33 protein-coding genes are annotated in these 40,566 nt (G+C 72.4%); 18 read left to right on the plus strand and 15 right to left on the minus strand.

The window, feature by feature from the left end; translation table 11 throughout:
• Nucleotides 1-77, plus strand: a 77-nt coding sequence (locus KV205_RS36635) for an acyl-CoA dehydrogenase family protein (protein WP_374214750.1), incomplete at its 5' end; no start/stop codon positions are given.
• Between the two features lie 71 nt (nt 78-148).
• On the opposite strand, the gene KV205_RS34635 is transcribed toward KV205_RS36635, so the two are convergent.
• From KV205_RS34635 to KV205_RS34650, 4 genes are all read right to left on the minus strand, one after another.
• Nucleotides 149-613, minus strand: coding sequence for a hypothetical protein (locus KV205_RS34635; RefSeq protein WP_265868965.1), 465 nt, complete (start codon nt 611-613; stop codon nt 149-151).
• A 69-nt stretch (nt 614-682) separates the two neighbouring features.
• A complete protein-coding gene (locus KV205_RS34640) occupies nt 683-2,494 on the minus strand; it encodes an alpha/beta hydrolase (protein WP_265868966.1) in 1,812 nt (603 codons plus the stop codon).
• 8 nt (nt 2,495-2,502) lie between these two features.
• Nucleotides 2,503-3,021 (minus strand): hypothetical protein, encoded by a 519-nt coding sequence (locus tag KV205_RS34645; RefSeq protein ID WP_306806371.1) that lies wholly within the window; start codon nt 3,019-3,021, stop codon nt 2,503-2,505.
• A 92-nt stretch (nt 3,022-3,113) separates the two neighbouring features.
• Nucleotides 3,114-4,415, minus strand: coding sequence for an LCP family protein (locus KV205_RS34650; protein ID WP_265868967.1), 1,302 nt, complete (start codon nt 4,413-4,415; stop codon nt 3,114-3,116).
• Nucleotides 4,416-4,546: 131 nt separating this feature from the next.
• On the opposite strand from KV205_RS34650, the gene KV205_RS34655 reads away from it, so the two are divergent.
• Nucleotides 4,547-5,080 carry an acyl-CoA thioesterase gene (locus KV205_RS34655; RefSeq protein ID WP_265868968.1) on the plus strand — a complete coding sequence of 178 codons (534 nt, stop codon included), beginning with the start codon at nt 4,547-4,549 and terminating at the stop codon, nt 5,078-5,080.
• A 48-nt stretch (nt 5,081-5,128) separates the two neighbouring features.
• On the opposite strand, the gene KV205_RS34660 is transcribed toward KV205_RS34655, so the two are convergent.
• Complete coding sequence (locus tag KV205_RS34660) at nt 5,129-6,505, minus strand: LCP family protein (RefSeq protein WP_265868969.1); 1,377 nt, start codon at nt 6,503-6,505, stop codon at nt 5,129-5,131.
• A gap of 266 nt (nt 6,506-6,771) precedes the next feature.
• On the opposite strand from KV205_RS34660, the gene KV205_RS34665 reads away from it, so the two are divergent.
• Nucleotides 6,772-7,791 (plus strand): glycosyltransferase family 2 protein, encoded by a 1,020-nt coding sequence (locus tag KV205_RS34665; RefSeq protein ID WP_265868970.1) that lies wholly within the window; start codon nt 6,772-6,774, stop codon nt 7,789-7,791.
• A 79-nt stretch (nt 7,792-7,870) separates the two neighbouring features.
• On the opposite strand, the gene KV205_RS34670 is transcribed toward KV205_RS34665, so the two are convergent.
• From KV205_RS34670 to KV205_RS34685, 4 genes are all read right to left on the minus strand, one after another.
• Nucleotides 7,871-9,646, minus strand: a complete 1,776-nt coding sequence (locus KV205_RS34670; RefSeq protein ID WP_265868971.1) for an LCP family protein — start codon at nt 9,644-9,646, stop codon at nt 7,871-7,873.
• 66 nt (nt 9,647-9,712) lie between these two features.
• A complete protein-coding gene (locus KV205_RS34675) occupies nt 9,713-11,461 on the minus strand; it encodes an LCP family protein (protein WP_265868972.1) in 1,749 nt (582 codons plus the stop codon).
• A gap of 305 nt (nt 11,462-11,766) precedes the next feature.
• The gene (locus KV205_RS34680; protein ID WP_265868973.1) at nt 11,767-12,912 is read right to left on the minus strand and encodes an LCP family protein; all 1,146 of its coding nucleotides are present in this window, start codon (nt 12,910-12,912) and stop codon (nt 11,767-11,769) included.
• A 298-nt stretch (nt 12,913-13,210) separates the two neighbouring features.
• Nucleotides 13,211-13,969 carry a TIGR03089 family protein gene (locus tag KV205_RS34685; RefSeq protein ID WP_265868974.1) on the minus strand — a complete coding sequence of 253 codons (759 nt, stop codon included), beginning with the start codon at nt 13,967-13,969 and terminating at the stop codon, nt 13,211-13,213.
• A gap of 136 nt (nt 13,970-14,105) precedes the next feature.
• On the opposite strand from KV205_RS34685, the gene KV205_RS34690 reads away from it, so the two are divergent.
• The 3 genes from KV205_RS34690 (at nt 14,106) to KV205_RS34700 (ending at nt 17,815) form a co-directional block, all read left to right on the plus strand.
• Nucleotides 14,106-15,575: a peptidoglycan recognition protein gene (locus KV205_RS34690; RefSeq protein WP_265868975.1), complete on the plus strand. Its 1,470-nt coding sequence runs from the start codon at nt 14,106-14,108 to the stop codon at nt 15,573-15,575.
• A 138-nt stretch (nt 15,576-15,713) separates the two neighbouring features.
• Nucleotides 15,714-16,796, plus strand: a complete 1,083-nt coding sequence (locus tag KV205_RS34695) for an NDP-sugar synthase (protein WP_265868976.1) — start codon at nt 15,714-15,716, stop codon at nt 16,794-16,796.
• Between the two features lie 47 nt (nt 16,797-16,843).
• Nucleotides 16,844-17,815, plus strand: a complete 972-nt coding sequence (locus KV205_RS34700; RefSeq protein ID WP_265868977.1) for a DNA-3-methyladenine glycosylase — start codon at nt 16,844-16,846, stop codon at nt 17,813-17,815.
• Between the two features lie 140 nt (nt 17,816-17,955).
• On the opposite strand, the gene KV205_RS34705 is transcribed toward KV205_RS34700, so the two are convergent.
• From KV205_RS34705 to KV205_RS34715, 3 genes are all read right to left on the minus strand, one after another.
• A complete protein-coding gene (locus KV205_RS34705) occupies nt 17,956-19,305 on the minus strand; it encodes a coenzyme F420-0:L-glutamate ligase (protein ID WP_265868997.1) in 1,350 nt (449 codons plus the stop codon).
• 170 nt (nt 19,306-19,475) lie between these two features.
• On the minus strand, nt 19,476-20,441 hold the full coding sequence (gene cofD / locus KV205_RS34710) for a 2-phospho-L-lactate transferase (protein WP_265868978.1): 966 nt from the start codon (nt 20,439-20,441) through the stop codon (nt 19,476-19,478).
• Between the two features lie 13 nt (nt 20,442-20,454).
• A complete protein-coding gene (locus KV205_RS34715; protein WP_265868979.1) occupies nt 20,455-21,030 on the minus strand; it encodes a cysteine dioxygenase family protein in 576 nt (191 codons plus the stop codon).
• A 685-nt stretch (nt 21,031-21,715) separates the two neighbouring features.
• Between KV205_RS34715 and KV205_RS34720 the strand changes: the two genes are divergently transcribed.
• The 3 genes from KV205_RS34720 (at nt 21,716) to KV205_RS34730 (ending at nt 27,424) form a co-directional block, all read left to right on the plus strand.
• A complete protein-coding gene (locus tag KV205_RS34720; protein WP_265868980.1) occupies nt 21,716-21,979 on the plus strand; it encodes a WhiB family transcriptional regulator in 264 nt (87 codons plus the stop codon).
• Between the two features lie 196 nt (nt 21,980-22,175).
• Entirely contained in the window at nt 22,176-25,892 is a 3,717-nt protein-coding gene (locus KV205_RS34725; RefSeq protein WP_265868981.1) for a glycosyltransferase family 2 protein, read from the plus strand.
• Complete coding sequence (locus KV205_RS34730) at nt 25,889-27,424, plus strand: DUF5719 family protein (RefSeq protein WP_265868982.1); 1,536 nt, start codon at nt 25,889-25,891, stop codon at nt 27,422-27,424. The genes KV205_RS34725 and KV205_RS34730 overlap by 4 nt, the downstream gene beginning before the upstream one ends.
• Before the next feature lie 202 nt (nt 27,425-27,626).
• On the opposite strand, the gene KV205_RS34735 is transcribed toward KV205_RS34730, so the two are convergent.
• Nucleotides 27,627-28,043, minus strand: a complete 417-nt coding sequence (locus tag KV205_RS34735; RefSeq protein WP_265868998.1) for a metallopeptidase family protein — start codon at nt 28,041-28,043, stop codon at nt 27,627-27,629.
• A gap of 305 nt (nt 28,044-28,348) precedes the next feature.
• Between KV205_RS34735 and KV205_RS34740 the strand changes: the two genes are divergently transcribed.
• The 6 genes from KV205_RS34740 to KV205_RS34765 all read left to right on the plus strand — a co-directional run bounded on the left by KV205_RS34740 (nt 28,349) and on the right by KV205_RS34765 (nt 34,724).
• The gene (locus tag KV205_RS34740) at nt 28,349-28,789 is read left to right on the plus strand and encodes a DUF3499 domain-containing protein (protein ID WP_265868999.1); all 441 of its coding nucleotides are present in this window, start codon (nt 28,349-28,351) and stop codon (nt 28,787-28,789) included.
• A 113-nt stretch (nt 28,790-28,902) separates the two neighbouring features.
• The gene (locus KV205_RS34745) at nt 28,903-30,267 is read left to right on the plus strand and encodes a phosphomannomutase/phosphoglucomutase (RefSeq protein WP_265868983.1); all 1,365 of its coding nucleotides are present in this window, start codon (nt 28,903-28,905) and stop codon (nt 30,265-30,267) included.
• A gap of 588 nt (nt 30,268-30,855) precedes the next feature.
• Nucleotides 30,856-31,038 (plus strand): Trm112 family protein, encoded by a 183-nt coding sequence (locus KV205_RS34750; RefSeq protein WP_265868984.1) that lies wholly within the window; start codon nt 30,856-30,858, stop codon nt 31,036-31,038.
• A gap of 173 nt (nt 31,039-31,211) precedes the next feature.
• Complete coding sequence (locus KV205_RS34755) at nt 31,212-32,366, plus strand: SIS domain-containing protein (protein WP_265868985.1); 1,155 nt, start codon at nt 31,212-31,214, stop codon at nt 32,364-32,366.
• A 110-nt stretch (nt 32,367-32,476) separates the two neighbouring features.
• Nucleotides 32,477-33,628, plus strand: a complete 1,152-nt coding sequence (manA, locus tag KV205_RS34760; protein WP_265868986.1) for a mannose-6-phosphate isomerase, class I — start codon at nt 32,477-32,479, stop codon at nt 33,626-33,628.
• Between the two features lie 163 nt (nt 33,629-33,791).
• Nucleotides 33,792-34,724 carry a cation diffusion facilitator family transporter gene (locus KV205_RS34765; RefSeq protein WP_265868987.1) on the plus strand — a complete coding sequence of 311 codons (933 nt, stop codon included), beginning with the start codon at nt 33,792-33,794 and terminating at the stop codon, nt 34,722-34,724.
• 57 nt (nt 34,725-34,781) lie between these two features.
• Here the strand turns inward: KV205_RS34765 and lepB are convergent, their stop codons facing one another.
• Entirely contained in the window at nt 34,782-35,456 is a 675-nt protein-coding gene (gene lepB, locus KV205_RS34770; RefSeq protein WP_265868988.1) for a signal peptidase I, read from the minus strand.
• 357 nt (nt 35,457-35,813) lie between these two features.
• Here lepB and ahcY point away from each other — a divergent pair, with 357 nt between their 5' ends.
• On the plus strand, nt 35,814-37,268 hold the full coding sequence (ahcY, locus tag KV205_RS34775) for an adenosylhomocysteinase (RefSeq protein ID WP_265868989.1): 1,455 nt from the start codon (nt 35,814-35,816) through the stop codon (nt 37,266-37,268).
• A gap of 162 nt (nt 37,269-37,430) precedes the next feature.
• Nucleotides 37,431-38,042, plus strand: coding sequence for a hypothetical protein (locus KV205_RS34780; RefSeq protein ID WP_265868990.1), 612 nt, complete (start codon nt 37,431-37,433; stop codon nt 38,040-38,042).
• A gap of 6 nt (nt 38,043-38,048) precedes the next feature.
• On the opposite strand, the gene KV205_RS34785 is transcribed toward KV205_RS34780, so the two are convergent.
• Entirely contained in the window at nt 38,049-39,038 is a 990-nt protein-coding gene (locus KV205_RS34785) for an RDD family protein (RefSeq protein WP_265868991.1), read from the minus strand.
• Between the two features lie 157 nt (nt 39,039-39,195).
• Here KV205_RS34785 and KV205_RS34790 point away from each other — a divergent pair, with 157 nt between their 5' ends.
• The gene (locus KV205_RS34790; RefSeq protein WP_265868993.1) at nt 39,196-40,203 is read left to right on the plus strand and encodes a stage II sporulation protein M; all 1,008 of its coding nucleotides are present in this window, start codon (nt 39,196-39,198) and stop codon (nt 40,201-40,203) included.
• Nucleotides 40,204-40,566: the final 363 nt, after the last annotated feature.

The following is a 40,566-nucleotide window of genomic DNA, read 5'->3' on the forward strand; positions in this document are numbered from 1 at the left end:
GCGACGCCAAGATCACCCAGATCTACGAAGGCACCAACCAGGTCCAGCGCATCGTCATGGCCCGCAACCTCCCGTAAGCCCCCCCCACGGGAAGGGACAGCCCCCGGCACGCGGTGCCGGGGGCTGTTCGCGTCGTGGGGGCGCGCCGTCAGAAGCGCTCGACCTTCCCGCCCTCCGGTACCTGGTAGCAGCCCGAGGTGAGGAACAGGTTCAGATTCGGCTTGGCGTCCTTGGCGAAGTGGGCGATCTTGACGCTGTACTTCTTCGCGTCGTTGTCGGCGGTGAGGGTGAGGTTCTGGTTCTTGCTGGTGTCGGGCCCGTATCCGACGATCTTCCAGCCGTGCTTGGGCATCTCTGTCTTGAGCCGTTCCATCACGCCGCCGAGTTGGTCGGGCGACGCGGGGGTGAAGGTCCACGCGTGGAACACCGTGAAGTACTTCTCCGGGTCCTTGCCCGAGCACTCGGACACGCCGGGCCCGGGTTCGGTCGCCGTCCCCTTGAGGCCGATCAGGTCGTAGAGCTCGCTGGAGATCTTCTCCGCCTGGTCGGCGGCCTGCTGCGTGGTGCCGGTGCCGGCCGAGGGGAGGCCGCCGGAGTCATCGGCGTCAGTCATGCTGCATCCCGTGAGAGTCGTGAGGGCGAGGGACATGAGGAGCGCGGATCCGCCCCACCTGGTCTTCATCTAACGCACTCCTGGCGTGGGGTTCGGCGGCGGTTCCCGGGTCGCGTCGTCACCCTTGCCCGCGACGACCAGGCCCTGGTTCCGGAGGCTTTCGGTGCCTTCCTTCCAGTAGTCACTGTGACCCTCGGTATCCGTCTTCAGCTGGTTGGCGCCGAAGGTCGGGTCACTGGGGATCTGGAACGGACCGTCCCAGTCCGTCCCGCCGTGTCCGAACCGGCCGATGTCCGGGACCGGGTCCCCGTCGGCCTCCTCGTTCCACACGTGCCCCTTGGGGACGTCCATCTGCTCCGCCTTGGGCACCTGCACGCCGGGACTGCCGGCGACGATCACGTCGTCCGCGTTGAGGTCGCCCTGCCGGGCCGCCGAGCCGATGAGGGTCGTGCCGTACGAGTGGCCGATCGCCGTGCGGTGCGGGTCCGAGTCGACCGCACGCGAAGCGTCGAGGCCGTCCAGGAAGCGGTTGTACGCCGGGGCGCCGTCATTGGCGTAGTGACTGAACGGCGAGTCCTTGACGATGTCCTGCGGAGCGTCGTAGCCGAGCCAGGTGATCGTGGAGACCGAGCCGTTGTTCTGACCGTTGGCCACACGCCACAGGTTCTCCATACGGCCGATGTCGCCGCCGACGCTGCCTAGGTTCGACGTCGTGCCCGGCACGTAGACCGCTTGGTGGTCGGCCGTGTCAGGGTTGCCGTTGGCGACGATCGCCCGCCCGTTCTTCTCGGGGTTGAAGCCGAGCAGGTACGCCTCGGGCAGGCCCTTGAGGCCCGTCCTGTCGAAGCGGTCCTGAATGGCGTTCATACCGTTCAGGGACTTGTTGAGCTGCTCGTACCGGTCCCCGTACTTCTTGTGCCACTCCATCCACTCGTCCGTGTGCACCTTGGCCGGGTACATGCCCGCGGTGATCCACGTCCACTCGTTGGCGGGCGGCTTCGGGATGGAGTCGAGTTCCATCTGGTACTGGCCGTGCTTCTCCGCCAGGACCACCCGGTTCGCCTCGTCGCGCACCGTGGAAGGCAGCCCGTCGAGCTGTCCCACGGCCTCGGGCCGCAGGGACAGCCAGGCCGCCTGCTGCTCCGCGTCCAGTCCCTTCCACCAGTCGGCGTTGTCCTTCGGACTGCCGTCCTTGGGCGGCTGCGGGAGGGAGTCGAGGTAGCTCTTGCCCGCGTCCTTCACACCGCCCATGTCCGACTGCGCGTCCGACCAGTCCTTGTCCGAGACCTTCAGGTCGTCGTCCGCCTTCAGGGCCCGCAGCTTCGGCGCCCACTTGGCGTCCGCTTCTGTGGCCTGCTTCAGCGCGTCGGCGATCCGGTTCGCGAAGCCGACCGCCTTGCCGTAGTTCGGGTTGGGGTGGATGTTGATGGCCTGGCGCTCGATGGCGCTCGCCGTGGGGTCGTCCATCCCGGCGCTCCCGGTCACCGTGCCGCCGTCCTCGACCTTCTCCGCGCCGGGCTTGGAGCCGGGCGGGAAGCCGACCGAACCGTTGGGATGCACGGTGCAGCCGGCGGCCTGGGCGTCGGCGATCGCCGCGTCCAGACTCCGCTTGGCGGCGCCGAGGTCGAAGGCGAGACCGTTCAGCGCGGTGCTGACGAGACCGCACTCGGTCTGTGTGTAGTGGAAGTTCTTCGACAATTCCTTGAGCTCGCCCAGGGCGGCTTCGGCGGCCTTGCCCTCCAGCTCGCCGCGGATGCCCCCGGAGATCTTGATGTCGATCGTGTCCTTGGCCGCCATGGCCATGTCGCCGACGGCCCGATAACCGTCCGCGGCCTCCTCGTACTCGGCCTGCTTGAAGGCCCGCAAGGTCTCCAGATCCATGCCCGCGGTCACCTCTCCTTCGCCTGGCCGCCGACGGCGTCGGTGTCCGCGTAGTGCGCCTTGAGGCCGTTGAGCTCACCGAGGAGGGTCTCGTCGGGCTTCGACAGGTCGTGCCCGGACGACGTCAGCAGTCCGCCCAGGGCGCCACAGCGGCCGCTCACGTCACCGACGTACTTCTTCCAGGAGTCGTACAACTCCTTCTGCGCCGCCGCGCTCTGGAGCCCCTGACCGTCGCCCAGTCCCGCCTGCCCCGAGTCGAGCTTGCCCAGCGCCGTGGTGATGTCGTCCTTGAGGCCCGAGACGCCCTCGCCGGCCTTCGTCCAGGCCCGCTTGTCGGTCTTCAGGTCCTCCGAGTACCCGCCGCCGCCCGGCTCCGGCGCGACCTGGTTCAGGCGCATCGAGGACGACTGGCGCGCCGCCGTCTCCGCCTTGAGCTGCTCCCACTCGTCCCACGGCACCCCGTGAACCTCCCCGTTCTCCCCGTTGTCCCCGTTGTCCACGGGCTGTCCCCCGCGGCGGTCCGCCATGATTTCCGAATTTGCTGGATGAAATCAAACGGTCGACGCCCGAACAGGGCGCCGACCGGAAGAAACGAGACGTCAGCGTCAGCGATTGGCCGTCAGCGGTTCGACGTGACCGTGACCGGCTCGTCGTTCTGGATCTCCTTGACCAGCTGCTTCACCTTCGGCATGTCCCACTTCAGGGAGTTCTGCGGGGCCGTGCCGTTGATCGGCATGTTCATCGACTTGCCGTCGCCGCCGCTGATGCCCTTCATCGCGAAGAACATCGTGCCCAGGTCGTAGAGCGACATGTCCTTGTCCACGATCAGGGTGTCCAGGCCCGCGCCGAGGGTCGGGTAGAGCTTGAACGGGTTGAGGATCGTGCCCGGGGTCGCCGCCTGGCTCGCCAGGGCCGACAGGAACTTCTGCTGGTTCTTCGTGCGCTGCAGGTCGGACTCGGCGAAGGCGTAGCGGGTACGCACGAAGGCCAGGGCCTGCTCGCCGTTGAGGGTCTGGGTGCCGGCCTGGAAGTCGGCGCCGGACTTCTTGTCCTTGAAGCCCTTCTCGATGTTCAGCTCGACACCGCCGAGCGCGTCCACGATGTTCGCGAAGCCGGCGAAGCCGATCTCCGCATAGTGGTCGATGCGCAGGCCGGTGTTGTACTCGACCGTGCGGACGAGCAGCTCCGGGCCGTCCATCGCGTAGGCCGCGTTCAGCTTGGAGCCGCCACGGGCCGCGTACTGCTTGCCGGATTCCGAGCCCACGAAGGACGGGATCGTCACCCAGGAGTCACGGGGGAGCGAGACCATCGTGTTCCCGCTGGAGCAGGCCGCGAGGATCATCATCGAGTCGGTCCGCTTGCCCTCGGCGGAACCGGTGTGCAGCTTCTTCTTCTCCTCGGCGGACATGCCCTCGCGGCTGTCCGAGCCGACGATCAGATACGTGGTGCAGTCGTCGTCGGCCGGCCGCTCGATGACCTTGGCCAGATCGACCTCGTTGCGCATCTGCGAGCTCGCCCACGCGTACGTGCCGATGCCCCAGGCCAGGAGGCCCACGACCACCACGATCGAGCCGATCTTGACGCGCTTGCCCCAGTTCGGCGCGGGCCGCGCGGGTACGGGAGCGCCGCCGCCGGGCGCGTACTGCGGCGGCACGCCGCCCCGGCCGCCGCCCTGCTGGCCGCCGTACACCTGGCCGGAGCTGTAGCCGGAGTCGTAACCGGTGTTCTGGGCCTGGGTGAAGTTCGGGTTGTACCCCTGGTCGTACCCCTGGCCCTGGTCATAGCCCTGGTCATAGCCCTGGCCGTACCCCTGGTTCTGCTGGTCACGGGGGTACGACTGCTGCTGCGGGGGGACCTGCGGGCGCTGCACGTGGCGCATCCGGCGAGGTCCCTCGGGCTGGGCGTCGGGCCAGTCATTCATGCGGAACAGTGTGCCGGTCCGCGGCTTCGCCCCGACAGGGCGGGTGGGGAATCGGACCGGCGCTGTTGCCAAGCTGATGCAAACCGGACGGCGCCGAGACCGGCCACAAGGGCGGGCATAAGGTAGAGGGCATGACAGATCAGGGCGCTATTCCGGGCAAGCCCACCTCCGCCTCCCGCACCACTCTCAGCCACATCATGACCAGCCACGACACCAACCTCCTCGGTACGGTGCACGGCGGCGTGATCATGAAGCTGGTGGACGACGCCGCGGGCGCGGTCGCGGGCCGGCACTCGGGCGGCCCCGCCGTCACCGCGTCCATGGACGAGATGGCCTTCCTGGAGCCGGTCCGCGTCGGCGACCTGCTGCATGTGAAGGCCCAGGTCAACTGGACGGGCCGGTCCTCCATGGAGGTCGGCGTCCGGGTCATGGCCGAGCGCTGGAACGAGTCCACCCCGGCCACCCAGGTCGGCTCCGCCTACCTCGTCTTCGCCGCCGTCGACGCCGACGGCAAGCCGCGCCCGGTCCCCCCGGTCCTCCCGGAGACCGAACGCGACAAGCGCCGCTACCAGGAGGCCCAGATCCGCCGCACCCACCGCCTGGCCCGCCGCCGCGCGATCAAGGAACTGCGCGAGCAGCGGAAGGCGGAGGGGTACGAGGACTAGGGCCTGTCCGGCGGATCAGGGTCGGACAGGCCCTAGCGCCCCAGAAAATCAGGGGCACACCACCTGGTCCCCCCGTACCGCCTCGAACTGCCCCGTCTGCTGCTCCCGCTCCCGCACCGGCGTCACGCCCTTGTAGTCCGCGCCCACCGTCACCTTCAGGGTCGCGCCCTGGCCCTTCACCGGGCGCAGTTCGGCGCCCGGCAGGGCCGCGGCCAGGGACTTCGCCGAGCGGTCCCAGCCGGGGTCGTACTCGACGAGGGTGCGGGCGTGCTCGCGGCCGCCGGCCGCGGTCCGCGGCGCGCGGGTGGTGTCGAAGCCGGTGGCGCGCAGGGCCGTGTCGACGCGGCCGCCGAGCCCGTCCGCGCCGGTCCCGTTGTAGACCTGGACCCGGACCGTCTTCGGCGCGACGTCCACGTCGACGGGCCGCGGCCCCTTCGGCGCGGCCGGCCGGGCGGGGGTGAGCGGGCGGTCGTCGCGCAGCGACTGGAACAGCTTCTGGGCCTTCGGCGCGTCCCACTTCACCGTGGAGCCGATCCCCTTCACCGGGAAGCTCATCTCGCCGATCGGCACGGACACGAACTCCGACGAGGCCGGCGTGAAGCCGTTCATCGCCTTGGCCAGGGCCAGCATCTGCTGGGTGCCGAAGCCCTGGTCGGCCCGGACCGAGCTCAGCATGGTGGAGGCGACCTCGCGGAAGCGCACCGGGTTGAGCAGCACCCCGCCGCCGGTCACCCGGTCGATCAGCGCCGCCAGGAACTTCTGCTGCCGCTGCATGCGCCCGATGTCGGCGGCGCCGTCGACGTGCCGGGCGCGCACGTACTGCAGCGCCTGTCCGCCGTCGAGCTCGTGCGGCCCGGCGGGCAGGTCGAGGCCGGTGTAGGAGTCCTTCATCGGCTTGGTGGTGCAGATCTGCACCCCGCCGACCGCGTCGACGGTGCGCATGAAGCTGGTGAAGTCGACCTCCAGATAGTGGTCGATCTTCACCCCGGTCATCGACTCCACGGTCCGCACGGTCAGCGACGGCCCGCCCTCCGCGTACGCCGCGTTCAGCTTCACGGGGTGCGCGTGGTGGTGCTTGCCGGTGGTGAGGTCGGTGTGGTCGGGCATCTCGGCGTACGAGTCACGGGGCAGCGACACGACGCTCGCCCGCTCCCGGTCCTCCGAGATGTGCACGAGCATCACGGTGTCCGTGCAGTGGCAGGGGGCGCCGCCGAGCCGGTACTTCTTCCGCTCCTCCTCGGTGATCCGGTCGCGTCCGTCGGTGCCGACGACCAGGACGTTCATGCCGTGCCCGGCCTGCGGGCGGTTCTTCATGTCCTTGAAGGGGTCGATCCGGTTGATCCCGGTGTCGAGGCTGGTCACCACGGCATGCCCGATGCCCCCCGCGGCGAGCACCACCACGGACAGCGTCGTCGCCATCCGCATGCCCCACCGCGGCCGGCTCGGCCGGCGCCGGTGTCCGCGGGCCGGGGCGGTGCGCACCGGTGCGCTGTGGACCGGTGCGGTGCGGACCGGAGGCCGGGGCGGACGGGCCGGACGGGGCGGCGTACGGGGCGGTGTGGGCACCGGGGGACACCTCCGCTGGTACGACAGGGGGACCGTGAGCACCGTAGGCCCATACGATCAGCGCCACCGTGCTGCGACCCGGCGGCACGCGCCGGTGTCCCCCGTTCGCGGTAACGTGGCCCCCGATGAACGCCAATACCCCTGTGTCTGTGATCATGCCGGTCCTCGACGAGGAGCGGCATCTGCGCAACTCGGTCCGCCACATCCTGGAGCAGGAGTACGACGGCGAGATGGAGGTGGTGATCGCGCTCGGGCCGTCCACGGACCGCACCGACGAGATCGCCGCCGAGCTCGTACGGGAGGACCCCCGGGTCCGCACCGTGCCGAACCCCACCGGCCGTACCCCCGCCGCCCTGAACGCGGCGATCAAGGCCTCCCGTCACCCGATCGTGGTCCGTGTCGACGGCCACGGCATGCTGTCGCCCAACTACATCGCGACCGCCGTCCGCCTCCTGGAGGAGACGGGCGCGATGAACGTCGGCGGCATCATGCACGCCGAGGGCGAGAACGCCTGGGAGGACGCGGTCGCCGCCGCGATGACCTCCAAGATCGGCGTGGGCAACGCGGCCTTCCACACGGGCGGCGCGGCCGGCCCGGCGGAGACCGTCTACCTGGGTGTCTTCCGCCGCGAGGCGCTGGAGCAGCAGGACGGCTACAACGTGGAGTTCATCCGCGCCCAGGACTGGGAGCTGAACTTCCGCATCCGCGAGGCCGGCGGTCTGATCTGGTTCTCGCCGGAGCTGCGCGTGCAGTACCGGCCGCGGCCGAGCGTCCGCGCCCTGGCCAAGCAGTACAAGGACTACGGCCGCTGGCGGCATGTCGTCGCCCGGTACCACGAGGGCTCGATCAACCTGCGCTACCTCGCCCCGCCGGCCGCCGTCTGCGCGATCGCCGCGGGTCTCGTGATCGGCGCGACCCTCACCCCGCTCGGCTTCGTGATCCCGGCCGGCTATCTGGCGGCGATCACCGCGGGCTCGGTGCCGGCCGGCAAGGGCCTGTCCCTGAAGGCCCGGCTGCAGATCCCGGTGGCCCTGGCGACCATGCACATGTCGTGGGGCTTCGGCTTCCTGACCAGCCCGCGCGCCCTTGCGCGGAAGGTCATCGCGAGCCGGCGCCCGGCGGTGAAGGCCGGCGAGACCGTCTGAGTCACTCGCTTACGGCGAAGGCCGGGCCCCTCGCAAGGGGCCCGGCCTTCGCCGTATGGACAGTGCGGGTTCCTAGGACCTAGGACTTCCCGTCCCACTTGTAGACCGAGTAGACGTCCATGCAGTCGGTCTTGTCGTCCGCGCCCTCGGGCAGGTCGCCCGCCGCCACGGTCGGCTTCTTGTAGGTGCGGCCCTCGCGCCAGTCGGCGCCGACGACCAGGGTGAGGCCGCTGACCTTGGCGTCCGCGCGGACCGCCGAGGCCGGCAGGCCGAGGGCGGTGGCCACGGAGGTGGCGTCGGCCTTGCCCTGCTCGCCGTCGCCCTTCGGGTAGAACACCACGCTGTCCTTGCGCGGCTGGGCGTCCCGGGAGGACTGGGACCGGCCGAAGCCCTTGTCGCGCAGTTCCTTGGCGACGTCGGTGGCCCGGCCCTCCTGAGCGGGCTCGCCGTCGCCCGCGGTGCCGTTGATCACCGTGACGGCGAGGGAGCCGGGCGCACCGGCGGTGGCCGCCGGCTTCGCGGACGCGGACGCCTTCGGCTTCCCCTTGCCGTCGGCCGGGTCGCCGTTCTTGTCCATGGCCACGTCGTCGCGGAGCATCGACCACATCTTCTCGGCGGCCGACGGGACCGGCTGGAGCCACGCCTTCGGGTTGGGCGGGTACTCGGTGGTCGGGACGGTGGCCGTGGTCAGCCGGTCCAGCTTCACGTTCTTCAGCTGCATCGACAGGTCGAACAGCTTCTTCACCGTCTTGATCTCGTCGGAGACCTTGAAGGCCTTCGTGGCGGTCTCGGCGAGCCCCATCAGCCGCGGGGTGTCGGTCCAGGCGTCCTGGTCCTGGAGCTTCTTCATCAGCCCGTTCATGTACATGTGCTGGGCCTGGGCGCGGCCCTGGTCGCTGCCCCAGGCGTGCCGGGTGCGCAGCCACTGCAGGGCCTGCTCGCCCTGGATGGGGTGGGTGCCCGCGGGGAGCTTGAGGCCGGAGCCGCCGGGGGCGGCGAGCGTCGACTTGTCGTAGACACCGGTCTTCACACAGACCGGGACGCCGCCGACCTCGTCGGCCATGGCCACCACACCCCAGAACTCGATCATCATCCAGTGGTCGATGTAGACCCCGGTGAGCTTCTCCCAGGTGGTGAGGGTGCAGCCGGGACCGCCGCGCTGCAGCGACTCGTTGATCGGCCGGTTGTCGGTCTCGGGGTACTTCTGGCCGTCCTCGCCCGTGCACTCCGGGATCTTGACGACGGTGTCGCGCGGGATGGAGATGATCGAGGCGTTCTTGCGGTCCGCGGAGACGTGCAGCAGCATCTGCACGTCGGCGAGCGCCGGCCGGTCGCGGTCCTTCTTGCCGCCGCCCAGCGCCACGTTCTTGGGGTCGTTACGGTTGTCGGAGCCGATGAGGAGGATGTTCAGCGGGGTGTCGCCGAGCGCGTTCGGCGCGGCCTTCTTCACACCGCTCTCGCCGCCCGCACGGCCACCGCTGCGGATGTTGCCGTTGAGGTGCTCGTAGTACAGGTATCCGGCGCCGGCCGTGCCGATTATCAGCAGGGCCAGCGTGATGGCGGTCCAGCGCAGCACCTTGCGCTTGCCGGACTTCTTGGTTTTGGCACGCCGGCGCGAACCGCCGCGCCGGTGGCCCGTACCGGAACCCGACCCCGAGCCCGTACTCGTACCCGTAGAGCCGTCGTCGTCCCCGCCGCCGGCCCGCCGGGCGCGGGGTATTCGGCCGCCAGGGCCCCCGCCCGGACCGCCGTCACCGGCGTTCCCCTCCTCGTAGAGGCTGTCGTCCCAGCCCACCTCTTGGGCGCGCGAGGCGCGGTCCCGCGCCCCCTCCCTGCGCACGCTGCTCTGTCCCACCCCAGGTCTCCTTGTTGACTCAGGCGTTCCCGCAGGCGCGGCGCAGGGGCCGGACGGTGGTCCGGCTCACTTGGCGCACACCTGCTTGTCGGCCGTCTGCGCACCCTCCGGCGCCTTCGCCGGACCGGTGAGGGGCACCCCCGCCCCCTTGTAGTCGGCGCCGAGTACGAGCGTCATGGGCTCACGCTCCCCGGCGTCCTGCGTGCCCGGCTTGAGCGCCGTGGCGGGCAGGCCCATCAGGTCCGCGAGCTTGCGGGCCTGGTCGGCCTGGTTGGGCGCGTACGTGAGCGTGGTCTTCGCCGCCGGCTCCGGGGCGTTGCTCTTGTTGCTCGACCGCGTCACGCCGTGCTCGTTCTGGAGCCATTCGAGCGTCTTCTGCGCCGCGCCGGTCTTGCCGCTGCCGTTGTAGACATCGACCCGGACCTCGTGCGCGGTGGAACGGGCGCCCTGGAGAAGCTTCGCCTGGGCCGCGGCCTGGGCGTTCTTGGCGTCCGTCTCCTTCTTCTTCACCTCGGTGAGCGAGGTGTCGGACTGCATCATCTCGAAGAGCCGCGGGGCCTCGACGGGGTCGGGGACGACCGTGACGGGCTTGGGCTCGCTCGGGTTGTCGATGACCGGCATGGTCAGGAACGTGATGTTCTTGGTGTCGATCTTGGCGAGTTCCAGGGCCAGGGACTTGAGCTTGGAGATGCTTCCTATCCCCGTGTCGACGGTGAGCGCCTTGGTGGCGGCGTCGGCGAGGCCGTACAGCTTGGTCGGCGACGTGAGCGTGTCGTCCGACTTCATCTGCCGGATCATCGAGCTGAGGAACTGCTGCTGGACCTTCATGCGGTCCAGGTCGCTCTCGTTGCCGAAGCTGTGCCGGGTACGGACGAAGGCGAGGGCCTGCTCGCCCTGGATGGTGGACTCGCCGGCCGGCAGCTTGAGGTGCGACTTGGGGTCGTTGACGGGCTTCGCCACACAGACCTTCACGCCGCCGACGGCCGTCGTCATCTCCTTGACGGCGTTGAAGTCGGCCATCATGAAGTGGTCGACGGTGAGCCCGGTGATCTCCTTGACGGTGCGCATGGTGCAGCCCGGGTCGCGGTCGGACTGGCCGAGGCTGATGTTGAAGCGCTCGTCGGTCTGGCCGGGGATCTTCTTGACGGAGCCGTCGGGCTGCTTCGTCTCGCACTCGGGGATGTCGATGACCAGGTCGCGCGGGATGGACATGGCCGTGGCGTTCGTCCGGTCCTTGGAGACGTGGAAGAGGATCGTGGTGTCGGCGTGGCCGGGGCTGTTCTTGTCCCCGTAGCCGGCGTTGCCCTCACCGGTCCGCTTGTCGGTGCCGATGAGCAGGACGTTGAAGGCCTCGTCCTTCTTGAAGCCCTCGCTGCCGCCCGCGACCTCGATGGTGTTGATGTTGTTGTCGAAGTGGTTGTAGAGCGCGTACGCCCCGGCGGCGCCCGCCACGACCACGAAGGCCATGGTGCCGCCGGTCCACATCAGGACCTTCTTCTTGCGCGACTTCTCCGGCCGGCGCTTGCGACGCCCGGCCGGACCGCGCTGGTCACCGGGCTCGGGGGCACGGCGCCGGCGCTGCCCGGGGACGGGCGGCGCGGACTCGGTGGTGCGCTCGCCGCGCTCGTGGGTTCTCTGCCCGGGAGGTGTGGCGCCACGGGTGGTGCGGGGGCGCGGTTGGGACGGGGCGGCGGCCTGCGGTGACTGCCCAGCGGAGCGGTCCAGTCGCAGTTCGTAGTGGCCTGTCTGCGGGTTGAGTACCCACTGGTCGGCGGGGTCGATCTCGTCCGCCCGTCCACGGCTGTGCGCGTCCACGGTTACTTGAGTCCTCCGTCGGTGCCACGCGAGGCGCCTCCCCCTCGGGCGCTCGGTCGTTCGATCCATCGAGTGCGCGACCACGCGGTCTTGTGCACCGGATCGCGTCACACTATCCGCCCAGTTCAGCGTGGGGCGACGTCCGTGACAAATTCCACGCCCCTTACAACCGGGCAATGTGCCCAAACCGCATCGGGCATCTCTCATTCCCTCCCATCCCTTGGCCCTCGCTTTGCACATCTTGCACATCGCGCACATCGCGCCACTCCGGTAAGCGCCGGGTGCGGTCCCCGGGTGCGGTCCCCTCAGCCCTGGCACGCTCCCTCCGCCGCGTTGCGTCCCGCGAACGTGGGCGCCGCGGAGGCGCCCGTCCCGTCCCCGGCCGGCTCCGGAGTGCCGCCACCGCCCGGGTGCACGGTCACCGGCTGGTCGGCGCGCAGCCGCGCGAAGAGCTGATCGGCGGCGGGTTGCACCAGTTCGTCCCGGTTCGCGTTGTACGAGTACGGGCGCCGCGGCACCGTCAGGAACTGCACCTTCTCCGTCGGGATCGCCCGCATCGACCGCGCCAGGTCGTACAGATCGCGCAGCGAGTCGAGCCCCGGGTCGGTGGTGACGGACCTCGTGGCGGCGTCCAGGACCGGGTAGAGCTTCGTCGGGTTGAGAAGGACGCCGTCGCTCTGCACCTTGTTGACGAGCGCCCCGAGGAACATCTGCTGCCGGTCCATCCGATCGGTGTCACTGCCGTTGCCGATCGACTTGCGGGCCCGTACGAAACCGAGCGCCTGCTCGCCGTGGAGCGTCTGGCGCCCGGCCGGCAGCTTCAGATGCGCGTCGCGGTCGTCGATCGGCTCCTTGAGGCACACCTCCACCCCGTCCACGGCGTCGACCATCTTCTTGAAGCCCCGGAAGTCGATCACCATGTGGTGGTCGATCCGGATCTTCGTGAGCTTCTCCAGGGTGCGGATGGTGCAGGCGGTGCCGCCGAACTCGAAGGCCCAGTTGAACTGCGCGAACTGCTCGTTCGTGGTGCTCTTGTCCGTCTTCGTGCAGCGGGGGATCCGCACCATCAGATCGCGCGGGATCGACACCGCCGTCGCGCCCGCCCCCTCCGCCGAGATGTGCAGCAGGATCGTGGTGTCCGAGCGCTGGGTGCCCTCGTCCTTCCCGTACTTCCCGTTCCCCGCCCCGGTCCGCGTGTCCGAACCGATCAGCAGGATGTTCCGCGCCGCGTTCACGGCCGGCGAGGGGCGCTCCTTCTCGTACTTGCGCAGCTCGGCCTCGGCGGTGGTGTCCGTGGTGATGTTCCCGTCCAGCTTCCGGTACGCCCACCACCCGACCCCCGCCGCGGCGAGCACCACGACCGCCGCCCCGAGCGCCGCCCACCGCAGCCAATGCCGCCGCTTCCGCCCGGCCTCGGCCTCGGTGGCGGGCGTGTCCGCGCTGTCCGTCACGTCTGAACCGTCCGTCCTCACTGGCGCCTGCGCCGCACCGTCCGGGCCGTCCCTCCCTCGAGGTAGACGACCGATCCCGGCGCGCGGTTGTGCGGAAGGCATCGGATACCCCCTGCCGATCATGTACCGGGGAGGGGGAGGGGCGCGGGGTATGCGGCGCGTCGATGGGCCGTACGGGTGGGGCGGGGGGGGGGGGGGGGGGGGGGGCGTCGCGGTTCTCGGTGCGGGCCGCCTTCCGTCCGGTGCGGGCATACGTTCCGTACGCCCGCACCGAACAGCGCAAGGCCCCGCAGGGGACTCAGTCCGCCCGCACCACCGTGACCCGCTCGCTCTCCACCCGCTTCGCCAGACCCTCCGCCCCCAGCTCCGGCAGGTTCCGGCACAGCACCACCGACCCACCCGTCACCGCGAGCGCCGCGTACAGCCCGGTCGAGACGCCGGCCCAGGTGTCGTACGGCCGCCCGGACAGGACCCGGCCCCCGTCGAGGAGCCCCAGCTCGCCGGCGTCCGCCCGCGCCCGCTCCACCAGCTGCGCGCCCGTCAGTTCCGTGCCGTCGACGACGAGGGCGACCTCGTCCGGGTCGACCGGGACGAACGGGGCGAACCGGTCGCCCTGGCTCGGCACCTCCACCGCGTAGTCCGCGTAACCCGCGGGCGGCGTCGGGAAGCGGCGCCCCAGCGGCGCGAGGGAGAGGGCGATCCGGTCACCGGAGCAGGCGAGGCCCGCCTCGAGCCCCTCCGGCCCCGCCACCACATAGTCCGCGCCCGCCGGATCGCCGCCGAGCTCCGCCGTCACGCCCACCGACGCGCAGGCGAGCAGCCACACCGCGGTCTGCCAGTGCGCGGGCAGCAGCAGCGCGACCCGGTCGCCGGGCGCGGCGGACAGTTCGCCCTGGAGCAGATTCGCGGTCTTGGCCACCCAATTGGCGAAGGTGGCCACCGACAATTCCACGCGTTCACCGGTGGCGTCGTCGTAGAAAGTGACCAAGGGGCGGGCCGGGTCCGCGGCGAGCGCGGATCGCAGCAGGTCGGCAGGGGTGCGGTCGCTGGCGTTCACGCGGGCAAGCGTACGCGCGGCGCCCGGCGCGGTCCGCCGTACCGGTGACGCCGTCCTCCGGTCGGCCCGACGGACCGTCAGTTTCCGCGCCGCCTCCCGCCGCGCGCGACCGCCGCACCGTACGGACGATCGCTCCATGCGTGCCTACCTCGCCTCCTCGATCGCCGTCACGTGCGCGGCGGCACTGGCCCTGCCGCTCGCCCTCACGACCCCGGCCGGCGCGGCCGCACCCCCAGCCGCCCCTCCGGCGCCCCCAGCCGCGGACCGGGCCGCGAACCCGGCCTCGTACCAGGCCGCGGACCCGGCGGGCGACCTCGCCGGATCGACCCAGTCGCTCCCCCTCGAACCCCTCGCCGCCCCCGAGACCCGGCCGCACGGCCGCGCCTTCGGGCGGCCCGAAGCCGCGGCGGGGGAGAAGGGCCTGACCCGACGGGAGGTCAGACCCTTCTCCCTGGTGGGCGTCGTGTGGAACGACGCCCGCACCCCGCTGCACGGCACCGTGCAGGTCCGCACCCGCGCCACCGCGGACGGCGCCTGGTCCGACTGGCAGGACGTGGAGACCCACAACGAAGAGCACGGCGCCGACCCGGGCACGGCCGAAGGCCGTTCGGGCGCGCTGCGCGGGGCGACCGCCCCGCTGTGGGTCGGCGACTCGGACGGCGTCGAGGTCCGCGTACGCCCGGAGCCCGAGGAACGGACCGCCCCCACCGTCCTCCCGGCGGGCCTGCGCCTCGAACTGGTCGACCCCGGCCCGGACCCGGCGGCCGGGGCGGGGGGAACGCGGGCCGCCGCCGCCCAGCTCGCCGCCGCGCCGAACGTCGATCGGGCCGCCGCCCAGGCCGCCGCGTCGAGCGTGAACGCCGAACAGGCCCCGTTCGGCGCCACCGTCATCCCCGCCCTCACCCGGGAGGAGACGCTCGCCACAATGCCGCCCGCCGCGGGCACGGGCACGGGCACGGGCACCACGGCCAACCGCGCCGCGCTCGCGGCGAAGCCGTACATCGGCCCCCGCCCGAAGATCATCACCCGTAAGGGGTGGGGCGCGGACGAGAAGATGCGGGAGAAGGCCTTCGGCTACACGAAGACGATCAAGGCGGCGTTCGTGCACCACAGCGCCACCGGCAACAACTACACCTGCAAGCAGGCCCCCTCCGTGCTGCGCAGCATCTACCGCTACCACGTGAAGAGCCTGGGCTGGCGTGACTTCGGCTACAACTTCGCCGTCGACAAGTGCGGAAACATCTACGAGGGGCGGGCCGGCGGCGTCGCCAAGCCGGTGCTCGGCGCCCACACCCTCGGCTTCAACACCAACAGCATGGGCGTCGTGGTGCTCGGCACCTTCGGCAGCGCCACCCCGCCGGCCGCCGTCGTGACGGCCGTCGCCAAGCTGACGGCGTGGAAGCTCGGGCTCCACGGGGTGAATCCGAAGGGAAAGGTGACGCTCACCTCAGGAGGCGGAAACCTCTACAAAAAGGGCAAGAAGGTGAAGTTCAACGCCATCTCCGGCCACCGTGACGGATTCGCCACGGAATGCCCGGGCGGACGGCTCTACAGCAAGCTCGGCACCGCGCGGTCCAGCTCGGCGAAACTCCAGGGAAGAAGCTGATGGGGTCGCCGGTGGGGTCATGGACTCAACCATCTGCATAAACTGACCGGTCATATCGTACGGGCGGCCGAAAAGCGGCCGCCCGTGGCGAGCCGCCCACGGCGATGAGACCGGACCGACAGGAAGCAGAGACGACAGGTGACCGAAGCGATTCTTCTGGTCGGTGGCAAGGGCACCCGGCTGCGTCCCCTGACCGTCAACACGCCCAAGCCGATGGTTCCGGCGGCCGGCGTCCCCTTCCTGACGCACCAGCTGGCCCGGGCCCGGGCCGCCGGCGTGGACCACATCGTCCTCGCCACCTCCTACCTGGCGGAGGTCTTCGAGCCGTACTTCGGCGACGGCTCGGCGCTCGGTCTGAGCATCGAGTACGTCACCGAGGAGGAGCCCCTCGGGACCGGCGGCGCCATCCGCAACGTCGCCTCCCGGCTCCACTCGGGCCCCGAGGACCCCGTCCTGATCTTCAACGGCGACATCCTCACCGGCCTCGACATCGGCGCGCTCGTCGCCACCCACGAGACCTCCGGCGCGGACGTGTCCCTGCACCTCACCCGGGTCGAGGACCCGCGCGCCTTCGGCCTCGTGCCGACGGACGCGACGGGGCGCGTCACGGCCTTCCTGGAGAAGCCGCAGACGCCGGAGGAGATCGTCACCGACCAGATCAACGCCGGCGCGTACGTCTTCCGGCGCTCGGTCATCGACACCATCCCGGCGGGCCGGCCGGTCTCCGTCGAACGCGAGACCTTCCCCGACCTGCTCGCCTCCGGCGCGCACCTGCAGGGCATGGTCGACTCCACCTACTGGCTCGACCTCGGCACCCCGCAGGCCTTCGTCCGCGGCTCCGCCGACCTCGTCCTCGGCCGCGCCCCGTCCCCGGCCGTACCGGGCCGCTGCGGCGACCGCCTGGTCCTCGACACCGCGACCGTCGCCCCGGACGCCAAGCTCACCGGCGGTACGGTCGTCGGCCCCGGCGCGGTCATCGGCTCCGGCGCGCGCGTCACCGGCTCGACCGTCCTCGCCGGCGCCGTCGTCGAACCCGGCGCCGTCATCACCGACTCCCTCATCGGCACCCACGCCCGCATCGGCGCCCGCACCGTCCTCACCGGCGCGGTCATCGGCGACGGCGCGGACATCGGCCCGGACAACGAACTCCGCGACGGCATCCGGGTCTGGTGCGACGCGACGCTCCCCGCGGGCGCGGTCCGCTTCTCGTCGGACCAGTAGCCGGCAGGCGGGACCGGCCTCGGGGGCGCCCCGCTACGCTCGTACGCATGGCAGGCCGCTTCGCTCCCCGACCCACGCGCACCACGGCGCGCGGCGGCCACGTTCCCGTACCCGCCCCGGCCCCCGAGGACACGCCCAGCGGTCCTGCCGACCTCGATCTCGGCCTCACCCTCGGCCCGCTCCGCCGCGGCCCCGGCGACCCCACCTTCCGGACGACGGCCGACGGCTCGGTCTGGCGGGCCAGCCGGACGCCCGACGGGGCCGGGACGATCCGCGTCCGGGCGGCGGACGGACGGGCCGAGGCGTGGGGCCCGGGAGGCGGGTGGCTCATGGCGCGGCTGCCCGCGCTGCTCGGCGCCGAGGACGACCCCGCCGCCTTCGTCCCGCGCCACAGACTCCTCGCGCTCACTCACCGTGCCCGCCGGGGCCTCCGCCTCACCCGCACCGGGCTGGTCATGGAGTCGCTGATCCCCTCCGTCCTGGAGCAGAAGGTCACGACGGACGAGGCCTACCGCTCGTGGCGGCTGCTCGTCCGGAAGTACGGGGAGCCGGCGCCCGGGCCCGCGCCCGAGGGGATGTACGTGATGCCCGACGCCCGCACCTGGGCGATGATCCCGTCCTGGGAGTGGCACCGCGCGAACGTCGACGGCAAGCGCTCCGCCGCCGTCGTGCGCGCCGCGCGGGTCGCGCACCGCATGGAGGAGGCGGCGCACATGCCGCCCGCCGAGGCCCGCAAGCGCCTCGAACTGATCCCCGGCATCGGCCCCTGGACCTCCGCCGAGACCATCCAGCGCAGCAACGGCGCCCCGGACGAGGTCACCACCGGCGACCTGCACCTCCCGGGCATCGTGGGCTGGGCCCTCGCGGGCGACCGCACGGCCGACGACGCGACGATGCTGGACCTCCTCGCCCCGTACGCCGGCCAACGCCACCGCGCGGCCCGCCTGATCCTCCTCAGCGGCCGGGTCCCGCCCCGCCGGGCGCCGCGGATGGCGCCCGGCGACATCACGGGGATCTGAGCGCGAAGCCGGCGCGCCCACGGCCCACGGCCGCGGATGCTGTCCGGCGGGCGCCAAGGGAGGAGCCGCACAGCGGAGCGGTGCGCTCACGGCCCCGGCACGCCGTCGCCCCGAGCCCACCGCTCAGGCTGCCCCGGGCCTCACCGCACCTCGACGAACGCCTCCGCGTCCCGTACCGCCCGTTCCTTCGGAGCCGCCGCGGGCCGGCCGACCGCCACCGCGCCCATCGGGTCCCAGTCACCCGGCAGGCCGAGCACGTCCCGTACGACATCGCGGCAGAACATCGTCGAGGACACCCACGCCGAGCCCAGCCGCTCGCCGGCGAGCGCCACCAGCAGGTTCTGCACGCCCGCGCCCGCCGCGACCACGAACATCTCGCGCTCGGCGGCGTCCCGGCGCGGGTCGCCGTAGTGGTGGGCGCCGTCCATGACCAGGCAGGGCACGATCAGGTACGGCGCGTTGCGCAGCACGTCGCCGCGGCGGACGCGGCGCGCGATGGACTCCTCGGACCTGCCGTCGCGCCGCAGGTCCGCGATCCAGGCGTCCCGCATCGCGTCGAGCAGCCGCACGCGCGAGGCCTCGGACTCCAGGAGGACGAAGCGCCACGGGGTGGTGTGGTGCGGGGCGGGCGCGGTGACGGCGGCGGCGACGGCCCTCCGTACGGCGCCCGGGTCGACGGGGTCGTCGGTGAACTCCCGCACCGTACGGCGTAGGGTCACCGCCTCCCGTACGGCCTCCGAGGTGCCGAGCCGGAACATGTCGTCGGCGGCGTCCCGGACCAGCGCCCGGGCACCGGCCTGGTCATCGGGCGCGACGACATGCGGCAGCCCGCGGACGACGGCCACCGGCCGCCCCGCCGCCTTGCCCTTCACCAGGTCGCCGGCGGCGGCCAGTTCGTCGGCGGTGGCGGTGACGGTCACGTTGAGCTCGTTGCCGTGGGAGTCGGTGGCGCCGCGCAGGTCGTCGAGGACCCGCACGCCGGCCGCGCCGATGGCCACGTCGGTGAGGCCGTTGCGCCAGGGCCGCCCGAAGGTGTCGGTGACGACCACACCGACGTCGACCCCGAGCGTCTCGCGCAGCCCGGCGCGGATCCGCGCGGCGGAGGCGTCCGGGTCCTCGGGCAGCAGGAGCACGGTCCCGGCGGGGGTGTTGGAGGCGTCGACGCCGGCGGCGGCCATCACCAGACCCTGCCGGTTCTCGACGATGCGCAGGGCACCGCGCCGCGCCACCACCCGTACCGTCTCGGCGTCGATCGCCGCCTCCCGGTCGGCGGCGGCGATCACCCGCCCCTCCGCCTTGCTGACGATCTTCGAGGTGACGAGCAGCACGTCCCCGTCGACGAGGCCGGCCCCCGGGCCCGCCGTCGCGGACGCGATCAGCTTGGCGAGGTCGTCCCCGGCCGCGACCTCGGGCAGCCCGTCGAGCGCCCACACCTCGAAGCGGGCCGGGGGCTCCTCGACAGGGCCTCCGGCAGCGGCCGTACGGGCCACACGGGCCGTATCCGCCGTATCCGTCGTGCCGGTCGTACCCGTCGTGCCAGTGGTGCCGGTCGTACCCGCCGTGCCGGTCGTACCCGCACCACCCGTCGGACGCGGCGCGCCGTCGGCGCCCGGGCCTCGGAGTGCCACCTCGCCGGACCCCGGTGGCGTCACCCCGCCCGTCATGCGCCGGCTCCGCCGGCCTCCGCCGCGAGCGCCAGCGCCTCGCGCGCCATCGCCGTCGTCGCGTCCAGGTCGGTCATCATCAGCGGCACCGCGCGGCAGCGGATGCCCGCCGCCTCGACGTCGGCGACCGTGCCCGCGTCGACGGTGTCGACGAGCCAGCCGTCGAGCAGGCCGGAGCCGTAGTGCAGGGCGACGGCGGCGGCCGTGGACTCGACGCCGACCGCCGCGAGCACCTTGTCGGCCATGCCGCGCACGGGCGCGTCGCCGACGATCGGGGAGAGTCCGACGACCGGCGCGTCCGAGGCGGCGACCGCCTCGCGGATGCCGGGCACGGCGAGGATCGTGCCGACGGACACGACCGGGTTGGACGGCGGGAAGACGATGAGGTCGGCGGCGGCGACGGCCTCCAGGACGCCCGGCGCGGGCTTCGCCTGCTCGGCGCCGACCGGCACGACGGCCAGCGCGTCGACGGAGGCGCGCAGCTTCACCCAGTACTCCTGGAAGTGCACCGCCCGCTGCTCGCCGTCGACCTCGATGGCCACGTGCGTCTCGACCCGGTCGTCCGACATGGGCAGCAGCCGGACGCCCGGCTGCCAGCGGGCGCACAGCGCCTCGGTGACGGCGCTGAGCGGATAGCCGGCGCCCAGCATCTGGGTGCGGACGATGTGGGTGGCGAAGTCGCGGTCGCCGAGGCCGAACCACTCGGGCCCGACCCCGTACGCCGCGAGCTCCTCCTTGACCGTGAAGGACTCGTCCTCGCGGCCCCAGCCCTGTTCCTCGTTGATGCCACCGCCGAGGGTGTACATCACGGTGTCGAGGTCGGGGCAGACCTTGAGACCGAAGAGATGGATGTCGTCACCGGTGTTGCCGATGACCGTGATCTCCGCGTCGGGCGCGGCCTGCTTGAGGCCGCGAAGGAAGCGGGCACCACCGATGCCACCGGCCAGAACCACAATGCGCATGCCATGCAGTTTGTCAGGCGGTGACGACTCCGGGGGCCGTCGGGGCAGAGCTGCACTGTGAGGTCAGCGACTCGTGCATCGACTCGTGCATCGACTCGGGCACCAACTCGCGCGTCGACTCGGGCGTCGACTCGTGCATCGGCATGTCGGTGAGGCCCGGGTAGTAGACGTGCAGGCTGACGGCGGGTTCGAGGGAGTCGTTGACGACCTCGTGGACGTACCCGGGCGCGAACACGCGCTGCGCGCCCGCGTCCAGGCTCCGCCCGCCCCGCTCCGTACGTTCCGTCAACTCGCCCGACAGGACGGTGAGCACGCCGGAGGACTGGCCGTGGTCGTGCCGGCCGCTGCCCTGGCCGGGCAGCCAGGAGAGCAGCCAGACCTCGTAGCCGGGGCCGGTGCGCAGCCGGTGGTACCAGCGGGTGGTGGCGTCGTACTCGACGTACGGGGCCCACAGGGCGCGGTCGGCGGCGATCTCACGGGCGAGACCGGCGAACTCGGCCACGGTGGCGGGGTGCTCGCGGGCGGGCTGCAGGAGGTGCGGGACCTCAAGGATGTCGCCGGCGATCTGAAGGTCGCTGTCCATGTTCATGGGATGCGGTGGTTCCTCGGCAGAAGTGCGGGGTGTCGCAGAGCAAGGGGTGAGGCAGCGGCGGCGGGACGGCGGCCGCGAAGGAGCTGGAGCGCTAGACGCAGAACGCGCGCATCAACAGCTGGGACAGCAACAGCGACAGGAACGCGTCTGGACAGCGCGGCGGAACCCACGGGCGTGGGTCGCGAAGAGCGCTGCGGTCGCTGGCATGCCACCAAAGTGGCGTGAGGGACACCCGACTGTCAACCCAATGCCCGATTTGGCGGCAATGTTTCACCTCATCCGGTTACAGTGCGCGAAGAAAGGTTTGCGCACCGCGTGACCAGGAGACATGGCGCAGCAACCGGCGCCGTAAACACGGTGGGGGTCTTGTGATCAGACTGTGATCCGGATCGCTTCCGTGGCCGAATCGCAACAGGATTCGACTCCCGGACGTCCTTCTGTGTGGGGCGTGACGGTGCGGACAGGCCCGTGGTATGTGTCAGGTTTTTGGTGATTTGAACACTTTCCGCATAGGCTTGGTTCCGCAGAGTGAATACGGGGCCCAATAGCAGATCTCGGCTTGACTCGCACAGAGCACGAACTTGTAATTTCACTCGTGTCGTTCGGCCGGGATTGATCCGGGATCGATCCGGGATCGAAGACGGCCAATCACGGGGACGCAATGGACGGACGAGGGGCGCACATGACCGAGTTGTTCGAGGAACTGCTGGTCGAGGACGCGGACGAGGAACTCGGCTGGCAGGAGCGCGCACTGTGCGCCCAGACCGATCCCGAGTCCTTCTTCCCCGAGAAGGGCGGCTCGACCCGGGAGGCGAAAAAGGTCTGTCTCGCCTGCGAGGTCCGCTCCGAATGCCTCGAATACGCGCTGCAGAACGACGAGCGCTTCGGTATCTGGGGCGGTCTGTCCGAGCGCGAACGCCGCCGCCTGAAGAAGGCAGCCGTCTGACGGACGTCTTTACGTCACGCCGTACACCGCGACGTATACCAAGACGTCCACAACGACGTACACAACGAACGGTCCGCACCCCGTGGTTGTCCACAGGCGGCGGACCGTTGTCGTGCCAGCTACTAGTGTGGGCCTCCGTCCGAGACGCATCCACGCCCTTCACCGGGCGACCCCCGGCCGGAGGGGCCGTAGCTCGATGTCCTCAACTCCTGAGTTCCCACGACACGTCGTCACCGCCGTGCTCGTCGCCCACGACGGCGCCCGCTGGCTGCCGGACGCCCTCGCCGGGCTGCTCGCCCAGGAGCGCCCCGTCCAGAACGTGGTCGCCGCCGACACCGGCAGCGCCGACGACTCCGCGCGGCTGCTCGCCGACTCGCTCGGCCCCGACCGCGTCCTCCACCTCGCCCGTCGCACCGGATTCGGCGCCGCCGTCGAGGAGGCCGCGCGCACCGCGCCCGTCCTCGGCCCCGAGGAGCTGCCGTATCTGAAGCGCCCCAGCGGCTGGGACCCGGTCACCCGCAGCTGGCGCGACGACGCCTACGACCTGCCCGAACTCCCGCACGGCGAGCCCGTGCAGTGGCTCTGGCTGCTCCACGACGACTGCGCGCCCGAGCCCGGCGCGCTCGCCGAACTCCTGCGCGTCGCCGACTCCGACGGCGACATCGCCGTCGTCGGCCCCAAACTGCGCGGCTGGTACGACAAGAAGCAGCTCCTCGAAGCCGGCGTCTCCATCGCCCGCAGCGGCCGCCGCTGGACCGGCCTCGACCGCCGCGAGCAGGACCAGGGCCAGCACGACCAGGTCCGCTCCGTGCTCTCCGTCTCCAGCGCCGGCATGCTCGTCCGCCGCGACGTCTTCGAGGAGCTCGGCGGCTTCGACCGCCGGCTGCCCCTCATGCGCGACGACGTCGACCTGTGCTGGCGCGCCCACTCCGCGGGCCACCGCGTCCTGGTCGCCCCCGACGCCGTGCTCCGGCACGCCGAGGCTTCCGCCCGCGAGCGCCGCACCGTCGACTGCGCCGGCCGCTCGGCCGCCAACCCGCACCGCGTCGACAAGGCCGGCGCCGTCTACACGCTGCTCGCCAACACCCGCGGCGCCGCCCTGCCGTACGTCTTCCTCCGCCTCGTCCTCGGCACCCTGCTGCGCACCCTCGGCTATCTCGTCGGCAAGGCGCCCGGCCAGGCCGTCGACGAGGTCATGGGCCTGCTCGCCACCCTGCTGCGGCCCGAGAAGATCCTCGCCGCGCGCGGCCGGCGCAAGCACCCGGCCGTGCCCGCGAGCGAACTGCGCCCCCTCTTCCCCGCGCCCGGCGCCACCGTCCGCGCCGCCGCCGAGCAGCTCGCCTCCCACTTCGGCGGCTCCGACGCCGACTCCGGCGGCTCCCGGCACGGCGTCGTCGAGTCCGGCCCCGGCGGCGACGACGCCGACTACCTGGAGATCGAGCAGTTCGCCCGGCTGAAGAAGATCGCCCGCAAGCCCGGACCGGTCCTCTTCGCCGTCCTCCTCATCGTCTCCCTGGTCGCCTGCCGCAACCTCTTCGGCGGCGGCTCGCTGGCCGGCGGCGCCCTGCTGCCCGCCCCCGACACCGTCTCCGGCCTCTGGTCGCGCTACGCCGACGGCTGGCACGCCATCGGCACCGGCGGCACCCAGACCGCCCCGCCCTACCTCGCCGTCCTGGCCGCGCTCTCCGCGCTGTTCCTCGGCTCGACCTCCTTCGCGCTGACCGTGCTGCTCGTCTGCTCGGTCCCGCTGGCCGGCTTCACCGCCTACTTCGCCTCCCGCGGCATCGTCGAGTCCCGCCTCCTGCGCGCCTGGGCCGCCATCGCGTATGCCTTCCTGCCCGCCGCCACCGGCGCGCTCGCCACCGGCCGCCTCGGCACCGCCGTCCTCGCGATCCTGCTCCCGCTGATCGCCCGCGCCGCCGTCGCCGCCCACGGGCTCAACCGTCCGCGCGGCGAGCGCGGCAGCTGGCGCGCCACCTGGGCGTACACCTTCCTGCTGACCTTCGCGACCGCGTTCACGCCCGTCGTCTGGCCGCTCGCCGTCCTCCTCGGCCTCGGCGTCCTCGCCCTGCGCCGCGACGACATCACGGCGTACGCGCTGCGCTTCGTCGCCGCTGTCGGCACCCCGGTCCTGCTCCTCGCCCCCTGGTCGCTCACCCTGCTGACCAGCCCCTCCGCCTTCCTGCGCGAGGCCGGCCTCGACATCCGTACGGGCAGCGCCTCCGCGCTCGACCTGCTCGGCACCAGCCCCGGCGGCCCCGGCACCCTCGGCGGCATCCTGCTCCTCGGCCTCGTCGGCGCCGGCCTGGCCGGACTGCTCCGCGAGGACCGCACCGTCGCCGTCCGCGCCGCCTGGGCCGCCGCCCTCGCCGGCCTGCTCTTCGCCCTCCTCACCAACGGCGCCGGCGACGGCGAGACCGGCTGGTCCGGCCCCGCCACCCTCGTCTACGGCGCCGCGCTGCTCGCCGCCGGCACCATCGGCGCCGAGGGCGGCCGCACCCGCGTCGCCGCCCACGGCTTCGGCTGGCGCCAGCCCGTCGCCGCCCTCGTCGCCCTCGCCTGCGCCGCCGGCCCGCTGCTCTCCGCGGCCGGCTGGATGATCGGCGGCGCCGACGGCCCGCTCACCCGCCGCGACCCGGTCCAGGTGCCCGCGTTCGTCGCCGAGGAGAGCGGCGAGGAGGACCAGGCCCGCACCCTCGTCCTCGGCGGCGGCGCGTCCGGCGAGGTGTCGTACACCCTGGTCCGCGGCTCCGGCGCCCGCCTCGGCGACGCCGAACTCACCGCGACCGGCGGCAGCGACCCGCGCCTCGACCAGGTCGTCTCCCACCTCGTGGCCGGCTCCGGCGCCGACCAGACCGAGGAGCTGAGCGGTTTCGCCATCCGCTTCGTCCTGGTACGGGACGGGGCACCGCGCGCGATGGGCCGCGTCCTCGACGCCACCCCGGGCCTCTCCCGGCTCAGCCAGCTCGACGGCAGCGCGCTGTGGGAGGTGAGCCGCGAACACGCGGTCGCCCGCGTCATGATCGTCCCCAAGGACGGCGGAGCGGCCGCCGGCCAGGCGACCGAGACCCCCGACGCCGCCCCGGCCGCCGAGGCCGCGCGCCCGGTGGCCGTCGCCGCCGGCCCCGTCGAGGCCCACACCAAGATCCCCGCCGGGCCCGCCGGCCGCGTCCTGCGCGTCGCCGACCGCGCCGACGCCGGCTGGACCGCCACCCTCGACGGCAAGGAGCTCAAGCCCGTCACCGTCGACGGCTGGGCCCAGGGCTTCGAGCTACCCGCCGACGCCGGCCGCCTCGACCTCACCTTCGAGGAGCCCGTCACCCACACCGCGTGGATCTGGACCCAGGCCTTCCTCGCCGTCGTCCTGCTCGTCCTCGCCCTGCCCGGCCGCCGCCGCGACATCGACGACGACCTGCCCGACGAGGAGCTCGCCCTCCCCGCCCAGGCCACCGCCGCCGACGGCGACGGCCGCCGCGCCCGCCGCCTGCGCGCCGCGGCGGAAGCCGAAGCCGCCGCCGAGGCCGCAGAGGCCGCGGCGGAAGCCGGCGAGGCCGCGGTGCCCGCACCCGAGCCGGAGCCCGTGCCCGTCCCCGTACCGGAACAGCAGACCTACGAGCAGCAGCAGCCCGAGTGGGACGGCCAGTACGCGGGGCAGCAGCAGGGCTACTACCAGGAGCAGTACGCCTACGACCCGTACGCGCAGCAGACCCAGCAGCAGTACGACCCCCAGCAGTACGACGCTCAGCAGCAGTACGACCCGTACGCCCAGCAGAACGGCTACGAGCAGCAGCCCTATGAACAGCAGGGCTACGAGCAGCCGCAGGGCTACGAGCAGCAACAGCAGCCCTACGACCCGTACGACCCCTACGGGTACGGGCAGCAGCAGCGTCCGGACGGGAGCAGCAACCAGTGAAGCGCACCACCCTCTCCCTGATCGCCGTCGCCGGCACCCTGGCGGCGGTGACCGGCGTCGCCGCGCTCACCGCCCCCGACGGCGCCGTGCCCGTGAACACCTCGCAGGCCGCCCGGCTGCCCGTCGAGCGCACCGCCCTGCTCTGCCCCGGCCCCAGCACCTCCGAGGTCGCCGAGACCACCTACACCTCGTACACACCCGAGGACACCCCGGCGGCGAAGGCGACGGCGCAGGGGAAGGGCGAGGAGCGGACCGCCGCCAAGACCGAGCTGCAGCCCGCCCCCATCGCCCCGCCGCCCGGCGAACAGCCCGCCAAGACCACCAAGAAGCCCAAGGCCCCGGCGACCGTCACCAAGCCCGGCACCCCGGTCAACGCGGAGGCGAAGGGCCCCGACGCGCCCGCCCTCACCGGCTCCGCGAGCGGCGGCCTGGCCCCCGGCTGGACCGTCCAGCAGACCACCGTCGTCCCGGCCGGCGGCGCCCGCGGCCTGCTCGGCGTCACCTGCACCGCCCCGGACACCGACTTCTGGTTCCCGGCCGCGTCCACCGCCAAGGGGCGCCAGGACTACGTCCACCTCACCAACCCGGACGACGGCACCGCGACCGCCGACATCGAGCTGTACGGCCCGGCCGGCCCGCTCAAGCTGCTGTCCACCGAGGGCATCCCGGTCCCGGCGCACACCACCGTCCCGGTGCTGCTCTCGACCCTCACCAACGACCCGGCCCAGCAGGACCTCACCGTCCACGTGACCACCCGCAGCGGCCGCGTCGGCGCCGTCGTCGGCGCCGCCGACGACAAGGCGGGCGCCGACTGGCTGCAGGCCTCCGCCGACCCGAGCGGCACCGCCGTGCTGCCCGGCATCCCGGCCGACGCCACCTCGGTCCGCCTGGTCGCCTACGCGCCCGGCGACGCCGACGCCGACCTGAAGATCCAGCTGGTCACCCCGACCGGCAAGATCGTCCCGGCCAGCGCCGACGCCGTGCACGTGAAGTCCGGCATGACCGCCGCCGTCGACCTGCCCGACCTCACCCGAGGCGAGCCCGGCTCCCTCCTCCTGACCCCCACCGACCCCAAGAAGGCCACCCCGGTCGTCGCCGCGCTCCGGGTGGCCCGCGGCAAGGGCGAGCAGCAGGAGATCGCGTTCATCCCGGCCGCCGCCCCCATCGAGGGCCGCGCCACCGTCGCCGACAACCGCGCCAAGGGCTCCACCCTCGCCCTGACCGCGCCCGCCGGCGGCGCCGAAGTGCGGATCACCGCCTCCGCGGGCGCGCAGGGCGGCACCAAGGTCAGCAAGACCGTCACCCTCAAGGCGGGCACGACCACCTCCCTCGCCGCGCCGGTCCCCGACGGCCTCAAGGGCTCCTACGCCCTCACCGTCGAGCGCCTCTCGGGCGGCCCGGTGCACGCCTCGCGTCTGCTCGAACTGCCGCAGGACGGCATCCCGATGTTCACGATCCAGCCGTTCACGGACGACCACAGCAAGGTCGAGGTCCCCAAGGCCCGCCAGGACCTGACCGTCCTGGACGACTGACCGCACTCCCACCCGCCCTGACAGGGGCCGGCCCTTTCGCCCGTACGGGTGGGGCCGGCCCCTTTTCGGTGCGGTCGGGTGCGTCCCGTACGGGAGGGGGTCTCAGCCTTCTACGGGTCCGTGCTGCGGCGGAACAGGGGCGCCCCGCCCGGGGCAGCCGACCCGGGCGGTCCTGTCCCAGTCGGTCGCGGTCCCGTCCCGGTCAGTCCTGCCCGTAGCGCGGGTCGACCGACTCGGGGGAGAGACCGAGCAGGTCGGCGACCTGCTCCACGACCACCTCGTGCACCAGCAGCGCGCGCTCGTCGCGGTTCTTCGCGCGGATCTCGACCGGGCGACGGTAGACGACGACCCGGGCCGGCTCGTTCTTCTCCGCCGGCGTCGAGCCGCCGAGCGGCACCACGGGCTCGCCCGAGACCGTGGGCGGCACCTCCATCACCATGAACTCGACGTCCGCCAACTGCGGCCAGTGCCGCTCGAGCCGCTCCACCGAGTCCAGGACCAGATCGCGGAAGCTGTCCGCCCGGCTCGCGGACAGCGGCACCTGCGGCGGGGCCACCGGCCCCCGCATACCGCGGCCGTGCCGGTCGCGGCGTCGCACGCGCGGCGTCGCACTGTCCATGCTGTGGGTGCTGTCCGTCACTGACGCAGCGTAACTCTCCCCGGTGTTCCCGGACCGGTCCGGGACGGCCGGGCCGGTGGCGACCGGCCGCCACCCATGTCGCAACCCGACCGATCCGGCCAAGCCCGCGCCCGTTTTCCAGGGCCCCGACGATCGGCCATCTGGCCGTGATTGACCGGATTTCCCCAGGCCGATGTCCGGATCGCACAGCATCACCAGCCGCCCGGCACGCCGCTCCCGCAGGTCAGAACGGCCGATCGGACCCGGTCCGTGGCGGAGGTCACACCGCGACACGGTGGAGTGACCTGGGGGAGAGTCGTCGCGGCCCGCTCAAGAGTGCGGTACCGTCCAACGTCGTGAGCCCTGTACGTCGCTGTTCGCGCACCGCGTGCGGCCGCCCTGCCGTCGCGACACTGACGTACGTCTATGCCGACTCGACCGCGGTCCTCGGCCCGCTCGCCACCTACGCCGAGCCCCACTGCTACGACCTGTGCGCCGAGCACAGCGAGCGCCTCACCGCCCCGCGCGGCTGGGAGGTCGTGCGGCTCCACGACGCCACCACCCCCACCCGCCCCAGCGGCGACGACCTCGAAGCCCTCGCCAACGCGGTACGGGAGGCGGCCCGCCCCCAGGAACGCGCGGCCGAGGCCGGCGGCGGAAAGCCCGGCCCGGGCGGCCGCGGCGCCGACCCCATGGAGGTCGGCCGGCGAGGGCACCTGAGGGTGCTGCGTTCACCCGAGAACTAGGGTGCTGGGTTCACCCGAGAACTGATCAAGGTCCGGTCCCGGGTAGTTTGGGCGGTCCGTACGCGCGCCGCAATCCGCGCGAACGACAGCCGAGACCTCAGGAGGATTGATCCGTGACTGCTGCTGATCTGTCGCAGATCGTGAAGGCGTACGACGTCCGCGGAGTGGTGCCGGATCAGTGGGACGAGTCGCTCGCCGAGCTCTTCGGCGCCGCCTTCGTGCGGGTCGTCGACGCCGACGCGATCGTCATCGGCCACGACATGCGCCCCTCCTCGCCCGGCCTCGCCGCCGCCTTCGCGCGCGGCGCCGCCCGGCTCGGCGCCGACGTCACCCTGATCGGCCTCTGCTCGACCGACCAGCTGTACTTCGCGTCCGGCGCGCTCAGCCTGCCCGGCGCGATGTTCACCGCCTCGCACAACCCGGCCCAGTACAACGGCATCAAGCTGTGCCGGGCCGGCGCCGCCCCCGTCGGCCAGGACACCGGCCTCTCCGAGATCCGCGCGCTCGTCGAGCGGTGGACGGAGCAGGGCGCCCCCGAGCCGGCCGCGACCGAGGGCACGGTCAGCGAGCGCGAGACCCTCAAGGACTACGCCGCCCACCTCCTCGGCCTCGTCGACCTCAGCGCCATCCGGCCGCTGAAGGTCGTCGTCGACGCCGGCAACGGCATGGGCGGCCACACCGTCCCCACCGTCTTCGACGGCCTGCCGCTCGACGTCGTCCCGATGTACTTCGAGCTCGACGGCACTTTCCCGAACCACGAGGCCAACCCCCTCGACCCGAAGAACATCGTCGACCTGCAGGCCCGCGTCCGCGCCGAGGGCGCCGACCTCGGCCTCGCCTTCGACGGCGACGCCGACCGCTGCTTCGTCGTCGACGAGAACGGCGACCCGGTCTCCCCGTCCGCGATCACCGCCCTCGTCGCCGCGCGCGAGCTCGCCAAGAACCCCGGCGGCACCGTGATCCACAACCTGATCACCTCGTGGTCCGTCCCCGAGGTCGTCCGCGAGAACGGCGGCACCCCGGTGCGCACCCGGGTCGGCCACTCCTTCATCAAGGAGGAGATGGCGAAGACCGGCGCCATCTTCGGCGGCGAGCACTCCGCGCACTACTACTTCAAGGACTTCTGGAACGCGGACACCGGCATGCTCGCCGCGCTCCACGTCCTCGCCGCCCTCGGCGGCCAGGACGGCCCGCTGTCCGCCCTGGTCGCCGCCTACGACCGCTACGCCTCCTCCGGCGAGATCAACTCCACCGTCGCCGACCAGACCGCCCGCCTGGCCGCCGTGAAGGCCGCCTACGCCGACCGCGACGGCGTCACCCTCGACGAGCTCGACGGCCTCACCGTCACCGCCGCCGACTGGTGGTTCAACCTCCGCGCCTCCAACACGGAACCCCTCCTCCGCCTCAACATCGAGGCCCGCGACGAGCCGACGATGTCCTCCCTCCGCGACGAGGTCCTGTCCCTGGTCCGCGCGTAACCCGCAGCACAGCCCCCGAGGGCCCGCCCGCAGGGGCGGGCCTTCGCCGTTCGCGGGGCTCGTCCCGCAGGGCGGTGCCGCGCTGTTCCCGTTGTGGGCATTCGTCCCGCGCCCACCCACCCCAGCCGCATGGGCGGGGCGGGCCTTCGCCATTTCCCGTTGTGGGCATTCGTCCCGCAGGGCGGGACGGGTGGGCACACGGGACGGCGCCCTTGCGGGCGCGCTCCGCTCCCTGCGCCTGCCCGCGCCCCGAGGGCGCTGCGCTCACCGGACCGCCCGCCGGGTGGACCTGCCCGCGCCCCGAGGGCGCTGCGCTCACCGGACCGCCCGCCGGGTGGACCTGCCCGCGCCCCGAGCGCGCCGCGCTCACCGGACCGCCCACCCGGTGGCCCCCCGCGCCCGTAAGCAGGCCCGCACGGGCAACCCGTCGCCCCCCGTTCCCCACCCGGTTCCCCCACCGCCGCCCCACCGTCGGCCGCGCCCCGCAACGTAACCCCGGCGCCCCGCCCCGCACCAAGGGCGCCGACTGCGGCCCGGCGGTAGGCTGACCAGGCCCGTAAACCGTCGTACCGCCCCGAAGGGACCACCATGCCGCTCGAAGCCGGCCTCCTGGAGATCCTGGCCTGCCCGGCCTGCCACGCCCCGCTGAACGACCGGACGGCGGAGGAGACCCCGGAGCTCGTCTGCACCTCCGCCGACTGCGGACTCGCGTACCCCGTGCGCGACGGCATCCCGGTCCTGCTGGTCGACGAGGCCCGCCGCCCCGAGTGACCCGCTCCGCCGCCCGTTCCGCCGCCCGCCCCGCGCCCCGGGAAGCCGGCGCGGGACGGGGCGCGCGGGATGCGAGCGTGCGCTGACGCGCACCACCCTCGGAGGACCACCCACACCGGCCCACCGCCGGCCACCGCCGGCCCCGCTCCGCCGACCCACCGGAGGCCCGCCACATGCTCGACGAGACCCTCCTCGACGCACCGGACGCCCTCGCGCTCGCCGACCACCGCGGACTGCTCCGCGGCGCCGCCGAAGCGGGCGCGCGGGTACGGACCGCCGCCCGGCACGCCGCCGAGGCAGGCATCGCGGCGCTCCACCCCGAGGGCCGCCCCCGCGCCGTCCTCGTCGCGGGCCCCGGCACCGCCGCCGCCGGCGTCGCCGACCTGATCGGCGCCCTCGCCGGCGCCGCGGCCCCGGTGATCCGCCTCCAGCCGACCGGTGTCGCACCGGCCGCCGGCGCCCTGCGCTGGGCCCTGCCCGGCTGGGCCGGCTCGGTCGACCTGCTGCTCCTGCCGACGACGGACGGCGCCGAGCCGGGACTCGCGCTCCTCGCCGAGCAGGCGTACCGCCGCGGCGTCACGGTCGTCGCCGTCACGCCCAAGGACTCCCCGCTGGCCGGGTCGGTCGGCGGCGCGCGCGGCCTGCTCGTACCGTTGGCCATGGCTCCGCACGAGACGGCCGACGAGTACGGGGAGAACCTCGCCGCGAGCCCCGGCGCGCTGTGGGCGCTGTTCACGCCGCTGCTCGCGCTGCTCGACCGGGTGGGCCTGGTGGAGGCGCCGCCGGAGGCGCTCGAACAGGTCGCCGACCGCCTGGACCGTACGGCGGAGCGCTGCGGCCCCGCCATCGCCACGTACAGCAACCCGGCCAAGACCCTCGCCGCCGAGCTCGCCGACTCCCTCCCGCTGGTGTGGACCGAGGGCGAGGCCGCCGGGCCGACCGGCCGCCGCTTCGCCGCCGTCCTCGCCGAACTCGCCGGCCTGCCCGCGCTCGCCGCCGAACTGCCCGAGGCGCTGCCCGCCCACGGCATGCTGCTCGCCGGGGACTACGCGGCCGGTGCCGACCCCGACGACTTCTTCCGCGACCGCGTCGAGGAGCAGCAGGCGCTGCGCGCCCGCGTCGTCCTCCTCCGCGACCGCCCGGCGGAGGGCAACGTACTGAGCGCGGCCCCCGCCGCCCGCGAACTCGCCCTCAGCCACGACACCGCGATCAGCGAGCTGGAAGCGGAGGAGGGCACCCCGCTGGAGAACCTCGCCGAACTCCTCGCCGTCACCGACTTCGCCGCCGTCTACCTCTCCCTCGCCTCGGCGGGCCGCGCCCCGCAGTAGCCGGGCCGCACCCCGCACCGGCCGGGCAGGCGGTCCGACACGTCCATCACCGCGCACCGCAACCGCACTGACGCGCCACCGCAACCGCACTGAGAAGAGCTGGAAGCCCCATGGACCGCCTCGTCAACACCGTCCGTCCGTACGCCTGGGGGTCCACGACGGCCATCCCGGAACTGCTCGGCGTCGCCCCCACCGGCGAGCCCCAGGCCGAGATGTGGATGGGCGCCCACCCCGGCGCCCCGTCCCGCACCGGCCGCGGTCCCCTCAACGAGGTCATCGACGCCGATCCCGTACGCGAACTCGGCCCGGCCGCGGTCGAGAAGTTCGGCCCCCACCTGCCGTTCCTCTTCAAGGTGCTGGCCGCCGGCGCCCCGCTCTCCCTCCAGGTCCACCCCGACCTCGACCAGGCGCGCGCCGGATTCGCCGCCGAGGAGGCCGCGGGCGTCCCGATCGACGCCCCGAACCGCAACTACAAGGACGCCAACCACAAGCCCGAACTCATCTGCGCGCTCACGCCGTTCCACGGCATGTGCGGCTTCCGCGACCCCGCCGACGCCGCCGACACCATGGCCGCCCTCGGCGTCGACTCCCTCAAGCCGTACGTCGACCTCCTCCACGCCCACCCCGAGGAGGCCGCGCTGCGCGAGGTCCTCACCGCGCTGCTCACCGCCGACCGCACCGAGATCGGGCACACCGTCGCCGAGGCCGCGCACGCCGCCGCCCGCCTGGGCGGCGCCCACACCACGTACGCCCGGATCGCCCACCACTACCCCAACGACCCCGGCGTCCTCGCCGCGATGCTGCTCAACGAGGTCACCCTGCAGCCCGGCGAGGCCCTCTACCTCGGCGCCGGAGTCCCGCACGCCTACCTCGACGGCCTCGGCGTCGAGATCATGGCCAACTCCGACAACGTGCTGCGCTGCGGCCTCACCCCCAAGCACGTCGACGTCCCCGAACTCCTCCGGGTCGTCCGCTTCGAGCCCAACGACCCCGGGATCCTGCGCCCCGAGGCCTCCCCGTCGGGCGAGGAGCTGTACGACACCCCGACCGACGAGTTCCGGCTCTCCCGCTACGTACGCGCCGAGGGCGCCGCCCCCACCGACCTCACCGCCGGCACCCCGCAGATCCTGCTCGCCGTCGCCGGCCGCCCGGCAGTCGGCGAACTGACGCTCACGCCCGGCGAATCGGCGTTCGTCCCGGCGGGCGAAAAGACCGAACTGTCCGGTACGGGAACGGTCTTCCGTGCCACCGTCGTGGCCTGACGAGGGGCTGACGCGGGTCTGACCCGGACCCGACACCGTCCTGATGCGACAATGACCGGCCGAACGACGGCAAAGGGATGGCAATAAGCTGCCCTCCGACAGGGGCCGCGCCTCCCTCCCGGGCCGGAGCATCGAGCACACGACGAAGGGAACAGACACACCCATGAGCGCGTCAGGCGGAACCAAGGCGATCGTGGCGGCGCTGGCCGCCAATCTCGCGATCGCGGCCTCGAAGTTCGTGGCGTTCCTCTTCAGCGGTTCGTCCTCGATGCTCGCCGAGGCCGTCCACTCGCTGGCCGACTCCGGCAACCAGGGCCTGCTGCTCCTCGGCGGCAAGCGCGCCCAGCGCGAGGCAACCCCGCAGCACCCCTTCGGCTACGGCCGCGAGCGCTACATCTACGCCTTCCTCGTCTCCATCGTGCTCTTCTCGGTCGGTGGCATGTTCGCCCTCTACGAGGGCTACGAGAAGATCAAGCACCCGCACCCGATCGAGGCCTGGTACTGGCCGGTCGGCGTCCTCGTCTTCGCGATCATCGCCGAGAGCTTCTCCTTCCGCACCGCGATCAAGGAGTCGAACGAGCTCCGCGGCAAGAAGTCCTGGAAGGACTTCGTCCGCCACGCCAAGGCCCCCGAGCTCCCGGTCGTCCTCCTGGAGGACTTCGGCGCCCTCATCGGTCTCGTCCTCGCCCTCGGCGGCGTCGGCCTGGCCCTGCTGACCGGCGACGGCGTCTGGGACGGCATCGGCACCCTCTGCATCGGCGTCCTGCTCATCGTCATCGCGCTCGTCCTCGCCGCCGAGACCAAGTCGCTGCTGCTCGGCGAGTCCGCCGGCGTGGAGGAAGTGAAGAAGATCGAGGAGGCGATCGTCGACGGCGAGACCGTCACCCGCCTCATCCACATGCGCACCCTCCACCTCGGCCCGGAGGAGCTCCTCGTCGCCGCCAAGATCGCCGTGGCCCACGACGAGTCCGCCACCCAGGTCGCCCGCGCCATCGACGCGGCCGAGGAGCGCATCCGCGCCGCCGTCCCGATCGCCCGGGTGATCTACCTGGAGCCGGACATCTACAGCGAGCAGCGGGCCGCCGCGGACGCCTGACGACCTGACGACAGGAGAGGCCCCGGACCTGATCAGCGGTCCGAGGCCTCTGTCGTTTCAGGGGACGGCGTACGGGACAGGGGGAGGCGCCGCCGCCGCGCGCCGCCGCGCCGACCGGCCGGTCAGCGAACCGGCGAGGCCGAGCCCGAACCCGGTCAACAGGACCGCCGCCCCGCCGAGAAAGCCGCCCATGGCGGCGACCCCGCCCGCCGGTCCGTCCACCGCCCGCTCCCGTACCGCCGTCACCGGGACGGTGCCGCCGCTGAGCTCCTGGTGGAAGCGCGAGTCGAGGGAGTTGCCCCGGTTGTCGCCGAGCAGGAACAGCCGCCCCTCCGGCACCTTCACATCGATCTTGACGTCGGGCATGCCCCCGATCGGGTCGCCCCCGGCCACGTACGGCTCGCTGAGCGGCTCGCCGTTCACGTACACCTGCCGCTCGTCGGCCGTGACCCGGTCGCCGCCGACCCCGATCACCCGCTTCACGCCCAGGCCCTCGGTGACGCCCCACTCGGGCACGGACACGAGGACGACATCCCCGCGCCGTACCTCGGACGGCTCCACCACCTCGGCGTAGAGCATGTCGCCGGGCTCGTAGGTCGGCCGCATCGATTCGCTCGGCACCCGGTGCGCCGGATACGCGCTCCGCAGCATCAGCCCCGCGACGACCAGCACCACCCCCAACGGCACCAGCACCACCCAGCCCGCGATCCGCAGTCCCCGCCCCGGTCTCATACCCGTCAACCCCTCCAACCCCTCCCAGCAGCAGTTCGGCCCGCACCCTATAGGCGCGAAGCGGCACCGAGACCTGCTGTCGAGCCCCGTTCCGGCCCCGATCCGGCCGAATCCGTCACCAGGCGGACTGTGGGCCGCTGCGCCGATCGGTGTAGATTCGTGACCAGCCAGACGTCGCTGCTGATGGCGGTCGGGCGGTCCCGTACACGGACCGGCCGAGGGAGAGAGGGCCTCCGACGACTGCACCGCGGAAGACGCGGGAGCACTCGGGCATTCGTATGCCCGCGTCCTCCACAGCCGCGGTGCCAGGTGCCCACTCGAACCCTCGAACCCGATTGACGAGGAGCAGCTCCAGTCATGACGACTGTCGCCACGCAGGACTTCAAGGTCGCCGACCTGTCCCTGGCCGCGTTCGGCCGCAAGGAGATCACCCTCGCCGAGCACGAGATGCCCGGCCTGATGTCCATCCGCCGCGAGTACGCCGAGCAGCAGCCGCTCGCCGGCGCCCGCATCACCGGCTCCCTGCACATGACCGTGCAGACCGCCGTCCTCATCGAGACCCTGGTCGCCCTCGGCGCCGAGGTCCGCTGGGCCTCCTGCAACATCTTCTCCACCCAGGACCACGCCGCCGCGGCCATCGCCGTCGGCCCGAACGGCACCCCGGAGAACCCGCAGGGCGTCCCGGTCTTCGCCTGGAAGGGCGAGACCCTGGAGGAGTACTGGTGGTGCACGGAGCAGGCGCTGACCTGGCCGAACACCCCCACCGGCGGCCCGAACATGATCCTCGACGACGGTGGTGACGCCACCCTCCTCGTCCACAAGGGCGTCGAGTTCGAGAAGGCCGGCTCGGCCCCGGACCCGGCCACCGCGGACAGCGAGGAGTACGGCTACATCCTCCGCCTCCTCAACCGCACCCTCGCCGAGTCCCCGCAGAAGTGGACGCAGCTCGCGTCCGAGATCCGCGGCGTGACGGAGGAGACCACGACCGGTGTGCACCGTCTCTACGAGATGATGCAGGCCGGCACTCTCCTCTTCCCGGCGATCAACGTGAACGACGCCGTGACGAAGTCGAAGTTCGACAACAAGTACGGCTGCCGCCACTCGCTGATCGACGGCATCAACCGCGCGACCGACGTCCTCATCGGCGGCAAGACGGCCGTGGTCTGCGGTTACGGCGATGTCGGCAAGGGCTGTGCCGAGTCGCTGCGTGGTCAGGGTGCCCGCGTGATCGTGACCGAGATCGACCCGATCTGCGCGCTGCAGGCGGCGATGGACGGTTACCAGGTCACGACGCTGGACGAGGTCGTGGAGACGGCCGACATCTTCGTCACGACGACGGGCAACAAGGACATCATCATGGCCTCGGACATGGCCAAGATGAAGCACCAGGCGATCGTCGGCAACATCGGTCACTTCGACAACGAGATCGACATGGCCGGTCTGGCGAAGATCCCGGGCATCGTCAAGGACGAGGTCAAGCCGCAGGTCCACACCTGGACGTTCGAGGACGGCAAGGTCCTGATCGTGCTGTCCGAGGGCCGTCTGCTGAACCTGGGCAACGCGACGGGTCACCCGTCCTTCGTGATGTCGAACTCGTTCGCGGACCAGACCCTGGCCCAGATCGAGCTCTTCACCAAGCCGGAGGAGTACCCGACCGACGTCTACGTGCTCCCGAAGCACCTGGACGAGAAGGTCGCGCGTCTCCACCTCGACTCCCTGGGCGTCAAGCTGACGACCCTCCGCAAGGAGCAGGCCGACTACATCGGCGTCAAGGTCGAGGGCCCGTACAAGCCGGACCACTACCGCTACTGATCCCCACGACCGGCGGGTGACCGGCGCACACACGCACGCGTACGCACCGGCACCCGCCCGTCGCAGGCACCCGCAGCGGCACAGACAGGCCCCCCGCACCCCCGTGCCGGGGGGCCTGTCCCCGTTCCGCCGCTACCGCTCCAGGACGCACCCCGAGGACCCATGCCCCGAGGCCGCTATTCGCTCCACGATCCGCACGATCACACCCCCCTCGGTGAAGAGCACTTCCACTGCGCGCCCGGCCCCTCCGGCTGGCGCTACGTCGCCCGGACCACATCCCCCTCCGGCGACCCCACAGGCTCCGTCGACCTGGCCATCGACGAACTCGGCCGCCCGATCCGCCTCGAACTCCACGCCGCCGACTGGCAGGTCCGCGGCGCCGCGCTCGACGGCGTCACCTGGGTCCGTACCGACCCCACCGGAACCCACGCCACCGAAGGCAATGTGCGCGCCCACGCCTTCACCGGCACGTCCCCGGCATTCCTCGTCGCGATCTCCCGACTCCTGCGCCTCACCCCTGATTCCCCGGAGACCCGCATCCGGCTCGTCGCCTTCACGGATCCCGTCCTCGCCCCCCTGACGGTCGACCAGTCCTGGGCCCTGATGAAGAGTGAAGCGCACGCCACTGACAACGGCCCCCTGATCGTGGACGAGTACCAGGTCAGCGCCCTCGACACCGGCGAACGGCACACCGTCCACCTCGCCGGCGACGTGGTCCTCTCGGCCCCCGGCATCGAACTCGAAGAGCTCGACACCCCGCCGAACGTCTTCTGACCGCCGCTACGCGGGCGGCGCGAACCCGGTCGCAGGCCGGGGCGGCGTCCCCGCATCCGCCCCGGACACCGGGGGAGGGGTGACGGAAGCCGTGGGAGCCGAAGAGGCCGAGGGAGCCGAGGGGGCGGCGAGGGCCGAGGGGACAGAGGTCGCAGGCTGGGAGGAGACCGAGGAGACCGAGGAGGCGGAGGAGACCGAGGAGGCGGAGGAGACCGAGGAGGCGGAGGAGACCGAGGAGGCCGACGGGGCGAACGCCCGCCGCGCGTCGCGCGCCTGCCGCTCGGCCACCACACCCGCCAGATACGCCGCCGCCGGCACCCCGGGCGGCGCGGGCGCGCCCGTACGCGCCACGAGCTCACCGGCCAGCCGCTCCGCGAGCCGCTGCCCGGTCGCCGGATCCAGCTGCCGCATCCGCGTCAGGTACTGCCGTACCTCCAGCCACAGCGAATCCGGCACGGCCGACAGATCGAGCCCCGCGAACCGCCCCACCAGCCACGGCGGCGGAGGCGGCACCAGAACCCCCGCGCCCGGCCCGCCGGCCACCCGTTCCCGTACGACCAGGGTCCCGGCGAACACATCCCCGATCCGCCGCCCCCGCTCGGACACGAGCGACGCGATGCAGGCGACGACCCCGAAGGTCATCAGGATCTCCACGACCGCCATCGCCCCGCGCATCAGCGCGTGCCGGAAACGGATCGGGCCGCCGTCCTCACGCACCACCCGCAGCCCGAGCGCCAGCTTCCCGAGCGACCGCCCCCGCGACAGCGTCTCCACGGCGATCGGCGCACCGACCAGCACGAGGACGAACGAGGCCACCGACAGGGCGCGCACCGCCGCCTCGTCCAGCGAGGCCGTCGCGACCGCGAGACCGATGCTGATCAGCAGGAATCCCACCCACACCACGACGAGATCGATCAGAATCGCCAACGCCCGCGTCGGCAGCCGCGCCGGCTCCAACCCCAGATAGACGGCGTCCCCCGTCACCACCCCGCTCACGGAGCCCACCCTTCCTCGCCCGCCTTGTTCGCCCACCCGAACCCGGTCCGAACGCCAGTCTGCCAAGCTGACCCGCAGCGCGCCGCAGTAGTACGAGCAGTAGCAGTACGAGCAGTACGGACCCGTACGCACCCAGTGCCTGGAGCAGCAGCCGACCATGGACCTCGACGTCTTCGTCACCACCCACCGAGCCGAGTGGGACCGCCTCGACCACCTGCTGGGCCGCGGCCGCCACCTCACCGGCGCCGAGGCCGACGAACTCGTCGCGCTCTACCAGCGCACCGCGACCCACCTCTCGCTCATCCAGTCCAGCGCCCCCGACCCGATGCTCACGGCCCGGCTCACCCAGCTGATCGCCCGCGCCCGCGCCACGGTCACCGGCACCCGCCGCGCCTCCTGGCGCGACGCCGCCGACTTCCTGACCGCCGGATTCCCGGCCGCGGTCTACCGCTCGCGCCACTGGTGGATACCGACGGCGATCCTCTCCACCCTGCTCGCGGCCCTCATCGGCTGGTGGATCGGCACCCACCCCGAGGTCCAGTCCGCGCTGGGCGCGCCCGCCGCGCTGCGCGAGATGACCCGCCCCGGCGGGGCGTACGAGACCTATTACTCCAGCCACCCGGCGGCCTCGTTCTCCGCCCAGGTCTGGACGAACAACGCCCAGGCCGCCGCCACCTGCCTGGTCCTCGGCGCCTTCCTCGGCCTTCCGGTGCTGTACATCCTGTTCGCCAACATGCTGAACGTCGGCATCGGCATCGGCCTGATGACGTCCGCCGGCCGCCTCGACGTCTTCCTCGGCCTGATCCTTCCGCACGGCCTCCTCGAACTGACCGCCGTCTTCGTCGCCGCCGGCACCGGCCTCCGCCTCGGCTGGACCGTCATCGACCCCGGCCCCACCACCCGCCGCGCCGCCCTCGCCCAGCAGGGCCGCGCCGCGATCGGCATGGCCATCGGCCTCGCCCTGGTCCTCTTCGTCTCCGGCCTGCTCGAAGGCTTCGTCACCCCGTCCGGCCTGCCGACCTGGGCCCGCATCTCCATCGGCATCGCCGCTGAGCTGGCATTTCTCGTGTACGTGTACGTGCTCGGCGGCCGTGCGGCCCGCGCCGGCGACACGGGCGACGTGGCAGAGGCGGACCGTACGGCCGAACTGCCGACGGCAGCCTGAGCTCGATGTGCGGAGCACCCTGCTGACCTGCTAGTCTCCTCTTCGCCCACAAAACCCGTTGACACGGGTGGCGAGGGGAGGTAGATTCAAACGGTTGCCCGGAGCTGGACAAGCTCAGGGCGGACGAGTTAGAATCTCTCTCGCTCCGGTCGAGGATTCGAGTCTCATTCGAAGATTTCGAAGACCACGGAGCCACCCCGATTCCTTATCCGAATCACCGAAGCCGTCCGTAAGGCCGGCGGAAATGAATCTGATAAAGTCGGAACCGCCGGAAGGGCCCGGAACTACGAAAGTCGAAAAGGGACCGGAAAGCACCGAGGAAATCGGATCGGAAAGATCTGATAGAGTCGGAAACGAAGGAAG

This window comes from Streptomyces sp. SKN60 (genome assembly GCF_026236535.1).
Lineage (GTDB): Bacteria > Actinomycetota > Actinomycetes > Streptomycetales > Streptomycetaceae > Streptomyces.

Coding starts and splice junctions, on each gene's coding strand:
- manA (WP_265868986.1), top strand. CDS start 32,477: ATGGACCGCCTCGTCAACACCGTCCGTCCGTACGCCTGGGGGTCCACG.
- KV205_RS34660 (WP_265868969.1), bottom strand. CDS start 6,505: ATGCGGATGGCGACGACGCTGTCCGTGGTGGTGCTCGCCGCGGGGGGC.
- KV205_RS34665 (WP_265868970.1), top strand. CDS start 6,772: ATGAACGCCAATACCCCTGTGTCTGTGATCATGCCGGTCCTCGACGAG.
- KV205_RS34640 (WP_265868966.1), bottom strand. CDS start 2,494: ATGGATCTGGAGACCTTGCGGGCCTTCAAGCAGGCCGAGTACGAGGAG.
- KV205_RS34715 (WP_265868979.1), bottom strand. CDS start 21,030: ATGAACATGGACAGCGACCTTCAGATCGCCGGCGACATCCTTGAGGTC.
- KV205_RS34750 (WP_265868984.1), top strand. CDS start 30,856: ATGCCGCTCGAAGCCGGCCTCCTGGAGATCCTGGCCTGCCCGGCCTGC.
- KV205_RS34755 (WP_265868985.1), top strand. CDS start 31,212: ATGCTCGACGAGACCCTCCTCGACGCACCGGACGCCCTCGCGCTCGCC.
- KV205_RS34650 (WP_265868967.1), bottom strand. CDS start 4,415: ATGAATGACTGGCCCGACGCCCAGCCCGAGGGACCTCGCCGGATGCGC.
- KV205_RS34690 (WP_265868975.1), top strand. CDS start 14,106: ATGCGTGCCTACCTCGCCTCCTCGATCGCCGTCACGTGCGCGGCGGCA.
- KV205_RS34720 (WP_265868980.1), top strand. CDS start 21,716: ATGACCGAGTTGTTCGAGGAACTGCTGGTCGAGGACGCGGACGAGGAA.
- cofD (WP_265868978.1), bottom strand. CDS start 20,441: ATGCGCATTGTGGTTCTGGCCGGTGGCATCGGTGGTGCCCGCTTCCTT.
- lepB (WP_265868988.1), bottom strand. CDS start 35,456: ATGAGACCGGGGCGGGGACTGCGGATCGCGGGCTGGGTGGTGCTGGTG.
- KV205_RS34645 (WP_306806371.1), bottom strand. CDS start 3,021: ATGGCGGACCGCCGCGGGGGACAGCCCGTGGACAACGGGGACAACGGG.
- KV205_RS34700 (WP_265868977.1), top strand. CDS start 16,844: ATGGCAGGCCGCTTCGCTCCCCGACCCACGCGCACCACGGCGCGCGGC.
- KV205_RS34725 (WP_265868981.1), top strand. CDS start 22,176: ATGTCCTCAACTCCTGAGTTCCCACGACACGTCGTCACCGCCGTGCTC.
- KV205_RS34735 (WP_265868998.1), bottom strand. CDS start 28,043: ATGGACAGTGCGACGCCGCGCGTGCGACGCCGCGACCGGCACGGCCGC.
- KV205_RS34765 (WP_265868987.1), top strand. CDS start 33,792: ATGAGCGCGTCAGGCGGAACCAAGGCGATCGTGGCGGCGCTGGCCGCC.
- KV205_RS34655 (WP_265868968.1), top strand. CDS start 4,547: ATGACAGATCAGGGCGCTATTCCGGGCAAGCCCACCTCCGCCTCCCGC.
- ahcY (WP_265868989.1), top strand. CDS start 35,814: ATGACGACTGTCGCCACGCAGGACTTCAAGGTCGCCGACCTGTCCCTG.
- KV205_RS34780 (WP_265868990.1), top strand. CDS start 37,431: ATGCCCCGAGGCCGCTATTCGCTCCACGATCCGCACGATCACACCCCC.
- KV205_RS34635 (WP_265868965.1), bottom strand. CDS start 613: ATGACTGACGCCGATGACTCCGGCGGCCTCCCCTCGGCCGGCACCGGC.
- KV205_RS34790 (WP_265868993.1), top strand. CDS start 39,196: ATGGACCTCGACGTCTTCGTCACCACCCACCGAGCCGAGTGGGACCGC.